The 57,671-nt window shown below is 50.1% G+C and carries 46 protein-coding genes (1 of these 46 only partly in view); 5 read left to right on the forward strand and 41 right to left on the reverse strand.

Going from position 1 to position 57,671, the window contains the following annotated elements; genetic code table 11:
* From J2Z65_RS27020 to J2Z65_RS27090, 15 genes are all read right to left on the reverse strand, one after another.
* Positions 1-374 carry the 5' end (the start) of a nitric oxide synthase oxygenase gene (locus tag J2Z65_RS27020; RefSeq protein WP_420850872.1) on the reverse strand. Its footprint begins 739 nt before the window's first position, so only the first 374 of its 1,113 coding nucleotides appear in the window; it begins with the start codon at positions 372-374; the stop codon falls past the left edge of the window.
* 39 nt (positions 375-413) lie between these two features.
* Positions 414-746 carry a hypothetical protein gene (locus J2Z65_RS27025; RefSeq protein ID WP_167065893.1) on the reverse strand — a complete coding sequence of 111 codons (333 nt, stop codon included), beginning with the start codon at positions 744-746 and terminating at the stop codon, positions 414-416.
* A gap of 16 nt (positions 747-762) precedes the next feature.
* Complete coding sequence (locus J2Z65_RS27030) at positions 763-1,461, reverse strand: pirin family protein (protein ID WP_167065896.1); 699 nt, start codon at positions 1,459-1,461, stop codon at positions 763-765.
* Between the two features lie 835 nt (positions 1,462-2,296).
* A complete protein-coding gene (locus tag J2Z65_RS27035) occupies positions 2,297-4,261 on the reverse strand; it encodes an ABC-F family ATP-binding cassette domain-containing protein (protein ID WP_167065899.1) in 1,965 nt (654 codons plus the stop codon).
* A gap of 109 nt (positions 4,262-4,370) precedes the next feature.
* On the reverse strand, positions 4,371-4,514 hold the full coding sequence (locus J2Z65_RS27040) for a hypothetical protein (protein ID WP_167065902.1): 144 nt from the start codon (positions 4,512-4,514) through the stop codon (positions 4,371-4,373).
* A gap of 87 nt (positions 4,515-4,601) precedes the next feature.
* Positions 4,602-5,504 (reverse strand): response regulator, encoded by a 903-nt coding sequence (locus tag J2Z65_RS27045; RefSeq protein ID WP_167065904.1) that lies wholly within the window; start codon positions 5,502-5,504, stop codon positions 4,602-4,604.
* A 5-nt stretch (positions 5,505-5,509) separates the two neighbouring features.
* Complete coding sequence (locus J2Z65_RS27050) at positions 5,510-6,763, reverse strand: sensor histidine kinase (RefSeq protein WP_240159976.1); 1,254 nt, start codon at positions 6,761-6,763, stop codon at positions 5,510-5,512.
* A gap of 41 nt (positions 6,764-6,804) precedes the next feature.
* Positions 6,805-7,566, reverse strand: coding sequence for a TSUP family transporter (locus J2Z65_RS27055; RefSeq protein ID WP_167065910.1), 762 nt, complete (start codon positions 7,564-7,566; stop codon positions 6,805-6,807).
* A 35-nt stretch (positions 7,567-7,601) separates the two neighbouring features.
* On the reverse strand, positions 7,602-8,252 hold the full coding sequence (locus J2Z65_RS27060; RefSeq protein ID WP_167065913.1) for an amino acid ABC transporter permease: 651 nt from the start codon (positions 8,250-8,252) through the stop codon (positions 7,602-7,604).
* A gap of 10 nt (positions 8,253-8,262) precedes the next feature.
* The gene (locus tag J2Z65_RS27065) at positions 8,263-8,913 is read right to left on the reverse strand and encodes an amino acid ABC transporter permease (protein ID WP_167065917.1); all 651 of its coding nucleotides are present in this window, start codon (positions 8,911-8,913) and stop codon (positions 8,263-8,265) included.
* Between the two features lie 63 nt (positions 8,914-8,976).
* The gene (locus tag J2Z65_RS27070; RefSeq protein WP_240159977.1) at positions 8,977-9,852 is read right to left on the reverse strand and encodes a transporter substrate-binding domain-containing protein; all 876 of its coding nucleotides are present in this window, start codon (positions 9,850-9,852) and stop codon (positions 8,977-8,979) included.
* 20 nt (positions 9,853-9,872) lie between these two features.
* Positions 9,873-10,601 carry an amino acid ABC transporter ATP-binding protein gene (locus J2Z65_RS27075; protein WP_167065920.1) on the reverse strand — a complete coding sequence of 243 codons (729 nt, stop codon included), beginning with the start codon at positions 10,599-10,601 and terminating at the stop codon, positions 9,873-9,875.
* Between the two features lie 490 nt (positions 10,602-11,091).
* Positions 11,092-12,069, reverse strand: a complete 978-nt coding sequence (locus J2Z65_RS27080) for a CapA family protein (protein ID WP_167065923.1) — start codon at positions 12,067-12,069, stop codon at positions 11,092-11,094.
* Between the two features lie 107 nt (positions 12,070-12,176).
* Positions 12,177-13,010: an alkaline phosphatase family protein gene (locus J2Z65_RS27085; protein ID WP_167065926.1), complete on the reverse strand. Its 834-nt coding sequence runs from the start codon at positions 13,008-13,010 to the stop codon at positions 12,177-12,179.
* Positions 13,011-13,031: 21 nt separating this feature from the next.
* Entirely contained in the window at positions 13,032-14,801 is a 1,770-nt protein-coding gene (locus tag J2Z65_RS27090) for a glycoside hydrolase family 35 protein (RefSeq protein WP_420850873.1), read from the reverse strand.
* Between the two features lie 250 nt (positions 14,802-15,051).
* Here J2Z65_RS27090 and J2Z65_RS27095 point away from each other — a divergent pair, with 250 nt between their 5' ends.
* Entirely contained in the window at positions 15,052-15,894 is an 843-nt protein-coding gene (locus J2Z65_RS27095; protein WP_240159978.1) for an AraC family transcriptional regulator, read from the forward strand.
* On the opposite strand, the gene J2Z65_RS27100 is transcribed toward J2Z65_RS27095, so the two are convergent.
* The 9 genes from J2Z65_RS27100 to J2Z65_RS27140 form a co-directional block, all read right to left on the reverse strand.
* On the reverse strand, positions 15,887-17,026 hold the full coding sequence (locus J2Z65_RS27100) for a Ger(x)C family spore germination protein (protein ID WP_167065932.1): 1,140 nt from the start codon (positions 17,024-17,026) through the stop codon (positions 15,887-15,889). The genes J2Z65_RS27095 and J2Z65_RS27100 overlap by 8 nt on opposite strands.
* On the reverse strand, positions 17,023-18,093 hold the full coding sequence (locus J2Z65_RS27105; protein ID WP_167065935.1) for a GerAB/ArcD/ProY family transporter: 1,071 nt from the start codon (positions 18,091-18,093) through the stop codon (positions 17,023-17,025). Before J2Z65_RS27105 ends, J2Z65_RS27100 begins: the two co-directional genes overlap by 4 nt.
* Complete coding sequence (locus J2Z65_RS27110; RefSeq protein WP_167065938.1) at positions 18,090-19,517, reverse strand: spore germination protein; 1,428 nt, start codon at positions 19,515-19,517, stop codon at positions 18,090-18,092. Before J2Z65_RS27110 ends, J2Z65_RS27105 begins: the two co-directional genes overlap by 4 nt.
* 97 nt (positions 19,518-19,614) lie before the next feature.
* Positions 19,615-21,903, reverse strand: a complete 2,289-nt coding sequence (locus tag J2Z65_RS27115; RefSeq protein WP_167065940.1) for a helix-turn-helix domain-containing protein — start codon at positions 21,901-21,903, stop codon at positions 19,615-19,617.
* Positions 21,904-22,084: 181 nt separating this feature from the next.
* Positions 22,085-22,963, reverse strand: coding sequence for a carbohydrate ABC transporter permease (locus J2Z65_RS27120; protein WP_167065943.1), 879 nt, complete (start codon positions 22,961-22,963; stop codon positions 22,085-22,087).
* A gap of 55 nt (positions 22,964-23,018) precedes the next feature.
* Positions 23,019-23,936, reverse strand: coding sequence for an ABC transporter permease (locus tag J2Z65_RS27125; protein ID WP_167065946.1), 918 nt, complete (start codon positions 23,934-23,936; stop codon positions 23,019-23,021).
* Positions 23,937-24,002: 66 nt separating this feature from the next.
* Positions 24,003-25,649: a type 2 periplasmic-binding domain-containing protein gene (locus tag J2Z65_RS27130; protein WP_167065949.1), complete on the reverse strand. Its 1,647-nt coding sequence runs from the start codon at positions 25,647-25,649 to the stop codon at positions 24,003-24,005.
* A 255-nt stretch (positions 25,650-25,904) separates the two neighbouring features.
* The gene (locus J2Z65_RS27135) at positions 25,905-26,675 is read right to left on the reverse strand and encodes a DeoR/GlpR family DNA-binding transcription regulator (RefSeq protein WP_167065952.1); all 771 of its coding nucleotides are present in this window, start codon (positions 26,673-26,675) and stop codon (positions 25,905-25,907) included.
* An 87-nt stretch (positions 26,676-26,762) separates the two neighbouring features.
* On the reverse strand, positions 26,763-28,412 hold the full coding sequence (locus J2Z65_RS27140) for a DUF4091 domain-containing protein (protein ID WP_338111788.1): 1,650 nt from the start codon (positions 28,410-28,412) through the stop codon (positions 26,763-26,765).
* 239 nt (positions 28,413-28,651) lie between these two features.
* Between J2Z65_RS27140 and J2Z65_RS27145 the strand changes: the two genes are divergently transcribed.
* The 4 genes from J2Z65_RS27145 to J2Z65_RS27160 all read left to right on the forward strand — a co-directional run bounded on the left by J2Z65_RS27145 (position 28,652) and on the right by J2Z65_RS27160 (position 32,662).
* Entirely contained in the window at positions 28,652-29,602 is a 951-nt protein-coding gene (locus tag J2Z65_RS27145; RefSeq protein WP_167065958.1) for a metallophosphoesterase family protein, read from the forward strand.
* A gap of 29 nt (positions 29,603-29,631) precedes the next feature.
* On the forward strand, positions 29,632-30,492 hold the full coding sequence (locus J2Z65_RS27150; RefSeq protein ID WP_167065961.1) for a DMT family transporter: 861 nt from the start codon (positions 29,632-29,634) through the stop codon (positions 30,490-30,492).
* A 67-nt stretch (positions 30,493-30,559) separates the two neighbouring features.
* Positions 30,560-31,153 carry a TetR/AcrR family transcriptional regulator gene (locus J2Z65_RS27155; RefSeq protein WP_167065963.1) on the forward strand — a complete coding sequence of 198 codons (594 nt, stop codon included), beginning with the start codon at positions 30,560-30,562 and terminating at the stop codon, positions 31,151-31,153.
* Between the two features lie 63 nt (positions 31,154-31,216).
* Positions 31,217-32,662, forward strand: a complete 1,446-nt coding sequence (locus J2Z65_RS27160) for an MFS transporter (protein WP_240159979.1) — start codon at positions 31,217-31,219, stop codon at positions 32,660-32,662.
* 439 nt (positions 32,663-33,101) lie between these two features.
* On the opposite strand, the gene J2Z65_RS27165 is transcribed toward J2Z65_RS27160, so the two are convergent.
* The 17 genes from J2Z65_RS27165 to J2Z65_RS27245 form a co-directional block, all read right to left on the reverse strand.
* A complete protein-coding gene (locus J2Z65_RS27165) occupies positions 33,102-34,796 on the reverse strand; it encodes a hypothetical protein (protein ID WP_167065965.1) in 1,695 nt (564 codons plus the stop codon).
* 39 nt (positions 34,797-34,835) lie between these two features.
* Positions 34,836-36,950: a phage tail protein gene (locus J2Z65_RS27170; RefSeq protein ID WP_167065967.1), complete on the reverse strand. Its 2,115-nt coding sequence runs from the start codon at positions 36,948-36,950 to the stop codon at positions 34,836-34,838.
* 383 nt (positions 36,951-37,333) lie between these two features.
* On the reverse strand, positions 37,334-39,583 hold the full coding sequence (locus J2Z65_RS27175; protein WP_167065969.1) for a putative baseplate assembly protein: 2,250 nt from the start codon (positions 39,581-39,583) through the stop codon (positions 37,334-37,336).
* 33 nt (positions 39,584-39,616) lie between these two features.
* On the reverse strand, positions 39,617-42,688 hold the full coding sequence (locus J2Z65_RS27180) for a baseplate J/gp47 family protein (RefSeq protein WP_167065971.1): 3,072 nt from the start codon (positions 42,686-42,688) through the stop codon (positions 39,617-39,619).
* Positions 42,689-42,743: 55 nt separating this feature from the next.
* The gene (locus tag J2Z65_RS27185; protein WP_167065973.1) at positions 42,744-43,145 is read right to left on the reverse strand and encodes a GPW/gp25 family protein; all 402 of its coding nucleotides are present in this window, start codon (positions 43,143-43,145) and stop codon (positions 42,744-42,746) included.
* A 17-nt stretch (positions 43,146-43,162) separates the two neighbouring features.
* Positions 43,163-43,888, reverse strand: coding sequence for a phage baseplate assembly protein V (locus tag J2Z65_RS27190; protein ID WP_167065975.1), 726 nt, complete (start codon positions 43,886-43,888; stop codon positions 43,163-43,165).
* A complete protein-coding gene (locus J2Z65_RS27195; RefSeq protein WP_167065977.1) occupies positions 43,888-44,979 on the reverse strand; it encodes a phage late control D family protein in 1,092 nt (363 codons plus the stop codon). Before J2Z65_RS27195 ends, J2Z65_RS27190 begins: the two co-directional genes overlap by 1 nt.
* A gap of 4 nt (positions 44,980-44,983) precedes the next feature.
* Positions 44,984-45,610: a CIS tube protein gene (locus J2Z65_RS27200; RefSeq protein WP_209856182.1), complete on the reverse strand. Its 627-nt coding sequence runs from the start codon at positions 45,608-45,610 to the stop codon at positions 44,984-44,986.
* A gap of 33 nt (positions 45,611-45,643) precedes the next feature.
* Positions 45,644-50,428, reverse strand: a complete 4,785-nt coding sequence (locus J2Z65_RS27205) for a hypothetical protein (protein ID WP_167065980.1) — start codon at positions 50,426-50,428, stop codon at positions 45,644-45,646.
* A 29-nt stretch (positions 50,429-50,457) separates the two neighbouring features.
* Positions 50,458-50,901 (reverse strand): phage tail protein, encoded by a 444-nt coding sequence (locus J2Z65_RS27210; protein ID WP_167065983.1) that lies wholly within the window; start codon positions 50,899-50,901, stop codon positions 50,458-50,460.
* Between the two features lie 7 nt (positions 50,902-50,908).
* A complete protein-coding gene (locus J2Z65_RS35970; RefSeq protein WP_338111790.1) occupies positions 50,909-51,154 on the reverse strand; it encodes a DUF6760 family protein in 246 nt (81 codons plus the stop codon).
* Complete coding sequence (locus J2Z65_RS27220) at positions 51,109-51,486, reverse strand: phage tail assembly protein (RefSeq protein ID WP_127458507.1); 378 nt, start codon at positions 51,484-51,486, stop codon at positions 51,109-51,111. Before J2Z65_RS27220 ends, J2Z65_RS35970 begins: the two co-directional genes overlap by 46 nt.
* A gap of 85 nt (positions 51,487-51,571) precedes the next feature.
* On the reverse strand, positions 51,572-52,006 hold the full coding sequence (locus tag J2Z65_RS27225; RefSeq protein ID WP_056612231.1) for a phage tail protein: 435 nt from the start codon (positions 52,004-52,006) through the stop codon (positions 51,572-51,574).
* A 42-nt stretch (positions 52,007-52,048) separates the two neighbouring features.
* Entirely contained in the window at positions 52,049-53,782 is a 1,734-nt protein-coding gene (locus J2Z65_RS27230) for a phage tail sheath family protein (RefSeq protein ID WP_167065986.1), read from the reverse strand.
* 118 nt (positions 53,783-53,900) lie between these two features.
* Entirely contained in the window at positions 53,901-54,704 is an 804-nt protein-coding gene (locus J2Z65_RS27235) for a DUF2012 domain-containing protein (RefSeq protein ID WP_167065989.1), read from the reverse strand.
* A gap of 11 nt (positions 54,705-54,715) precedes the next feature.
* On the reverse strand, positions 54,716-55,294 hold the full coding sequence (locus J2Z65_RS27240) for a Pvc16 family protein (RefSeq protein ID WP_338111789.1): 579 nt from the start codon (positions 55,292-55,294) through the stop codon (positions 54,716-54,718).
* A 118-nt stretch (positions 55,295-55,412) separates the two neighbouring features.
* Complete coding sequence (locus tag J2Z65_RS27245) at positions 55,413-57,611, reverse strand: ATP-binding protein (protein WP_167065992.1); 2,199 nt, start codon at positions 57,609-57,611, stop codon at positions 55,413-55,415.
* Positions 57,612-57,671 lie beyond the last annotated feature (60 nt).

The following is a 57,671-nucleotide window of genomic DNA, read 5'->3' on the forward strand; positions in this document are numbered from 1 at the left end:
GGAGGGAAAATCGTAATGACAGGGCGGATTTTGCCGTCATTCGTCGCCGTTTCAATGTGCCTAAACAGAGCCTCAGCCATGTCAGCTTCCGTTTTCACTTGACGGGCATCCTGCACAGTCAACGTTTCCCAGAACAATCGCCCGATACAGCGATTACTGTTGCGCCAAGCCATTTTTGCCCCGTGCTCCAGCTCTTGAAGCGTGTGCTCGTAGGAACCATTGTACCCGATGGAATGGGTAATTTCGGCAATACGGGCTTCGATTTCGCTCGCGCTTTTGCCTAATTCGCTATAACATTCTCTGATAAAAGGCACGGCCTTTTCTAACAGTTGATCCTGAACTTCTTTCATAACGGTAACTCCAATCCGATTCATGGGAGCTCCCCCGCTTATTCCTCCGCAGGGGCTCCTTATCTATTTCAACTGCGAGCTGAATTGCTCCGGAACGTAGGCAATCTGAGAGTCCGCGACAATCGTCAGCTCGCCCTGCTCTTCTGAATATTGAACGGCGTCATCGCCGACATAGAACCATATTTTCCTTGTTGGCTGATTCTCAAACTCTTGGAAAACAAATACGTTAAGTTCATCTTTCCATTTCAAAAGTTCAGAAATACGCTCCTTCTCAATCCTCACGGTAAAAACCCACCGGTCTTGGACCTGTTTCCACGCATAATCAACAGGCTGCTTGCCTGTATCGATAAATGCCCGGCCGCCTACCGCATGCTTCACCAAAAATATTTCCTTCATCTCCGCAGCCTCCTTGTTATGGCAGATCGATTAACATGAAATGCGCATCTTCTATCGCACGGAGCGCAAGCGTTGATTCCGCCTCCATGCGGGCGCTGTCCATCGTTTCCAATACAGCCTCATTAGCCTCTAACTTCCCGCTTATGACCATAAGAAAAATGCGCCGATTGTCTCCTTGGTTGAACGCCAATTGTTTCCCCGCCTCCAGTTTGCTGAGGTAAATGCTCATATCCTGGTAGATTTTCGCTTTGTGCTCCCCGCCTTCAGGCGTGACCACAGGCAAAAGTGCATTCGTCATTGCCTCTGGCACATACGTCACATTCTCAAAAGACGGCTCCGTGCCCCGCTTCGCCGGCATAAACCAGAGCTGGAACAGGCTGAGCGGCTCCGTTTCCGAGGCATTGTACTCGGCATGAATCACGCCGCTTCCTGCTGACATGCGCTGAACGCCGCCCGCTGCCGTTATTGCCACGTTCCCTAAACTATCCTCATGCTTAATTGCTCCGCTGAGAACGACGCTGACAATTTCCATATCACTGTGCGGATGCGGCCCAAAGCCCCGACCTGCGGCAATTTCATCATAGTTGCATACGCGCATAACCCCAAAGCCCGTATTATTTTCATCAAAATAATCACCAAATGAAAAGCTCTTATACCCTTTGAGCCAACCTAAATCCGAGCTATTTCTCGTATGCGCAGGAAATACCTGTATCACAGCAATCGCCTCCTTTATTGAATACTCTAAGCTTATCACATTCGGACAATCGACTTCCATGTCGGAACCGTGGCGGAATGGTTGCAAAATGAAGACGTTCCGAGGCAGAGCAGGATGTATCTCTAATAGACCCTATCTTCTGAGCCTTATGTTTTGAGCCCGTTGGTTTGGGACTAACCTTAGCGGAACTCCAGTACACTATTTAAGCAAAAAACGGAGATTCCGCAGATGAAGGGGAACTACAGGGCCTTATTTCATCAAACCGAGCTCCACTTCTACCAAAAATACAAAATAGAGGACCACAGTTCCCTCTCGCTAGCTCAAAAGGCTATTCTCGCTAAAATAGCACCCTGCCGTTCCCTTAGCCGTAAGGTGGCAGCCCAGTTCTAAGCTCGCTTACCTCAGAGCTGAAAAAAGGCCGCCCCTCCGGTCTTTTCAGACCTTTCGGAACAGCCCTTGCAGCTTACTTATTATCAGTCACTTAGCACGGAACCGACAAAGTCCGGCGTGCCGTCCGCGTGCCACTTCTGCGGAAGCTTCTTAAACTAGCTACTTTGCGCTGAGCAGCCTATGAATGGCTAGTTTCAGAGAGCGGCGAATTCGTGGAGGGAACTGTGGTCCGCTATTCTGGCCAAGTCAGCATAAATCGCAATCTTAGCGGAACTACAGTCCCTTATTTGCCGGGGAGACCTGCAATTCGGCCAAAATACACAAAATAGCGCCCCCTAGTTCCCCCTAAGAGGGGAAAGGGGCGCTAAACAGCAAAATAGCGGATCATAGTTCCCACTCTCCCGCAAGACACAAAAAAGAGGAGCCTGTGGCCCCCCTCTAATTATTATTCCTCCAGCTGTATCCACTCCGCATACAACTGATCCAGTTCCGCCTGCGTCGCTTCGCGCTCCGCCCAGAGACGGTTCAATTCATCAGCCGCAGGATTCTCCAGCGCCTGATCGAGCCCGCTGAGCAGCGTTTCCGCCTCCGCGATCTCTCGCTCCAGCTTCATCCGCGTGAACGCAGCCGAGCTGCGAGACTTCCCGCGCGAAGCTGCGTCCACCCGCGGCTTCGCCTCGGCCTCGGGCTTTGCCCTTGCTCCAGCTTTCGCTTCAGCCCTCGCTCCTGCTGCCCTTGCTCCAGCTCTCGCTTCAGCACCCGCTCCCGCTCTCGCATCCACCTCCCGCAGCTGCGCGCTCTTCGCTTTGTAATCATCGAAGCTGCCCAAATATACGGTGATGCGTCCTTGATGCAGCTCCCATATTTTCTGGGACAGCCGGTTCATAAAGTAGCGGTCGTGCGTCACGGCAAGCACCGTGCCCGGAAACTCCTCGAGCGCTTCCTCCAAAGCCTCCCGCGAGGCAATGTCCATATGATTCGTCGGCTCATCCAAAATGAGCAGATTCGGCTTGCGCAGCACGAGCAGGGCCAGCCGCAGTCGCGTCCACTCTCCGCCGGAGAGCGAGCTCACCGGCTTGAAAACGTCGGCGCCATAGAACAAATAAGCAGCGAGACGGCCTCTAGCCTCCCCTTCTTCCATCCGGGCTTCCTCGCAGAAGTAGGCCAGTACCGACTTCTTCTGATCCTCGGGATACTCCTGCTGGGCCAAGTAGCCGATATCCACGCGCGCGCCGAGCTCCAGCTCGCCCCCGTCAGGGCTCACCTCGCCCATGATCATTTTCAGCAGCGTCGTTTTCCCAGAACCGTTATGCCCCAGAAGCATCACCTTCTCGCCATACTCCAGCAAGCCGTTTGCCCTCTGAAGCAGCACTTTATCCCCATACTGCTTGCTAACGTTCTCAAAGGCAATCACTCGTTTACCGGAACGGTCATCCACCTTCAACCCGAACTCCGCCGCTTTCGGATCAAGAACCGGGCGCTTCAGTTTCTCCATCCGATCCAGCGCTTTCTGCATGGAGGCCGCCCGGCGGAAGAACTTCTCATTTCCTCCGATACGCCCCCACTCCGTCAGCTGCTTGATCGTCTCTTTCATCTTCTTGATGACCTTCTGCTGTTCTTGATAATCCGCGAATTGCTGTAGCAGCCGGACTTCTTTCTCCTTCATGTATCCCGAATAGGAAGTCAGATAGGTCGAAGACTCCCCATCTTCCAACTCCACAATCTTGGTGACGACGCGGTCCAAAAAGTAGCGGTCATGAGACACAATGAAGCACGCGCCCTCATAATGGGTCAGATACTCCTCCAACCATTCCACGCCAAATAAATCGAGATGATTCGTCGGCTCATCGAGCAGCAGCAAATCCGGCTTGCCGATCAATTGAGAAGCGAGCGCAATCTTGGTCTTCTCTCCTCCGGACAGCGAGGCGAAACTCCGTTCATATACTTCCCGGCCAATGCGGAGTCCGCTTGCCACCTGGTCAATTCTAGCATCCAGTTCGTAGCCGCCCTCCCGCTCGAAACGCTCCTGCAGCTGCGCATACCGCCCCAACAGCTGATCAAGCTGACCGACCGCAGCAGGGTCCGACATTCGCTGCTCCAGCTCCATCATCGCAGAACGGCACTCTAGAAGCTCCGCAAAACTAGCCGCCAGTACATCGTACACCGTGCCGCTCTCCCATTCCGTCGGGATTTGAGCCAAATAACCGATACGCGTATCTTTGCGCACTGTTAATTGCCCTTCGTCCGGCTTTTCCATTTTGGAAATGAGCCGCAGCAGGGTCGATTTGCCGCTTCCGTTTCGCCCCACCAATCCGATTCTTTCGCCTTGATGAATTTCAAAAGTAACATCGGCAAGCACCAATTGCGCGCCGTGGTATTTCTTTATATTTTGACCATTTATAATTAACATCGTTAAGGATCCTCCCTGGTTATGAAAGACCCTAACCTGAACATCCTGAACGCAGCAAAAAAGGCCGCAGGAAAATTCCTACGACCTTTGCGGATAGCTCCGATTGAGGCTAAGGTAGGTGTCTTTTCGTGAGTTGTGAAACCATATGATCATATTTGGACAGACTTCTCCCGTTGTGGGCTGCTGCATGAACGATGCCAGCCATCGCGATGGGTAACTGGCTCACACGGTTGTTCACAAACTCTCGATTCATCCTACCTTCACCTCCTTTTCTTCAGATATATCAAATATTACCATAACCATCGGTCAATTCGCAACCGAAAAGCGCCCGTTTCCGAGCTCAATGCTCGCTGCGCATTTTATCCGTGACTTCCAGATACAGCACTTGGAGAAATTTTTTTATGTTGATTTTGCTTTTCTCCGACTTCAAATTCTCATCAATTTCTTTCATTTTCAAACGGACATCCTGGAATTCAAAATAGAGCGGCGCATAATGCTCAAATTTCGGATTGCTGTAATCCGTCAAACCAATGCTCGCCATATGGGTTAAGGCAGCCATGACAGCACGGCGAATCCGCTGCTCGACAGCTTTTCCTTCTTTTTCCACGTCAGCTTCAGTCAGTTTGTGGCAGCGGGCTGCCGTTTCATAAAGATCCTTCAGCGGCGGAATGCCTTCACCTCTGTGATGCTTTGTGAGATGTTCGATAATGTCCGTCACATCCCGGCTTCCGCTCTCCCCAACGATCCCCATATCCATGAGAATGGGCTGCAGAATCTCGCGGACGCTGCGCTTTTTGCGGATGCTATCCGAAGCCACATTCATTAGGCTAAGCTTCGTTAAAGAATCCTGAATCTCCTTCAGGGAACGACTGATTTTCCACTGCTCGTTGACCTTGGAAAGCACGGCTTCCACTTCAATTTTGTTAATCGGCTTCTGAATATAGTATTCGACGCCAGCCTGATACGCCTTGCCGATCATCTCTTTATTTTCAATCTGCGAAATCATGACGTACTTCCCTTGAAAGCCTTGCTCCTTGAGCCGAATAATGGTCTCAATGCCATCCTGATCCGGCATCAGCAGATCGATGACAACGACATCAGGTGTCGTTTCGAGCAGCACTCTTTCCCCTTCGCTCCCGCTGCCTGCTGTTCCTACGACTTCGCCTAGCCCGCCTTTTTCAATAATCTTGTGCAGCATCAGCCTGCTCACCGCATCATCGTCTACAATTCCAAAAGACAACATGATCTCTACGCTCCTTTTTTCAACGTATCGGTCAATAAGGTAATCACAAAAGTTGTCTGAGGGCTAAGCTCGTCAGAACGCAAATGAATATCCCCGCTTAAGGAATGAACGATATCCCGCACGTGGGAGAGCCCGATTCCGGTTGCAGCAAAGCCCTCCTGATTGAATTTGGTCGTAAAGCCGGGCTCGAAAATCATCTCCTTCTCGAACTCGGCAATCCCCGTCCCCGTATCCGATACCGTCAGAATCGTTTCAGCGCCACGCTCGTACGCACTTACGTGAATCGTCCCCTGATCTTCGATGGCCTCCACGCTATTGGACAAAAGATTATTCATCACGGTTAGCAAAGGAAGGTAATGATCCGAATCATAGTCGATTCGCAGATCTGTGGTGAATTGAATGTGTTTGCCAAGCATCCCGCTGTATCCGTGATTGGACTTTATCGCGAACTCTACGATTTCCGCCAGCCTCATATCCGAGGCGAATTCCCGATCGAACAGCTTCAATAAACCGGCGAGGATGCGCTGCGAATCCTTTTTCACCTCATGGATTTGTTGCGTGATTTCTAAAATCGTTCGGGCATAGCTTTTCAGGCCCGTGCCGTTTACTCTTTCGTATAAATTGTGGCTTTTGGCCGTCAGCTGCTCGATCGTCTCCATCGACTTACGGAGGTAAAATACTTCGCCGTAAAGCCCGCTGTTTGTATTCAGCATCTGCTCCATCCGCTTCTGCTGCTCACTGTGGAGAACCCGCATCTGATGAATGGTGACGCTGCTGTAGATGCCGACCACAAAATAGCTTCGTACGAGTGCGGTCACGGTAATAAACACTAATTGCTGCGAAAACTTGTAGGGTGTATCGAAAATGAAGCTGCGCGCCAGCAGTTCAATCTCATTGGACAGGAGATCGATGAGCGACAGGAATAAACCCAGCACAAGGGGATGGAATTTCCCCAGTTTCTGTTTCATCAAACTCATGCCCACCGCAAAAGCCATATAATACAGCATCGCGGGCAAGTGGTTCTGCATGCTCCAGCCGAGCGATACTGCCCCCTGCGTCATGATCCCTTCCTCTATGGAGCGAAACAACAAAACGGTAATTCCTGTAACAATGCCTGTGTAGATAAAAGGCAAATGTTTGAGTAACAGCAGGCATAAGAGGAAGGCGCTGCTGCCTAGACCGATCCGAAACACTTCGCCACTGAAAGGCGTGATTTTGAACTCGCCGGCGATTGCTGTCACAATAGCGATGAGTATCATTTGTAAGCCTTCGTTTTTTAAGCGCCCCAGCCGATCACCCCCTACAATAAATCCCATATCTGTTTGCCGATAAGGAGTATACAAACGGTAAGAAATAAAGGCCGAACATACGCTGAACCTTTGCGAATCGCCATGCGCGAGCCCAGCAGGGAACCGCAAATCATCGCGATACCCATTGGAATCCCTATTCCGTAGTTGATGGAGCCGAGCACCATGAACGTAGCCAAACTCGCTATATTGCTTCCAAAATTCAGCACTTTGGCGTTCCCGGCCGCTTTCACAAAGTCAAAGCCTAACATGAGAAACACAAATATAAGAAAGGAGCCCGTACCAGGTCCAAAAAAGCCATCATAGAAGCCTAATCCGAAAGCGGCTCCCCCCATTAGCAGGGCTGTTTTGGTAGAATACTGACGGAACGTCGAGCGGTCTCCCCAGTTTTTCCGAAAAATCGTATAGACGGTAATAAGAATCAGCATGACGACGACCATCGGTCTTAAAAAATCCGAAGGAATTTGCCGCAGTACCATGGTTCCGCTAACTGCCCCTAATAAAGATAAAAGAAATAAGCCTTTTACTGCTTTGATATCGATATTACCCGAACGCATAAAGGAAATGGTACTCGTCAACGATGACATCGTGCCAGCCAGTTTATTCGTTCCCAACGCGACTGCAGGTGGCAATCCCGTTGCAAGAAGAACAGGTAAGGCGATCAGCCCCCCGCCTCCTACGACCGAATCTACATAGGCGGCAAGAAATCCTCCCGCGATGACGAACAAAAACATTTCCCAACTCAAGTGTATCATGATGTAAGTGACTCCCTCTTCCAGCTCAAATTCTCCTACACCATTCTCGCTTCCATTCTGCGCGCTGCTAACGACAATGCATAATTGACTGCAAAATAAAGCACAGCCACGATGAACAGAATTGGTATGGTGTAGCTATAGCTTTGTCCAATTACTATTTTCGCATGATGCATCAGTTCAGGCAAGGAAATAACAATGGCAAGAGAAGTGTCCTTGAGCAGCGAGATAAACTGGCTCACCAGTGGGGGCATCATGCGTCGCAAACCCTGAGGCATTACAATATGCCAGAGAGTTTGGACATAACCGAGCCCGGAAGAACGAGCCGCTTCAATCTGCCCTTTATCGATAGAAAGGAGCCCGCTGCGCACAATTTCCGCAATCATCGCTCCTTCAAAAAGCGTAAGCGCCACAATCGTCGCATTCATGGGCCCCAGCTTAATGCCGATATCCGGCAAAGCAAATCTGGCAAAGAAGATGATAAGCAATAAAGGCAGGTTGCGGATTAGCTCCACCGCTATGGCCAAAATAGGCGAAACGACAGGCATTTTCGTATAGCGGATCGTACCGACGACACAGCCGACAATAAAGCTAAGTATAATAGAAATCAGTGCAACTTTAAGCGTCATGTAAAAGCCTTCAAGAATAAACCTTATATTATCCATGGAAAAAGCGTGCAGAATATCCATCTGTCCCCGTTCACCCCCTGGCCAGCTTACGTTCTAGACGCAGAGCGCCGTAGCTTAGCGGTAGTGTTAGTATTAAGTAAAGCACCGCGACGAAAATATACGTATCAAACGTGGCGTACGTCTCACTTGCAACTTGATCACCGAAATACATGAGATCGAAGCCCGCGAATACGCCCAGCACCGACGAATTCTTAACCAGGTTAATAAACTGGTTGCTCAGCGGAGGTATGACGATTTTGATCGCTTGCGGAAGAACGACATGCTGCATCGTTTGCATATACGATAGACCCGAGGATCTTGCCGCCTCCGACTGGCCCACCGGGACCGACATAATGCCGGCGCGAATCGCTTCAGCGATAAAAGAAGCCGTGTATACCGTCAAGCCCAAGGTTCCGCAGACAAAACCGCTCAAGGTAACTCCCATCGACGGCAAGCCGTAAAAGAACACGAAGACGACGAGCAAGAGCGGAATATTTCGAATGAACTCCACGTAAGCCGTACCTATCCACTGTAAGGGCTTTACGGATGAGATGCGAAAAATGGCTATGATCGTTCCCAGAATAAAGCTGCCGATTAGTGCGATGAGGCTGGCCCAGATCGTGTTTACGAATCCCTTCATGTAGATATCGAAATAATCGGTAAAAATCGAGAAATCCGGCATCGGCTTGTGCTCCTCCCTCATAGACAGAAGATGGGCAGCTTGCGGCTACCCATCTTATCCTTGTTATTTGGATGGCGCCTCGCCGATCCATTTCTTGTATATCTTGTCGTACTCACCGCTGGACTGCAGCTTTTTCAAGCTGTCATTGACCGCTGCTTGAAGTGCCGTCTCACCTTTTTTCATGGCGATTCCGTAGGGCTCATCCGTGAACGGCTCGCCGACGACGACAAAGTTCGGATCCTGCGCCATCATGCCGTAGAGGATGGCATTGTCCGTAGTCAACGTGTCCCCTTGCCCCGCTTTCAGCGCGCTGAATGCATCCTGGTAGTTATCGAACTCCAGAACTGTTGCCTCCGGCGCTTTGGCTTTAATGTTGGCAACCGAAGTAGCGCCTTTAACCGCCAGTACTTTAGTGCCTTTTTTAACATCGGCTACAGATTTGATCGGACTGCCCTTCTTAACCAACAGGGACTGTCCCGCTTTAAAATAAACATCGGAGAACTCCACTTGCTTCTTACGCTCATCCGTGATCGTCATCGTCGCGACAATCATGTCGATCTCCTTGTTGTCGAGCATCGGGATGCGTGTTTTGGAGGTTACTTCCTTGAGCTCGATTTTCTTCTCATCGCCGAGAATTTCCTTGGCGAGCGCTTTGGCCATATCTACGTCGAAGCCTTCTACTTCGCCGCCGGTCGGATTTTTCAAGCCGAACAGCTTTGTATCGTATTTGACGCCTACCACCAGCTTGCCTCTGCTCTTGATTTCATCGAGAACCGATGCTCCGCCTGCCGGCTTGGCTGTGCTTGGTGCGCTGCTTGCCGCTGGGGAGCTAGCTGGCGAGCCTGAGGCACCTGTGGATGTTGTGGGTGTGGATGCACATCCTGTCAATGCAAAAACAGCTACCATCATAACCATGAAACTCCACTTTTTTGATATCATATTCGTTCATCTCCTCATTTTTAATGGTTAAGCACGCGGTTAAGAAATAACCGTGCACGTTCTTCTCTCGGATTGACGAAAAACTCCTCCGGAGGCGCTTCTTCGATGATTTGTCCTTTGTCCATAAAAACAACCCGATCCGCCACTTCCCGGGCAAAGCCCATTTCGTGCGTGACCACAACCATCGTCATCCCCTCATGCGCCAGCGCCTTCATAACATCCAGAACCTCGCCAACCATTTCGGGGTCCAAAGCGGAGGTCGGCTCGTCGAACAGCATGATCTTCGGCTTCATCGCCAGCCCTCTGGCTATAGCTACCCGCTGCTGCTGACCGCCGGATAACTGCGAGGGATAGCTTCTGGCTTTGTCCTGAATGCCTACCTTCTCCAGATAGTACATGGCCGTTTCTTCCGCTTCTTTCTTCGTGAGCCCGAGAACTTTCATCGGGGCGAGCGTGATGTTATCGATCACTTTTTTATGCGGATACAAATTAAAATGCTGGAAAACCATCCCGATGTCCCGTCGCAGCTTATTAATATCCGTCTTCTTGTCGCTGACCTGGGATTCGCCCACGACTAACCCGCCGCTAGTGATCGTTTCCAGCCGGTTTATGCATCTGAGCAGCGTGCTTTTGCCAGAGCCTGACGGACCGACGACAACAACGACTTCCCCTTGCTTAATGCTTAGGTTAATGCCCTTGAGAACATGAAACTCGCCATAGTGCTTCTCTACTTGTTGGAATGAGATCAATGGAACCCCCCCTTCGCCCACCTATTAACTATGTAAACTATTTGTCATGTTAACTTACACTTGATGTGTTTAAATCTTAATGTAAAACTATGGAATCTTATACAATCCGACATGTGGTTGTAAAAAAGAATTAAAATTTCGTTAAGGCACAGTTTTACAGGCCTACTTTTGTTTAACCTTCTCTGCGTAGGGTGAAACAGCGGAAATATAAGAAAAGACCGTTAGGCATTCATGCCTGACGGTCTTTCTAGGTTGCACAAAGTACAACATAATGGCTGTAATTCGGCTTCGGCGCTCCTCTATGTTGTACAAAGTACACTATTTTGGGCTGGAAGCCGTTATTTTCGGGCAGTTTGGTTAAAATCATTGTACTTTGTACAATGAACGGTGAGATTAATGGCGCGATCGCCTTTTAGGTTGCACAAAGTACAACATAAAGGTGGTGAAGAGGCGCCCAAGCATGGATTTGGAGACGCGAGCAGGCTTCGCCTCAACGTTTTCTCTCAGGGACGACTGTATACACGGTCTTCTCCGTTTTTCTCCGCTCCACAAGGGTGGGGATTCCCTCAACTCCGCTGATATCCGTCTGTCCATTCTCATTCTTAGAAAGGGTCAATGACAAAATCATGCCCCGTACCGTATTGGAACCTTTGTTTAGCTTCGTCGATACGAAATTCCCTAAGGAAGAGGCCGCGACACGCGTCCTCTCCTGACCATACTTGTCTTTCATCACGGTCTGAGTGACCGGGTGGAGCACATGCGGATGCGCACCTAGCACCACGTTCACGCCTTGTCTAAAAAGGAACCGCATCCACTTTTTCTGACTCTGGTCCGGAGAGCTTCGATACTCTTTCCCGAAATGGAGACAGGCTATGATGAAGTCTGCTCTATCCCTCATTTCTCGAATATCGGCTGCCATCTGCCCTGCATTAAAGCGATTAACAAACCACGGCTTCGGTACGGGAATGGCATTCGTTCTCTCCGTGTAAGCCACAATCCCAATCCGCACACCTTTAATCTCCACAATCAGCGGCCGTTTGGCTTCCGCAGCGGAACGCGCCGTTCCCGTATGGTGAAGATTGTGGGCATCCAGAACTTGCAAGGTTCGTTTGACCCCTCTTGTCCCACCGTCCATGCAATGGTTATTAGCCGTCGTAAGGACGTGGAAGCCCGCCTTTTTCAGCGTTCCAGCCAATTCATCCGGACAATTGAATACGGGAAGCCCCGTTCTTGGATTCCTTCGTTCTCTTGGGCAGTTGCATTTGGGGCGAATGCCGGGTGCGCCCAATTGTCTTTCGCCGGAGAAAGTCGTCTCCAGATTGCCCAGTGTCAAATCATGAGCCTTCAAAATAGGCGCAACCTCTTCGAAAATAGGATCAAACGCATGCCCGTTTGTTTGTTTCGATGCAGCAATGATTTCACTTTTCATCAATAAATCTCCGACAGCGGCAATCGTAACTTGGACCAACGCCCTCACTCCTCTCCTGAGCAAAATATTCAGGTAAAGGTTTCGATGTTTGTAAAATAGGCATAAAAAAAAGACAGCCCGATGATCGTCATCGAACTGTCCTTTTTTTATGTCAGCAAGCCGGCCGGCACCTTGGCGTCCCAATCACTCGGGATCTGCAGTCCAATCGCATAGAGCGCAACCGCCGCCGTGTCCATGATGGACAGGCCCGACAAGTCAGCCTCTGGGCTAACGCCGGGTCCCCGGCAGCCCCAGAAAATGGTCATATCCTGTGGAGCATCACTCCCATGACTGAATGTATCTACACCGCCGCCGCCGTGATCTGTCGTGATGATGAGCAGGCTGTCATCCAGCATTCCTGCTTCCAGAAGCTCTTTGCCAATCTCCCCGATCTGTCTGTCAGCACGTGTGATTGCTTTCAAATATTCCGTGGATTCATCCCCATACCCATGCCGATGACCTGCGGCATCCACATCATCCAGTTGGACGAACAGCAGCTCCAGCCCGGGATTCGTACGAAGATAAGCTCCGATGGCAGGAACCAGTTGTTCATCCGGCGCAGCGCATTTTTCCATACCTGGAATCTCTTCAATAATGCCCGTTATAATTGGCTTCCATGAGACGAATGCGGCCATTGTGCTGTCTGGTCTCGCTTCTCTCAAAATTTGAAATAGGGAAGGCGCGGGCGAATTCGCCGGAAAACTTCGATTGTTTTGAATATGCACATGGGACTCATGCCGCTCCGGCATCACGCCATGCAAAAGCGATCCCCAGCATTCCCCGCTGTTGGAAGGAAAAGCGGTAAGAGCCTGGCTCGTTTGCGCGCCTCCCGCAAGCAGTTCATCGATATAAGGGGTTTCCGCCTCACGGATGAATGTCCCTGCACCATCAATACCTAAGATGATGACCCTTTTGATAGCTTTTTTTGATGTCAATGTCATGTCATTCCCTCCGCTTCCGGTTTAGCCCAAATCCGGTGCATCCGTCAATTCAATAACCGGATTCTCGGTACGATGCAGCTCGAAGATAACAATTTCATTGCAGCCTTTCCGCAGTAACGGCGCCGGTACATACAACGTACGCTGCGGCCCTTTTTCCCAGTAACGTCCCAGATTAAAGCCATTGATCCAAACAATGCCTTTGGACCAACCCTCCAAACGGACGAATGTGTCTCCTGCCTCTTCAACGTTGAATTCCCCGCGATAGAACGTGGGACGCTCTTGATCCTGCTCCTGCTGTACGCTCTCCGCAGAACTCACGAACGGAATCGCATCCGTATTGTCCAGTGGCAGCGGATAAATCGTCCAATCGAATAAGAACTGATTATTGAAGCGAACGCCTTCCGTAATGCCTTTGAAGTCCCTCAGTTTCGGCCCGTAGTTGACGCGGCCCATGTTCTCGACAACGATGTCCAACTTCGCACCTTGGGCTGGAATGTCCAGTGGGAGAGGACGCGGATCCCAACGCTCGACTGTGCCTTGATAGACGCCGTCCAAGAAAATTTGAGCGCGGTCGTGCACCTCCTGCAGGTGCAGCTTTTCGCCGGTTCGCGGACCGGATACCTGTGTCGAATAGACGATGAAGCCGTAGCTTTGCCCAACCAATTCCATTGGTTCCGGACAGGTGCGTTTAACCGGCACGGAAAGTTGATCAAGTTGCCCGAGCAAATCTGCTTTTTCCGTTAATGAGATACGGCCGTAGCTTTTCTTCGGAATAGGCGCAGGAAATACCGGAAACTCCTTCTCGTCTTTCTCAAGATAGCGTGCAATGACGCTGCGGACAGCTCGGTATTTCTCCGTTTCATCTCCGCACTCTGAAAGGGGTGAATCATAGTCATAGCTGGTAATCGTCGCCTCGTACTTCTCGCCAAAGTTCGCTCCGTTGTAGAACCCAAAGTTGGTTCCGCCGTGGAACATATAGAAATTCACGGAAGCGCCGGCGCGCAGCATGCGGTCGAATACATCGGCGACATCGCCTGCATCTCGCGTGTGGTGCGGCTTCAGCCAATGATCAAACCAACCGTTCCAATACTCCATGCACATGAGCGGTTCATCCGCACGGTATTCACGGAACTTCTCGAACGCCTCCTCCGGTCTAGAGCCGAAGTTGACGGTCGCCAGGGTGCCGGGAACCGTACCTCCCTGCAGCATGCCATCCTCCGGACCGTCCGATGTAAACAGCAATACATCCACTCCGCGCTTGATCAACCCATCACGTAAATACGTTAAGTACGCGGTGTCGTTGCCATAGCTGCCATACTCATTCTCGATTTGCATGGCGATAACCGGACCGCCGTTTGTGCTGAGATACGGAACTAACTTAGGGATCAGCTCATCATAGTAACGGTCTACTTTCTGCAAATAGGCCGTATCCATGCAGCGAAGCTTCATGTTCGAATACTGCAGCAGCCAAGCTGGCAGTCCGCCGAATTCCCACTCCGCACAGATGTAAGGGCTTGGCCGAACAATCACATGAAGCTCGAGCTTGCCAGCCAATGCAATGAAGCGCTCGATGTCCGCAAGACCTTCAAAGTTAAATATATTCTCCTGCGGCTCATGCATATTCCATGGCACATAGGTTTCCACCGTATTAAAGCCGCACGCTTTGAGCTTCAGCAGCCGATCTTCCCAATACTCAGGAACAACACGAAAATAATGGATAGCTCCCGATATGATTTGAAATGGCTTCCCATCTAATAGAAATTGCTTGTCTTTGGCTTGTAAAATGGCCACAATCATCCCTCCGGATTATGAATGCTATTGGTTCATAAGTTGAACTGTCTACATTCATCATCGCCGAAAGGATAGGCATTCTCCATCGCCAAATGGATCATTTTCTATACCAAATGTGCCAATTCCCATGTTATGATGAAACAAACGCGAAGTCGAATGGGAGGAACAACACGTGGAGCAACAGTTGGAGGATTTGTATCGTTTTCCAAATATCATCAATACCCTTCAGGTGACAGGTTGCCATTTCGGCTTGAAGCCTCCTGGGTGGCATTTCCCTAGGCATCATCACCATTTGTTCGAGCTGCTGTACTGCGTGGAAGGTGAAGTCGCTCATGAAATAAACCGCGATCAAGTTACGATGCACAAAGGAGACTGGCTGCTAATCAAGTCTGGTGTCAGGCATCAATCCTCCAACACCTGCCAGGCGGACTATAGTTTCTTTAACGTGCATTTCGATCTCGATGACCCAGAGATTCGCAGCCTGCTCTCCCTTGCGCCATATCGACTTATCCGACACAAAGAAGCAGAACGAAGCAAACTGCGTTTCTACGTCGGCGAATTAGAGGCTGTTATGCAGCGCAATAACGCCGAACCCCCCGAAGCGGCGGAACCGCTCCCCCCCTCCCTCCTGCGTTTCGAGGATAAGCTGCTGCTGCAGTCTTATACACTGCTCATCATCCACGATGTGCTTCAGCTGCTGCGTGAGCATGGGACAGCTAGCGGTCATCGCACAGCTCCCGATAAAGATCCTTCGCTCTTCACCGCCGATGTCGCGCACATGATTGAAGAGAAGCTCTCGCTCGGTCTAAGCGAGGAAGCGACAGTGGCGGGGGTTGCGAAGGAGATGAACCTGAGCCGCAGCCAATGCAGCAAGCTGTTCTCCAAGGTATACGGGCTGTCCCCCCGCCAGTACCTCAGTAGGCAGAAGCTCAAGCTGGCTAAGGAGCTGCTCGTCACGACCCATCTGCCGATGACGGACATCGCGGAGAAGCTGGGCTTCCAATCGGCCAGCCACTTCTCCCGGCAATTTCGGCGCTGGACCGGCCAGTCGCCGAGCGAATTCAAGCCGAGGCATCATTCCACAACTAGTTAATAATCCCATGAGAAATAATATCCATGCTTACCGAAACCTTGAAATCCACTTCGGGGTATGCCTTCTCCCAATCGAGCTCTTTCCACTCCTTCGGATGGAAAGCTATCATATCCCTTCCGATGCCCAGTGCATCGGAATGTGCCTTTTGAAGCAGTTTGCAGATGCCTTGCGCTTCCTGTGTGAGCAGATCAGAGAACCGTTTGTTCAGCTGCTCAATGAGCTGCTCGTCAATGCGATTGTTTTTGGCGTGTTCGATGATGATCCCTTTCAGCCTAAGCTGCAATTGAACCTGAACTTGTCCGGATGAACTGACCGAAACCTTCTTGCTGCGGCTCGACTTGACGATGTTCAGCGATACGTGCTGCGACACGTCGTTTTTGCCCTTCGCTTCTTCTACTTTTCTCGTGAGGACACAGACTTCGGCCTTCTTGCCGTTCATTAAAAGGAACAAGGTAGATTGTTCAGGAGTGAGCAGGTATCCCGTATACTTTCTTTTACTAAGGAGCCCCACACCCTCGATGACAGCTTTATCTTTGTCCGTCTCACCATTTGTCCCATTTTCCCTCCTCAGAATCGGAATGACGCCATCTTTTCCCCGATCATGAAGAAGAGGGTAAATGGAATGCACGGTTACGTATGGAATGACCGTTTCGTGCTCGGCGCTTTTAATGATTTTGCGCAAGTACTCTCCGGATGTCGCGGACCCGATGCGATTCAGTCGAATCAAATCCGCCGCTTCGCCATGGACGATAGCCACTTTGGCCAGCATAGGGTCATTTGAGTTGCGGAATGTGGCGTCCAGGAGATTCAGAATATCCGATTTCGCCAGCTTATCGCAGATTAGCATAACTTGATTTTTGGAAGTGCCAATGGGTCCTGCGATTTGCAGGCCGATTTTTTTATACAAGGACTCCTGCAGCGTTGGTCCTGTTGCCGTCAACACCTCATGAATGGGAACGGTTCTTTCCTTGCCTCCGGGAGATTGAATAGTGACGGTGGTGACGATTTCATTTTTCTCGTTCGTATCCAGAGAGGTTGCATAAATGAGCTGCAAATTTTTCAAATCGGAATGATAACTGCACCCTGAAAATAACAAAACAACGATCAGCCAGAGAAGAGCCAAGCGATTCACTGCTGCTTTCCCCCTTCTTTGCCCTTTAGCCAAACAAACAAGAAAAGTAGAACCGGAAGTCCGATCAAGATGAAACTCTCGTATTCCGTAACCTTCTGTAAGAAGGCAATCCGTTTTTCCGAACGCCATGCGAAACCGACCAAGCAGACTATGGGAACTAAATAGTACATGGCTTTTCTGTGTTCATTGTTATGAAACCAGTATCCGAACCCTTTGCCTGCGGCATACATGTAGCTAATGAGTGATGCTGTCACTTTGACCAGCCAGACGGAAAGGAAAATCAAATCCATCCGTTCCAGAAATGGCAGGGAAATCCCGTTCAAATAGTAAGGGACAGGCTGCGGGATGAATGGAATTGACTCGGGACTGAAATTCAGAAAGCACAGCAGGACAACAACCAAAAAGAAAATGGTCGCCATGGTGTTCGCCCACAGTACGGGAGTAAGCATGCTCTTGCCATTGGATTGCACCTCGGAGGAGACGATCAGGAACAGCTCGAAACCGAGGAAAGTGATCACGGAACTTTTCATTCCCGCAATAATGGCTGTCCAGCCCTTCTGTCCGATAGGCAGCAGATAGCGATAATCCATTGTATAAAAGCTGGTAAGCATCATCGCTACCATTAAGATAAGCAGAAAGGTGACCATCGTATTGTAACGCGCAATGACCGGCAATCGCTCTTTAGCAAAATAGATCAATATAACAAAGTTGGCTGCAATGACGAGCCATGGATTCGTAAACGGCAATATCCAGAGCTCGACAAACAACATTTCCATCAGCAAAACCAGACAGGAAAGAAATAGAAAATGGAACGTGTAAAAAGCGTTGACCGCATTCCCTATCCATTTGCCAAGAATAAGCGGCATAAACTCATAGAAATTTTTCCCTGGAAATCGTTTACAGAGAGCGACATAGATGATCAGAAGCACATTCACGCATGCCCCCGCCAGAATGACGGATATCCAGCCGTCTTCACCAGCAGCTTGATGCAATACATAGGGGAAAGACAACACACCGATGCCTACCTGAGTTTGCAGGATGAAAGCAAATAATTGCATTCTGGTCATGACATCCTCCTATCCGAAGCTTTCCTACGAAAGATTCGCTTAGGAAGCTGAATGAGCGTAGTCAAGATCCTTCGCGGTTGGAATGGCGTAAACGGATAAAAGTAAGGGACGCCGTACGTTTCAAGCTTGCTTAAATGCATGAACAACAGCGAAAAGCTAAAAGCTATCCCAGCAAAACCAAGCAGCAAAGAAGCGATCATGATCGGGAAGCTGACCAACCGAACCGCGAGACGCATTTCGTGAGAAGGCAAACTGAAAGAAGCGACGGCCGTCAATGAAATAACGACAATCATGGTCGTGGATACTAATCCAGCATTAACCACTTCACTGCCGATAACCAAACCTCCGACAATAGACAGGGTAGAAGAAATGGACTTCGGAAGCCGGATTGCCGCTTCTCGCAGCAGCTCGAGCACGGTGATCATAAACAAAGCTTCAATGAGGGGATTGAAAGGAATATTCTCTAAAGAAGCTTTCAAGGAAAAAAGCAAATCAATCGGCAGTACCTCGAAATGGTTCGAGACAATGGAAATATAAACCGAAGGAAGCGCCATCCCGATCATGACACTAATAAACCGAAGAAAGCGAAAAAAAGTCCCGCTCCACCACCGGACGTTGAAATCGTCTGCAATTTGAAAAAACATAAAAAATGTCACTGGGAGAATGACCGCGAACGAACTGCCATCCACAAGCAGGACAACTCTGCCCTCCAGTAGATGAGAAACCGTGGTGTCAGGTCTTTCGGTATACAACATTTGCGGAAAAAGAGACCACCGGCTGTTCTCTAACCGATTCAAGATTTGTCCGGGCGACTTAATAAACACGTCTTCATTCGTCAAGAGTCTGGCAATGACTTCGTTAACAACATTGAGATCAGCAAGCTCGCTCATGTACAGCAACTTGACGCCTGTCGGGCTTTGCGCGCCCAAAGTGAAGTCCCGTTCGACCAAATTCGGATTCTTGAGTCGTCTGTGAATCAGCTGTACATTAATTTCTGCGTCATCGACAAAGCCTTCATGGGAACCGCGTATGACTTGTTCATTCTGGGATTCTGCGATACTGCGTTCGATGCTAGCGCCGACATCGGCCAGAATAATATCCATTCTTTGATCGAGCAGAATCGCGCATTTCCCTTGAAGCATCCCGGCAGCCACAGTCTCCAAATCGGAAACGAGCTCAATATCGAGAATAGGAAGAATATCCTCCAGAAGTCCCTCTTTGGATTCGAGCAGAGGCCTCAAAACATCAGACTGCAGCTTATCCCGATTGGTGGCAGCGTTAAGATAAAGAATCGCGCCCTGAACGCCCTGCAGGCGGAATTCCCTGGTCCGAATATCGTCGGAAGAATGAAAGCAATCGAAAAGCTTACGCATATTCGTCTTGATCTCTGTTGAGATTTGGAATGAATCTTGTGGCAATTCCATTCTTCTTCCTCCCGCCTTGTCACATTGCGGTTAGTATTTGCCAAATTCTTCATTTTATCCAATCGTCCTTAGATGGCCTCCAACAGAAATAAGACGATCATAGCTGATCGCCTTTTCTGAATTGACCTGGTGTAATCCCCTCGTAGCGCTTAAACACACGAATGAAGGTATTGCTGTTCGAGAATCCAACCTTCTGTGTAATATCCGTAATCGTTTCATCGGTTTCCATCATCAGCTTCTTGGCCAACCCAACACGCTGCTTATTGACATAATCGATAAACGTCTCCCCGGACTGTTCTTTGATAAAGCGCGATAAATACGGCGCATTTACTTCAAACTTCAGAGACAGTGACGTCAGACTCAGATCCATATCCGCCAGATGCTCGTCAATATAGCTCAGCACATGATCCTTCAGATTCGTATTGTGACTTTTCTTCTTAGAGTCGACGTACTCACAGACAGTTTTCAAAAACTTATAAATTTCATCTTCAATTTCCGCGAACGATTCGCATTGCGTCAGTTCCTTAATTAACGCGTGCTTTTCAACAGCCAGCTCGTTCGGCCCTTGATCAAGATGCTCGATCGCTTTCAAAATCGTGCCGATCAGCTCGAACATTAGCAGCTTGCCCAACTGCAGCGAGAGCGTGCCGTCCGACACATTCGTAGCGATCAGCTCGCTGACTGCCTCCATGGCCTCCTCGTACTGCCCCGTCCGGATATGATTGATGAGCTGACGTTCCATATCCAGCGGATAGTACAGCTCATTCTTCGGCCGTTTAATCCGCTCAAACGGGATGATTTGGCTCGGACCGATGACGAATTTATACTCCAGCGCCTCCAGCGCCTCATCAAATCCATGCGGGATACCGGCCAGCGTTGGATGTATATCGCTGATGCCAATGGTCAGCTGAATATAGAATTTCCCTTGAATAATGGCCTGCGCTTCTTGCGCGACCTCAATTAAATCCTGCTTGCCCTGAGCTTCATCATCGTGCTGAATATTGACGAGAAAAGCGATCATCCCGTCCACTTCTGTCGTAAAGACCACATGCTTGCGGCCGATGAGCTCTTCCGTAATGTTCGTCACAATATAGTAAACATACTGCAATTTGGACTCGGCATCACGCGAGGAGCTGTCATTGAACAAAGGCGCATAATCGCCGATATGAAAAAGCAAGACCGCAAACCGGTTCGTCTCGAATCGCAGATCGAACGAATCCATCGCTTGCGCCAGCGCGGAACCGCTTTCGACTCTCCCCTTGAGCAGCCGCGCCAGAAAATGGCTCCGCAGTACGTTTTGCTGCTTCTGAATTGTCGTATTCGCCGTATCTTGGAAGGCGGCATTCTCCGACATGAAGGACTGCAGCAGCAGGAACTCGTCTTTAATGCCCTGCATGTTCGATTTAACCTTGGGAGACACCAGATCTACCATGCGGCGAATCGGCATATAATGCTTGCGCGTCAACCAGACGGACATCGGGCCACCGACGAAAATGCATAGAAATAAGCCTGCATAGATCCAGCTCCGCAATTGGCTGACTTTGGCCGAGTAAATTTTCGTAGGAACAATGGATACATATTTCCACTCATTTTCAACCGAAGATACGTAGGAAACCGTCACCTCTTCCTGGTCCCATTTCTGGCTAAACGAGCCCTCCGCTGCGGACGAAATCTGCGCCAAATCAAGATCGGAAACGTGCCCTGGCTCACCCGCGATCATGATCGGCTTATTGCTGGAATCCAGAATCAGCACAATGCCGGCTTGGGCAAGCTGAATATTCGAGATAGCAGCTTTCAAACGCTCCGCATTCAGCATAACCACAAGTGTGGCAGGCGCTTCGTCGGCATTTTGAATAGGCAGTGACTGCATGTACACCATGTCATCTTCGGCTAATTGAAGAAAATTACCGAAGTAGATCTTTTCCATACTGTCGCTCCACTTTTTGAAAGTCATCCCTTTATTGTTTTCGTGAAGCAATTGGAAAAGAAGCTCATCTTGATTCATCGTCGAGGTGGTCACACCGAAATGCTGCTTTTTCATATAGACATATAAATCGTTGATATCCCCGTTTGAAGCGGCATACGAACGAAGTGACGTGATGAGGTCGAGCGTGTCTATTTTGACTTGGGAACTCGTATAGTCCGATTGATTTACATATTTAATAACTTTAGGGTCCAAAGAAAGCTGAAGGCCCATCCGTTTAATATCCTTAAATTGATTATCCAGGGATTGCTTCACCTGATTCAACATCGCTTTATTGGATCTGATAACCTCCGAATTCAGTAAATGCTGCGATTGAAAGAGCACCAACATCGTGATGACAATAGGGATACAAAGAATAGTTAGATTCGAATAAAGCCAAAAAAGATATACGCTCCGCTTCATCAAGAAGCCCTCCCCTATACTCATGCTGTATGCGAATTATCCCATCTTATCCCGTTTATGTACATCTACGATTTTTGCAGTATCATCTTTTTTTAGCGTTTTCATGCCAAAAAGCACAAAAACCCAAATATCCCGCCCTCTTTTCGAACTTTCAAAAAGAGAACAGGTTCTGGGAAATTAGTTATTCTTTGAGCGCGCCAACCATAACGCCTTTCACAAAATATTTCTGTAAAAAAGGATAAGCGATGAGAATCGGTAAGGTCGCAACCATAATCGTTGCATATTTAATGCTTTCTCCAATCGCTTGCGTGTCGTTCGCATTGCCCGTTCCTGTGGTCATTGAATCCGTGCTGTTCTGTACGAGAATCTCGCGAAGAATGAGCTGCAGCGGAAATTTCTCCCGATCATGAAGGAAGAGCATCGCATTAAACCAGGAATTCCAATGCGCTACCCCATAATAAAGCACCATGACGGCAATGACCGGCATCGACAGCGGCACCACGATTTGGAACAAAATGCGCCATTCGCCTGCACCGTCAATCTTGGCGGACTCCATCAATCCTTCCGGGATCGCTTCGAACGAAGTGCGCATAATAATTAAGTTCCAGGTGGAGATGGCCACCGGGACAATCAGCGCAAGGTAGCTGTTACCCATGTGCAGGTAATTGTTAATTAACAGATACGTCGGGATCAAGCCGCCGCTGAAATACATCGTGAAAACAATGCTGATCATTAGAAATTTGCGTAGAACAAACTTTCTGGACAGTGCGTAGGCGCCAAGCGTTGTAAAAAACAGATTTACCGCCGTACCCAGAATTAAGATCAGCAAGGTATTGCCATACCCGGTCAAAATGTTCGGATTCGCTATTACCTTCTCAAAGGCGGTTAAGTTAAACCCTAGCGGCTTAAGAAGCAGCCCTGTATGTTGTATTAACAAATTCGAATCACTGATAGAGGCCATGAATACATAGTAGAACGGATAAAGCGTACAAATGATAAGCAATATCATTAGAATCGCATTACCTATATCGAATAGACGCTCAGTTGCGCTTAATTTCATCGTCAGTTTCCTCCTGAGAGCTTTTCGTTAAGAAAAGCTTGCTGCGTAAGCGAGACTACCACAACCGGCTGCCCGAGAATCGGCGGGATATGCTGTTAGCGCTAATAAGTAAAATAAAGTTGATCATCGATTGGAATAGCCCTACTGCGGTTGTATAGCTGTAATCATTCCCTTGGGCAAGCCCTTCCCGATAAACAAAGGATGAAATGACATCTGCCGTTTCATACGTATTCGGATTGTAGAGCAGGACGATTTTCTCAAAGCCAACCTCCATCAAGCCGCCGATCCGAAGAATGAGCAGGATCATGATCGTTGGAATAAGTCCCGGAAGCGTCACGCTCCAGATTTGGCGGAATCTTCCCGCCCCGTCAACACGAACAGCTTCATACAGTTCGGGATTGATCCCGCTAAGCGCAGCCAAGTAAATAATGGACGACCAACCGAGTTCTTGCCAAACCGATGTAGAGACGAAAATGGTGCGGAAATTTTCCGCATTATTCATCAGCGCAGAATCCTGCCCGCCAAAGAACATTATGATGGAATTCACGATACCGCCACGGTTCGTAAAATCAATAATTAACCCTGAAATGACGACAATCGAGATGAAATGCGGTAAATAGGAAACCGTCTGCACGATCGATTTGAACACCTTCTGGCGAAGCTCATTCAACAGGATCGCTAGAATAATCGGTGCCGGGAAGCCGAAAATCAAATTATAAAAGCTAATCAAGAACGTATTGCGAAGCACGCGAACAAAATAATAGCTTTGAAAGAAATCTTTGAAATGTGCAAAGCCTACCCAATCACTGCCCCAAATCCCTTTCGCCGGGCTAAAATCCTTGAAGGCAATTACAGCGCCGTACATCGGGAAATATTTAAAGATGAAAAAGTATAGCGCAACCGGCAGTACCATCAGGTAGATTGCGCGATTTTTTCTGAAGTCATCGAGTAGAACCCGAATGGAATTCGCCATGTTCTCACTTCCTTACTTGTGTTGTGAAAAAGGGGAAGCGATGCTCCCCCTCGCTCCTGCAATGAATTAACGTTTGTTATAACGGTCCGTCGCTGTTTGATAAATCTCAACCGCACGGTCAATGTTCATCTTTTTCACTTGCTCCATCGTTTTGTCAAAATCTTCTACTTTCGCAGCGCCCATAACGACTTTCGTGATTTGCTCTGTCAGCAGCGTGCTCACATCGTTTAGAATCTTCGCAGACTCTTTGGCTTCATCTGTAGAGAGAACAACTGGCGGCAGCATGACTTTGTATGCGTTGTTCGCATATTTCGCGTACAATTTAACCGCGTCTTTTTGAGCTTGCAATTGATAGTACTGGTCATTGTAGCGGTCATCATCCAAACCGGAGAAGCCGTAGTTGGCGATAAAATATTTGGCCATCGCTTGGGAAATCGGCAGGTTGTCCGGGTTTTTCAAAATCAAGTCGGTGTACTTCGGCTGTCCGTCAACTTTCGTGTACGTTTGGCCTTCTACGCCGAAGTTTTTGAGCATAGCGCCTTCGTCACTGTACAGATAATCGATGGCTTTTACCGTTTCTGCCGCATGTTTGTTGGCACTTGTAATGACCGTTCCGATATTGTCATATTCCCATGACGCTTGCACGAATTTAGGCTCTTCGCCCTTTTTCAGAACCGGATACTGAACCGCTGCCAGCTTCGCTTTCGGGTCTGTTTTCTGCAGCGCCGGTGTGTACGTCCCGATGCTTCCGCCAATGAAACCGTAGAACGCTCCCGCTTTGCCGGAAGTAATTTTCGCATCCATCGTTTTCGTGTCATTGGAAGCGAAATCCGGATCGATCAAGCCTTCTTTATACCATTTTTGCATAGTCGCCAAATATTGCTTAAACTCCGGCTGCGTAGGGCCGAACTTCACTTTGCCGCCATCGACATAGAAGGAGCTCGCATTGGCAATCGTTGACATGCCTGCAACACCGTAAGCACCTGCGAAGTCAGCGAATGAAAGCGGATAGCTTTTGTTAAGTGTGAAAGGAATTACGCCTTTCTTCTCTTTGAAAGCTCGCAGCACGGTTTCCCATTCATCGATCGTTTCCGGTGCTTGCAAACCAAGCTCTTCCAGCCAATCTTGACGGATGACCATGCCGCTGAATGTTTTGTACTGGCCGTATTGCCCGACCTTTAAGTGAGGCAGCGCGTAAATATCGCCGTTATCTGCTTTGATTTGTTTCGCGATTTGCGGGTTAGCATCCAGGATTTTTTTCAAATTCGGCGCGTTTTTCTCAATTAAGTCATTCAGTTTAATAATTGTGCCGTCTTTGAACATTTTGGATGTTCCGCCCTGCACGCTGTTCCAGTTCCACAGCATCGAATCCGGCAAGTTATTAGAAGCAACCATTACTCCGTACTGCTGAACATCATCCTGCGGCGTGTTGCCGGAAGAATGTTGGAAGTCGAACGTTACATTCGTCTTTTTCGCCCATTCTTGAACCATAGGAAGTTCATTTAGGCTTTTGACGACGGCTTTCGCATTCGGATTCATAGGAGTCCATAATGTCACCTTCACAGGATCTTTAGAAACTGATGATGTTCCGGCTGGCGCTGTGCTGCCGCTTGCCTCTTTGGTTGTTCCTGAATTACCACAAGCGGTTACTAAAGATAGTACAAGCACTGAGGCTAGTACAGGAAGCACTTTGAATGCTTTATTTTTTTTCATAGAAACACTCCTCTTGATGATGGATGATTTGGCTGCTAACCTCGTAGCGGATTAGCCTGTGAATGAAGCATACATGGCGCAGAGGGATGTCGTATATCGCTTATTTTTCAGTCGTATTGTTTTCTTAAGAATGAGCATCGCTTCTATTTGCAGCATCCTCATTTTATGAGAATTCCCTTAAAAACAAAGGAAAAACCGCCACCTCTCCGCTTTATGCAGCGGTTAGCAGCGATTTCAATGGGTGTTACTCTTCGTTTATTCGCCGATTAGCACGTCAATGCCAAGGGCTTCGATCTTCTCAATCCATTCCTTCGGGCAGCCTGAGTCGGTAATCAGCATCGAGATTTCGTCCAGCTTGGCCACTCGGGCAAAAGTCGACATGCCGAATTTAGAATGGTCCGCAACCAGGATGGCCTCCTCTGCCCGCTGCATCATTTTCCGCGAAATGACCGCTTCAGCCAAATGAAAGTCCGTAATGCCATCTGCAAGCGAAATGCCGCCAACGGAGATGAACGCTTTATTCACCTTAAATTGGTCCAGCATCTGATCCGTAAGGACGCCTGTTGCCGCTTTGTATTCCACATTCACTTCCCCGCCTAAGAAAATAATCCTGCCGCCAAACAGCTCCATAGCGAGATTAAGTACAGGGACAGAGTGGGTAATCAAAGTTACATTCGTATAATCCTTCAGGTAAGGCAAGATCTCGATCGTCGTCGTGCTGTTATCCAGCATAATCGTTTCGCCGTCCTGTACCAAGGAGGCAGCCGCCTTGCCGATCGCCGCTTTCTCCTTCTTCATCATTTGCGTTCTTCTGAGGAAGGGCGGCTCGACCAGCTCCATACGCATTTTGACAGCTCCCCCGTACACTTTGCGAAGCTTGCCTTCCTTCTCCAAGCGATCCAAGTCACGCCGGACCGTTTCCGTCGAAACGCTGAGAAGCTCGGACAAATGAAGAACTTGTACTTTCCCTTCCATTTCCAAATGGTTCAGGATCTTCATTCTGCGATCCTCGAATGTTAATGACATAAATAACCCCCTGCCTTTGACCGATGATGGCAACATTGTGATGTTTCATGTTGTTTTCATCTAGTGTATAAGCAGGAGGTTGCGCTGTCAACGCGAAGCAATGAGAAGGTTAATCTTCTCGCGCTTCTTGATGATCCACTCCGGATCATGCGGGTATTCACTGAAAGTTAACGGCGTGGCGAGATCCTCTTCGATTAACGTAATTGTGCTCTCGCGGCCAATCAGGCTCTCAAGACTTTCAAGGGCCCTTAGATCTTGCAGGGCTTCATAAAATACAACCATCCGAATGGATTCGATTGGCCCCTCTTCCCCAGGATAGACAAGAAAAGCATCTCCGGAAGGAAAAGCCCGGTCCGCATCCGTCTGGACGAAGGGATTCAGCATTTTGCGCGCATATTGGGAATACCAGAAGTTGTACCCCCAGTGAAGAAAGCCTTTGATATTAAACTTGTACAACTGGTAGCCTATGATCCGGTTTCGCTCGGATGGAAAGACGAAGAAGCGGTTCGATACTTGTTGATACTGTGCGCAGCAATAGTAGGTCCAAAGATTATCTACACCGCGGCTAATGAATTCATCAATATGATTGTTGGCGACAACAGGCGTGTTTATGAGGCCATGCGCATAAAATTCATAGTCGGATAGCGCATCGAACGTCGGATAATTGCCAAGAAACTGGCGAAGCCGGATGCTTGCTGTCCGGTACGATTCCAAATTGTTCAAGGATGGCTCATCCGAGACATGGAAAAACACGCGGTCTCCAAGCCCCTGTTCCTGAATAAACCGATCCAGCTCAGGTAATAGCGCTTCCAGGAACTTCCCGTATGTATCACCCGATGCATCGGTTTCCCAACCGAAAATCCGTTTCAACTGGCCTTGCTCTGTCGCCATAATTTTCGGAGCGAACTGTGCTCCCCACTGCGTAAATAAATGAGAGAACTCATAGTATTGAACCCCGCAGCGTTCACCAAGCGCAATCCATCTTTCTAATAACGTAAAATCAAATTGGTACCCGCTCTCGTCCCGCTCCACTTCCACCAATTGTACGGTCGTCCGCTCACCGCCAACCTCTGTATCCAGCGGAGGTGTAAAAAGCGGCGTTAACAGCATATTCACGCCTTGTTTGACCGCCGTTTGGACATATTGCTCAATCCGTCTCCAGTGTTCCTCGCTAAAAACGTCCAGCTGATAATGATTAGCCAAGCAATCCGTATGAAACCATTCGGTTCGGATCAACTTCTGCTTAGGTAAGGAAGCGCTTAAAATCTGCAATTGAATGCGCTGCGAGCCGACTTGAACGCCGTCTGAAGCCAACAACGTAACCTCTATTGGATATAGCCCCTCTGGCTGCGCATGTTCCCGCAGATCAAGCGTTACCCAGAAAGCGCCCCAGCATTTGGGGAGCGCTATCTCGCCTCCGCCTTTCAGAGGCAGCAACGGATCCGGATACAGGCCCGGCTGATCGCTAAGTACATATCCGTCATGATCTCCGTACAGGGTCAATTCACTTGGGGCAAGTCCCACTTTCCGGATTGCCAGGTTGCCCGTCAACGGTGAAGCGATCTCCAACCGCAAACCTTTGACAAGCTGCTCGGACCGGTAGGCGACCTGAAACGAGAACACTTCGCCCTTAAGCACGGTTGCCCTTTCAAGGGTATAACGGGAATCGGGCTCCTGATGAGCAATCACTTTCGCTAATGAGTTCAAGCAGCGTAATTCAAACTTCTCATCTGACACGGGGTGGTCTCCCTTCAAATACAACAAAATTAGGTGATACCTTAAAGATATGTGGATTCTGCTATATAGTAAATATCCTTTTTTCATCCTGATGTTCAATTCTTGTGATTGGAGTGAGCGAAAATTGCTCATTGACAGCTTTGGAGAAGTAGTTATACAATTGTCAACAAACAACAAGATTTTAATATAAAACCACATAAAAACAACAACCCAAATAAAGAATATGGAGGGCTCTACCTATGAAGCATCAACTTTTCTTTCGTGAGGATCAGACCTTTACGATTGCCCAATTTACAGACATACATTGGAAAGATAACGGCACTCTTGATCTACAGACGAGAAAGCTGATGGAAGAAGTGCTGGATGCCGAGCAGCCTGATCTTGTCGTATTTACGGGCGACGTCATTTACACCGGGTACGTGACACCGGGCGAACCCGTCTGCGAACAACCGCTGGAGGCGTTTCGGGAAGCCGTCCACGCCGCGGAATCCCGCGGAATTCCATGGGCGGTTGTGTTCGGCAACCACGATACGGAATCCGTGATTACCCGTGAGGAGCTTATGCAGTCCGTGCTTCAGTATCCGAACACGGTTACACAGCACGGCCCTCACGACATTAATGGAGTGGGCAACTTTACGTTGTCCATTCAAGATGCCGGCGGGCAAGACGCAGTTGCCCTGTTTTTTTTGGACTCGGGCAATCTTTCACCCGTGCCTCATATCAAAGGATACGATTGGATTCGGAGCGATCAAATCGCATGGTACAAGGAAGCTTCAAGAAAGCTTCAATCCGGTAATGGGGACCAGCCATTGCCTGCACTCGCTTTCTTCCATATCCCGCTGCCGGAATATCAACAAGTCTGGAATTCCGCGACATGTTATGGGAATAAGTTCGAAAATGTGTGCTGTGCGCCCGTTAACTCAGGTCTATTCGCAGCCATGGTGGAAATGGGGGATGTCATGGGTACTTTCTGCGGCCACGATCACATCAACGACTTCTGGGGCGAGCTGCACGGCATCCGGCTTTGCTACGGCCGAGCTACCGGCTACAACACGTACGGTCAAGAAGGCTTCCCTCGCGGCGCACGGATGATTCGGCTTCGCCAAGGCGAGCGCAGTTTCGAGACATGGCTGCGATTAGCCGACGGTACAGTTGTAAGTGAGCAACCCGAGCACACGCCGGGCGAATAATTTTACCCATTTTGTTTGGAGATGATGGCTTGGTTATCGTATCAATCTTACTTGTCATAGCTTCCGGCCTAACTCATGCCATTTGGAGCTTATTTACCAAAAGCAGCCGAAACAAAAGTGTTTTCCTATGGTCGATCATTATGGTCACCACCGTGGTCTTGCTTCCTTTTCTGATCAGAGAATTATGGGTTCATCCCTTATCCTTAGCTTCATACGGACTTTTGTTATTGTCAGCAGCTCTGCAGAGCGCCTACGCTCTTTTATTAGCACGTACCTACAACATGGGGGATTTGTCTCAAATCTATCCGATTATGCGGGGCACCAGCACTTTATTCATACCTATTGTCGGTGTTTTGTTCCTAAGAGAATCCTTATCCTTATACGGTTGGCTCGGACTTCTCTGTATGGTCATTGGCTTCGTTTCTTTAAGTGGCATTTTCACCGCTAAAAAAACAGGCAAGGTCTCAGCCGCCTCTATCAAACCATTTCTGATGGCGCTTTGCGTAGGCTTGGTTACGACCTGCTATGTCTTCGTCGATAAGCTGAATCTCCAGCATATTTCGGCCATCTCCTTACTCGAGGTGACGAATATCGGGTTCGTCGCTGCGCTGACGCCAATCGTCATCGCATCCAAACAGCTGCGCATGGAGTGGAAACTGAACAGCCGAATTATTTTGCTCGGAGCTATACTCAACCCTGGATCTTATCTGTTGTTTTTATTCGCCATGAAATATGCGCCAGTTGCCCATATCTCCCCGATACGGGAAATCGGAACCGTATTTGCTACGATTCTAGGCATTGTCATCCTCAAGGAAAAGCAAGGCAAGCAGCGGATTATGTGCTCTATTTTAATAACAATTGGTATCTTCCTGATTGGATTCTTCGGTTGACTTTCATGCCAATGGCGCTTATCATAATGTCAGTGAGCACTGACATTGATTCAGAAGAGGGATTCCCATGGATAGCATCACCAGCAAGCTCAGCAGCAGCGATAAACTGCTATTATCCGCACTCAATTTGATCGCAGAGAAGGGCTACAACGGAGTAACCACGCTCGAAATCGCCACCGCGGCAGGTCTCAGCGAGAAGACCTTATTCCGTCATTTCGGCAGTAAGCAGAAGCTGCTTGAGGCTGCTTTTGACCGCTATCATTACGCCGAAGAAATGAAGAAGTTGTTTGCCGAAAAGCTGGTGTGGGATCTTCAGCAAGATTTGCTCCTGGTTAGTCGCACGTATCACGAGATTATGAACCGCAATCGGAAAATGATTCAGATCTCGCTCAAAGAAGATGGGCAGCTGCCGGGATTCCGTGCGCGCACCCAAAAGCATCCTCAGCAATTACTGGAATTCCTAACCGATTATTTCACTTTGATGGCGGAGAAAGGCAAAATGATTTCCGACAACCCGGAGCTTCACGCCTTCTCCTTCATGATGATGCAATTCGGCGCGTTCATTAACGATCTCGACAGCCGTACGAATTACTCCAATATCGGTTTAGAGCCTTTTGTGCAAGAGAGTGTCAAAATTTTTGCTAGGGCCCTTCAGCTCTAGTTTTTTTACCCCATACGTGTCAGTCAGTACTGACAGTCATACTAAAAAGGAAGTGATTAACGGATGATAAGCTCAATGCCGAACGCAGCGGCGGATCTAGTGCCTCAGCAAGCAAGCCATCATAAATTAATGCGTGTTTTAATGTTTACACTGACCATTTCCATGATGACCGGTGTCATGTTCAACATCGCTCTGCCTAAGATCAGCGAGCAGTTCTCCCTTAGCCTTTCTCAAGTGAGCTGGCTCTCCTCCGCATACATTCTGATCTACGCGATAGGCTCAGTCACTTACGGAAAGCTGGCAGACCGCTATACGCTTAAGAGCATCGTCACCTTCGGACTTCTTGTATTCGCTGCCGGTTCACTCATCGGGCTGACTTCGCAAACCTTTGCCATGGCCCTCGCGGGTAGATGCCTGCAAGCTGCAGGAGCTGCGGTCATTCCCGCGATTTCCATGATCATCCCTTTGCGCTATTTTGCTCCCGAGCGCAGAGGGGCCGCTCTGGGCATGACCGCAGTAGGCTTGGCATTCGGCAATGCCCTTGGCCCAGTTGTCGCGGCATTAATTGTAAGCACCGTTCATTGGCGCTGGCTGTTTGCTGTGCCTTTGCTTGTTTTGGCGGTTCTTCCTCTATACCGCGCATATTTGAAAGAAGAGAAGCTGGGGGCCTCGGGCACCTTTGACTGGCTTGGCGGCATACTGCTCGCCGTTACGATTGCTTTACTTTTGTTGAGTGTAACGAAGGGATTGTGGTTATTCCTCGGTGCCCTTCTTGCTTTAGGCTTATTCATTGCGCGAATTTCCAAGGCGAGGGAGCCCTTTATTGCGCCGAAGCTTTTTCGCAATACCAAATACACGCTTGGATTGACGATCTCCTTCCTCGTTAACGGCACCTGCTGCTCTCTTTATGTGCTCAGCCCGCTGCTGTTAGCCAACGTTCAAAAGCTGCCCTCCATTTGGATCGGCTTCATGATGGTCCCTGCCGCAGCCGCAGCGGCTATTTTCGGACGCAAAGGCGGCAAACTTGCGGATGCCAAAGGCAACTCCTTTGTCGCTTATTTGGCAGCCGGCTTACTCGTGAGCTGCTTTGTGCTGCTCTCCACGTTTACCGGCGGATCTCCGCTGCTCATCGCCGCTTTTCTGATACTGGGCAACGTCGGGCAGTCCTTCCTGGTCATCGCCGTCTCCAACTCCGTGTCCAGAACCCTGCAGGTGGAACAGGCAGGCGTCGGTATGGGCATGCTGGCTATGGTCAACTTCATTGCGCAGGGCATCGCGATCGGCGTCTATAGCAAAGCCGTTGACCTTGGCTCTTTGGGGATTCCCAGCTGGAACCCGCTGTATCGTTATGCAGCTGGATCTATTTTCAGTAATATTAGCCTTGTGCTTGCTGCTTTGCAGTTGGTGATTTGGATTGTGTTTTACTTCACGTTTGGCCGGGGGCGCGGTGTGAACAAAGTCACACAAACTGCTAATGCGCAAAACCCCCCGCGCACCTTTTCTGCCTGATTAGCTTCCATGTAGCTAGTTCACACACCGGATCTACCCGCACAAATTCCACCAATCGAGTCTACTCGCCGAAAACCACATTTTATCCCGAGTTAGCGGTCTTATGGACTCTTACTCCCTAGCAGTCCTCTTGCTGCTTCCTCCATAAAAGAGATAAGCCCGCTCCGCTGTCCCTGCAACTGGCCTGTTGTTGGCCACCCCTTAGGGGAACTACATTCCCTTATTTAGTCAAAATCGGCATTTCGGGAGTTGGAGAGGAACTACAGGGTCCTATTTCAACGAATTTGGACTCATTTCCACCAAAATTGCGAAATAGCAGCCCCTAGTTCCCTCTCACTCGCTCAATCGGCTGTTTTTGACGAAATAGCGCCCTGTAGTTCCCTACCTTCAATCAAAGAAGGACCTCTTCAAAAGAGGTCCTTCGCTCAATCCCTGCTATTTACTCCGCGTCGCTCCCAGCCGAAGCCGCTTCCCGTATCGCAGACAGTGCCTCGTCTAGTGAGCCGCTGCCACTGCCACTGCCCCCGCTGCTCGCCGGACTCGCCATCTCAGCGCTGTACGCCCACCAGCGCACGCGCACGTTCGACGGCTCGGACGTTTGCTGCACTTTCACGCCGATCCGGAAAGTGCCCTTCTGCGGATAGGCGATCGTGCCGATCTTCACTTCTGGCGCATCAGGCTCAAACTCGCTGCCCTTGAACACATCGGATGCTCCGCCATACACTCGCTCTCCGCTGGACAGTATATCGGAGAAGGCATCACCGCTGCTCTCTTCCAGACTCGTGATGATCAGCACATTGCCCTCACCAAGTCCGTGCGCGATCTCGCCGGAGAAAAAGCTTTTGGTCGCTTTCCCGAACGGCGACACGGAAATCTTCGTGAACGGCTCTATAGGTATACTTACTACGCCGCTCACAATGCCGGCTATGCCGCTTCCGCCACCGGCCGGAATTCCCAAATCGAAAGAAAGCTCACTAATCGCTTTATTGAAGTTGACCTTAAACTCCGGCGGCTGCCCCGGCGCCAATGTTTTCACTTTGGATTTCGTCACAAACTGCCCGGACGTTTCATCGCGGTATTCGCTCGCTTGAGCAAGTCTGTACATCATGGAGGAATTGTACACATACTCCCCAAACGGCACTTGCTCAACACTCTCAATTACATAAGTCGGTCCCACCTGGATGAGACATATTTTAGCCAAATAAATACAAGGCTCAGACGGGGCCTCCAAGGAAGCTTCCAACGATTGTTTCACGAAATCCGTCATCAAGCGTTCCCGAACGGCATCGCCAATGATTTGAACTTCACCGACAGCCTGCGCCTGCAGCTCCAGCTGCTTGTCATCCAGCTTCAACACAGCCGTACTCGTCTGCACGCCGATCGTCGCTTTCACGCCCACGCTGCTGTCCGCCCGCAGAAGCACCTTCATTTCATACTCGCTCTCTTGCTCGTCCTGCGGCTCTTCGAACACGATCGAATTTCCATCAATCGCTTCCACTCGATCAGCTGCCAGCTCATAATGGAAGGAAATCCGACCGGCCTTCAACGTCTTCTCAAAACGCAGCTTCATCTCAAACAACTGACCCGGATTGACATAACGAGGCGTTGTCTGAAGCACCCGCACATGGGAGTCTTGATAGAGCACGACCGTTTGGTCGGTCAAATTCGCCAAAGGCAGGTTTGCAGGGTCAGGCGCATCCTCGCGGATAAAAAGCCGGTAGCTTTCCAGCACACGATTATAATCATTAATTTCATCCGAGCGCACAGAGGAATTGGCTACGGCGTGAACGGGTTCTTTTTCCTTTTCGTCATAAGCAATACAGAGATATACATTCTTCGCGTACTCGTTGTTGCTGAACCCATCCATCATCGAAAGCTTCAAAGTCATCGGTGAAGGCACGACAATTTCCCGGCCCAGCGCATCGATCGCAGCTCCCATTTCAACGGAAACCGACTTCTCGTCGACAGCGACAACTTGCAAGCCTGTTAGTACACCAGACCCGTGCAGGAGACGGTTCATCATTCTGCGCTTGTCATTGAAGTATTTTTGCTCGGATTCAAAATCCCTGACCGTCAACAGCTTTCCATAGAAATACCGATTGCGCTCAAACGGGTAATAGCGTGTTTTTTTCATAAGTATCCCCTCACCTTCCAAGGCTTATTTCGATTTCGTTTATTCGATTTCGGAATCCAGTTCCAAACGGGTATGTATATCCATGCGTTTATCTCGATCTACATCGATCAGCACCGTGTTGTAAGGCATTGAGGAACGCTGGTCGAGCGTTAATAACGTAGGCTCAGATAAGTAAGTATTAATGCCCAAGTACGTATGCATATCCGCGTACATCCACGGCTGCAGTACGATAAGTTTGCCTTCGGTATAGGCGGGCTTCTGGTCTTCAATAATCTGTTCAATGGTAAGACGCTGCGCATCGGTTCGCACCACTTCGGGCTTCAGCATAATGCAGAAGCAGTAAGGATTATCCCCGTATAACTGGGCAAAAAGCTGCCGCAACTCCGACGTCTCCTGCATCTGCTTAAATTGAAAATATTCAAGCAAAAAAGGTTCAGAGCCCGTATAAATCTTCAGCATGTTAATCAAGCCCTCGCGAGTACCGCGCAATTTATACAGTTCAGGCGCCTGCTTGATCAGCTCCCTTAGCTTCTTCGCTCCCCATGCCTCATGATCCGTGATTGCCAGCCAACAGCCTAACCATTCCAGATAAGTGCCGGATACCGCATCCGGATCAAAATGAGCGGAAATATGGTCGATTTTATCCTCCATATCATCAAAAAACGTGCTGAACATCGCCAGAAAGCGCTCCAGAAAAGGGCTATGCTCCTCATCCTGCTGATAAATCGGCGGCAAATACGCAATTAAGGACGTCCTTGGGAAGTAGACCCGCAGCTTGCGAATGTAAGGCGACTTTTGTTCGCTGCCGATCAGCTCCATTTTGAACCAAAGATAACGGCCCTTCGCTTTCAGCAGCGCATCTTTGGGATTGAGAATCGGCTCTGACCATAAGTCGCGCGTAGCCGCCAGCTTTTCACGCACCCCAATGTCCGGATCCGTCAAATAGCTCGTATAATTGACATAGTCGCCATCTACCAAACCTTCACTTTCATCCGAGGCAAAATAGGAAAAGCGAACCTGAGTCTCCTCCGGAATGTCGGCTTCTAGGCGAATTTTGTGCCACTGCGTTTCGGTTTCTGTCGTATCCAAGTCTCCCGAGAAATAAACCGCCTCCGGCAGCTGCGTACCCTCCAGCAGCATCGTCCGGGCACGAAGATCAAGCAAGCTGATCTGACCACTGATCCGGTCGAACACATACAGCCGATTCCGGCTGTCGTGCACCAACGTGTCCGTTCGTCCACGGAAATTCGTAACTTTATCGAATAGCTCGCCATTTCCGCGGTATTTGAGAATAAAACGTTCGGTTACCCCTTCTTGCTGCGCGTATCCGCTGTCCCCTATATAGAGATTATGATTCGTATCAATGGAAATGCCAGCAAAGCGCCCTTCCTGCTCGAGCTTAAAATGCAGCGGCTCCCGGCCATCCTCCTGGAACACCGTAACCGTTCTGAGGTGCGTATCCAGCAAGGCCAAAGTACCGTCTGCCGCAGCAGTGAAATAACGCCCCTTCAGTTCAGAAACATCGACCGCTTCTTCCATGCGATGCCTGTCATGCTCATAGACGCGCACGACCTCGCCTGCCGAATTCCATTGAAGGATGCCAATCCTGCCGCCTTTGGGGACTTCCGGACTTCCATTCATACCAACCGCAATATCCAACGGAACTGTCGTATAAAACGTATGCTTCGCAGCTAACTTCGAATTGACCGAGAGCGGAAACAGCTCCAGTCCCTGCCACGTATCAACCGCCCACATGGTCTGACCATTGGAGAGAGAGTACACAGCAAGCCTTCTTTCAGTCGCCAGCTCGCTATCTGCAATGACCAGTAGATCTGACATGGATGCCAGCTTCGCTTGATGGCTGAACAGCCCATGCCCGTGCCGAAATAACGACTCGAGATGGCGGCTTTGATCATCATAGACCCACACATTCGAAGCCTCGTCCAGCAAAACAAGCTTCCGGCCAGCGCCGACCGTCATCTCGTGAATCCGGTGAACCCCTTCCAGCTCGTCCGTGCGAACGATGCGATGAACGCTGTACTTCTCGGTCTGCCGAATCGAAAAGCCCTGTTCCTGCATGTCGATGTTGGCTTCATATCCCTGCTCCCAGTCGAGCGGTTTGTTCAGTGAAAAAAACGTTTGTCCATCCTGCATCGTTCGTCACCTCTTTTCTGTCATTACACCGTAAAGCTGGCCAACTCCTTAAAACTGCCGGACGTGTGGCGAAAACACCAACACTCGAGACTTCCCCCATCGCTCACGCTGCAAAGGGGCCAACTCCCCAAAACTGCCACACGTGTGGAGGTAAGGGAACTACAGTCCACTATTCCCTCCATTTCGGCCCTAATCGGCCATTAGAGGGAACTACAGTCCGCTATTTTACAGATTCCGTGCAATTCGGGCCGATTTGAGCGAAATAAGGCCCTGTAGTTCCGCTCAACCGCCAATTAGCAGCTAATTGGTCACATAGCGGACCATTGTTCCCCTTCATCTCTTCCTGCTCCTTAATCTACGCTCCCCGTGCTCCCACCAAGCGGCTATAAATCCGTCTGACTAATCGTCTCCACCTCGTGATTGCCGGAATAGACCAACGCATAAGGCGGTATATGAATATCCCCGGCGCCATCCTTGTGAAAGCCTGTGCCTTCGGCGTCCAGCCAAAGATCTTGCACATAGACCACGCCTTTAACTCTGGAAATAACGCCGTAAATATCGCCCTTGTACACCGTTCGGCCAAAACGCCAGCCCTCCGAGCCCTGAACATGATCCATAGGTTGAAGCAGCAGTCTTAGCTCTTGGGTGATGCGGCGCTGTTCGTTTTTGTACTTCGGCTCCATGACCACCACAGCGTGAACAGTGATTTTAATGTACTCCGCCGGGATCACATGGAGCTCTGTCGTCAATAACCGATGCCGGTCCAAATGCCCCTTGATCGTTTGCAAAAACCCCTTGCCCGCCTTCGGCTTATCGCTCTCGCTGTAAGGCACAACCGCGACGGTCATCTGCGCCGGCGCTTTGACCTTGGGATAATCCCGCATGCCCGGCTTATACAGCGGAATAGCCTTCACCCGCGCGACGCGCAGACCTGGCGTCGCCTTCGCGATGCGCTCGTAGTCCTCGCCGGTCACCGCCCGTGTCGGCGTATCCAACTCGCGCCGCACGCGCAGTTTGGCCTGCGTAAGCGTCTCCGCCTCCAGGCCGCCCCGTGCCGGGAACGGATTCGTCACGCTCACGCCGGGCTCCTCCGTGAAGCCGGTCACGAGACCGTCCTTCACGTTGCCTCGCTCGCCCCCGCCCGCTTGCAGCGCCAGGAACCGAATGTTCGGTTCCACCGACTTGGGCGGGACAAGCCCCGCTTCGTTATTGCCGAAGCGGATCGTTCCAGCTTCAGCGTCGTAGACGTAATGCCTGTCCGTGGACTTCGAATTATCGAAGTCATCCACGGACTGCCAGTCGTCCCACACGACGCAGTGGGACCCGCGCGGCCGATAGCCGACCTGCAGCAGCATGCTGCTGGGCTTATACGTCCGGCCGCGAGCGACCTCAAAGGTCTGCCCGGGCAGACCTTTGCTGCCTCCGACATAACGGCTGTAGTCGAACTCGGCCGTGTAGGCAATGAGCCGCACCCGCTGCGCGCCCTGCGGCGGGATGCTGCCGTTCACCCCGTCGCCGAAGCGCAGACGGGTCGTACGGCGTACCGAGTCCTGCAGCAGCTGGCAGACGAGATCATCCGGTCCGTGGTCCTCCAGCTCGGCGACGATGTGCCAGTCGCGCCAGCGGCCCTGTTCGTCCTGCACCTGCACCGTATGCAGTCCCCCAAAAGCCAGATAAGTGCTAACTTCAAAACTCTGGTCAGGTTCTCCATTGCTTCTGAACGCTATCACTTCACTGAAAGTTTCCTGCTCTGCCGCTTGCACGCTGTTAAGGCTCACCTTCTCAATTTTGGGAGACAGCTCATAACCGTCCTCCTCCAGTGTACAGCAGATCCAATAGCGGCTGCGGTCATCGGCAGGATAAAGCGCCATTGGCTTCATCTCCGAGGTAATGCGGAAACGCACTTCACCGCTCTGTGACAAATGAACCGTCGTGTCGCTGACCCCTTCAACCGGCAGCCAGCTTTCGCTTTGCCCTTGCTGCTGACCCTGATCTTGTCCTGCACCTGCAAACGACCACCCCACCTTGGCGGACGAAATAATCGGCGTGGCTGCATCTTTCGGATGGCTTACATGAACCGGATAACGATCGTACAGCTGAAAAGACAAGGAAATCTCCGTGTCCACCGGCAGAGCCCGGTCAAATCCAAGGTAGAGATGCGCCCCTTTAATCGCCTCTGAGCCAAACGCGTAATAAGCAATCTTCGCCTGATTATTGGATGTAAAATCGCCGGCAGCCGTTTCCGTACGCACCAGCACCTTCTCCAGCGTTGATGGGACAAGCTGTACCGTGCGGAGCGTCTCGAAATGCTGATCCATCGCTTGCAGCGGTGTCCCCTTAGGGAGCACAAGCTGCTGCTGCACGCCTGAAAAGGCCACATCGCAAACAGCCGACACCGCTTCACGCGGACGAATACCCAGCAGCTTCAAAAACTTCCGCTCATTCTTTTCCGTAACCCGGTTCAAATAATACTGCTGCATCTCAGTCATCCACGACATTAACTCCAGCAGCGTGATCCCGGGGTCATGCTCATTTTCATCCGTCCACTCGGGAAAAAGCTTCGGAATCGACTTCCGCGCTTCCATTACCATCTGTTCAAACATACGGTCATCCAAATTAGGGACTGGCAGCACTTGTGCTCACCTCCTTCGATAATGATTGCTACATTACAAAGCGTTCACGACCACCTTATGTTTGCCGCTCACGATAATGCCGTGCGGGAGCGCCGGTAGGCGATTCACATCCAGCTCGACGCGCTCACTGTCTTCCAGCTTGTAGACCGTCATGTAGAGCTTCTCTACATGGCTGATCGTTCGAATCGTTTTGAGCAGCGCATAGAAGACCGAAGGATGAATTTGCTGTCCGATCGCCCAGCCTTTGCCATCGAAATTCCCAGTCAGCGGATCTAGGAAGCGAGTGAGTTTCTCCATCGCCTGTATTTCCGTCGCGACGACAGCATCCATACCTTCAACCGCTACGATGGCCGAAACGGAAATTTCCATATACACCGGCTCGATCACTTGCAGCCTTTCCGGGAAAGCAACTAGACTGGAAGCGCGCTCGATGATATAGCGCTCGACTTGCTTTTTCAGCACAGGAAACGCAAGCCTTCCCTCTTGACCCTCCTTCGGCAAAATGACGAGTGTCATAGCGCCGATCTCTTTCTGCATATATGCATTCCGGTTTGCGATGCAGCTGACTTTGGCAATGTTCGGATACGCTTCGCGCGCGAGCCATTCGTAATCTTTGGCCGATACTGCACGGTTCCGGTGCTTGAGCATTTCGGGCCCGCGCTCCAGGGCCGACTCCAGCTTCTCGGCTTGGCAGCCGCCTGAAGCCGGTTCCGGATTATACACCTCACCCACAAATGCGATAGAGTCCTGCATCTGGTTTATTTCCCGTGCGCCTACATTGCCGATTTGTCCCGAAGTGACCTGATAGGTGACTTTCAGCTGCTCCAATCCGCCTTTGGGCGGGTGCATGCCATGAACGCCGTCTCCTACCCGAATACGGCCAAACGTACGATCGATCATATAATGGCGATCCCGGTTGCCCGAATCCGCCATTTGGCGAACGGGGGTCCATCGCACCCACACCTGAAGCAGATTGCCTTCGGAATCCCGGCTAATTTCCATCAGTGGTGTTCCGATTCTTTCGTATTCTGCAATCTCCTCTTCCGTCACAAACTCTGTTTCATCCACCCATACTTCCTCGGACACAATACCGCTTCGGCTCAGTTGGTATTCCGTTTCTTCCAGCCCTTTGGCTTCAGGAACTTCCCCGATAATCGTCTCCTGCTGAAGGACTTGAACCGTGTTCATGTAAAGTCCGTGAATGGTAGGAACCTGAATCCGCCCCGTTATGTCATCATATTTATCATCGCGGTTCACAGCGCGAATCCAGAAACCCTTTTGACCAAACAACGAGTCGCCGGCAAAATCAGAAGGGCCAACGAACTGCACAGTTCCGCTCTGCGTCAAACCATTCGTATCGTCGATCACCTTCAGGGCGACCCATTCGGAGGGATGTCCCGGCATTAACCCGGCACGCAAGTATTCCCATTCCAGCAGAGGCAAATCCTGCTCAGCGAAACGCTGCTGCTTCACCGAAACGTAGAGCGAAATCGGGCCTTTTACAGGCGGCGAATCAAAACATAAATGTAAAGCTGGATGACTGCCCTCTAACGGCTGAAACGGTTCAAAACCGCCTTCCAGCTGTCTGCTATGCCTCGTCCGGTCCTCAAACACCGTATTATTCAGCGCCAAACACCGCTCTGCAGGATAAAGACGATCCTCATATTCATAGGTCATCGTGACCTCATCGATCCAAGGGGATAAGTAGATCGCCTGCGCCACATACGCATTTTCGATATGTAAAATCCTTGCTCTGATCCAGTGATTCTCATTGCCATTCACATAAGTAGCTTCGAGATCTTGCGGACATCGGAAGCGGATATCCTTGAGCACTTTCTGCTCTTGCGGGTAATAAAACAGCTTTTCCGCGTCTTTCCCCGCCTCAAGGCGTACCCAGGTCGTCCCATTCCAATACTCCCAAGCGACTTGCAGCACGGTAACATGGATGACGGGCGGCTTATCGAATTTGGACTTTTTCATGACCATTTTCCAATCGATATTTTCCGTCAATTCCGCCCCAAAACGGTTCTGAATCGCCGACAGCCCAAAGCTCAGCTTAATATCGCCGTCTTTTTTCGTAAACACTTCCTGGCTCCCGATGTAAAAAGAACCATAAAGCGCAAACTGATCGCCAAACGGATAAAAACCGCTAGGATCCGCAGCAATATCATTGTAAAACATAAGGTCCGGCTGAATGCCGCCCGTTTCAAGCGTATCCGTATAATCGGTTTTGAAGGAAATATGGTCCATGGACAATCGGCTGTCCGCCAGTGTTTTCCCGCCAGTCAGGAGAGGCTTCAGACGGCACTGAATCCAGCGTCCCGCTTTTCCGTTCACTTCCCTCTCGGCAAGTTCCCCTACATGCGCCTTCGACAGAATTACCCGATTCCCTCTAGCCTCAACTTGGTCAAAAGGCACCCATCCATCCGATGTAGCATACAACCACTCGGTTAGCTGCGGGTCAGCCAGTTGGCTGGTCATGGACAGCTCGTCGAAGCGCCTTTTGGAGTTGCGGAATTCAATTTCGATACGCGCCGTGTTGTACAAGGTGAAGAGAGCGCTGTGCTCCAAGAAGATCGCATGCTCCTGCAAATTATCGCCTTGAAGACGGAAAAGCGCCGTCGGGGCCGCCAAGCCTTGACGGGATGCCGTCAGAAACTCCTCCGAAATGCGAATAATCTTATCCTGTTTTCGGCTCGACACGTAAGCATCCGTTAACAAGGCAGGCGTCAACAGCGCGCTGCGCGCCGTTTCATACAAGATATTGCCATCTTCGGCTGCAGCCGCAACCTGTGTGCCGGCCGATATGAACACTGACTCCTTCGTGCCCTCGTTCAGTGCAAAAGTCAAATAACTGCTGGCTGGCCTTGCCGGAAGCAGCGTGACGTCGAACATGTTGAGGAACGAAATGAGATTTTTCGTCGGCACCCGGTTCAGTCGCTTGATGTTGTCATGGAACATATCCGCGAACATCAGGAATAATGCCGAACCGGGGTCGGGATTCTCAGGCGTAAACCGCCATTCCGGTGTATAGTATGGGGCCATTTCCTTCATCTGCGCTATGAGATCAGGTATATCTCTAGGATCAATTTTGGGAGGTTGCATCGCTCAGCTCCACCTCCTCTCTTGCACGTATCGTCATCGTTTCCGCTGCCTCTTTCTATTTGGAACCTTCGTATAAGTAAAAAGGATACACTTGGTTAAACAAGTTATTGGTCGTACGCACCAAATACGAAATACGAATCATCACTTTCCCCGGATCGTCTGCCTCCGGCACGGCTTTCACATCCACCTCGTGAACCCTTGGCTCCCAGTTGCGGATCGCCTCTTTAATATTGCTTTCAAGCAAATGCAAAGACGTATCATCCGTTAAGCCAAAAATAAACTCCTGCACACCGCAGCCGAAGCTCGGACGCATAACCCGTTCTCCTTGCGTAGTGCCCAAAATAACGCGGATCGCTTCAGCGATGTCTTCCTCATACTCGGACATCCGAATTCGCCCTGTTGCAGGGTCGACCTGAATCGGGAATTTCCAGCCTCGCCCCAAAAATGCTTCCGACACCCCGCCACGCTCCCTCGTTAGTTGATTTTGACCATACTGCCTTTAATATTAATGATGCCGTCGGATTTCAAATCCAGTGTGGCCCCTGCCTTGAGCGCCATCGTCGCAGATGCTTCTATGTTAATTTGCGTTGATTTAATTTTAATTTCTTTCGAGCTTTCAATCGCGACATCCCCTTTGGCATTAAGGGTAATCTTGGAGGTTTGGCTGACGACCGAAATTTCATTGGCAGATCCGCCTTTGATCAAAATCTTATTATTCCCGCTTTGATCGGCAATCGAAATGCTTTCGTCTTTATCCTTTAGCTCGATAATTTGGCCTTTTTTGGTCTTAATCGTGATGCTTTCGTCACCACTTTTATCATTGAACGATAACTCGTGTCCGGAACGGGATTTGATCATGCGCAAATCGTTTTTGTCAGCCGGCGCGGGCGGCTTGTTCTTGGGATTCCACAGCATGCCGATCACGAAGGGTTGGCGAAGCTCGCCCAGATGGAAAGCGACTAATACCTCATCATTCACTTCCGGGATAAAAAGACTGCCCATCTCCTTACCGCCCATCATCGTGGCAATGCGAACCCAATCCGTTTCGGTTTCCGTTTCCTGCAGCGGCAGTTTCAGCTTCACCCGCCCGAGCTTATCCGGATCGTTATTGTTAGTCACAACCGCGACCATTACACCGCCGATTTTCTGAGACGCGAAGTTGGACACACCGCCTAAGGTGATATCGGGAAGTTTGAACATTATACCGCATTTCCTCCTATCTGAAAGCGCGTTGTGTAGCCATCATCATCAATTAGATGAGTAGCACCGGTCACATAATAAGGTTGATTAAACTTTTTGCCCACGCTGTCAAGCTTGATGTACCGCCCGGCCCTAATTTCAGGAATGCCGATACACTCCCCTGAACCGCTGATCAGCTTCATCGCATGTCGATTTAAAATAGCCGATGCGTAGGTTTTGGCTTCTTCAAGGGAGGTAACGTTCGTATAAACATGTTCCACGAAATCCCCTTTGGCAGCGAGTATATCTTTGCCTGTCTTCGAATTCCCGCCGAGTTTCGAAATACTCGCCGATTCGCCTTCGATGACTTTCAGCTCTTTATTGTCCCAAGCTCTTACCTTAACGCCGGTAATCTGCTCAGCCAAGTTCATGTCGATCGTCAAATTGCGCAGCGTTTTGCCCATTTCCAGCGTCAGTACCGGTGTCATTTCCGTTAATGGTTTGCGGAAATACAAGTGCTTGCCCACCACGAAGAAATCGTAATTCACCAAATTCGCCAGATTTTGAATAAAATGATAGTCATTAATCTGACTTTGCGAAATAGCCGGGTATTCCGTCGTCGTCGCATCCACATGCACTTGAGCGCCATAGATTTTGGCGATTTCCTGGACAATGTCGCTGTATTTCTTTTTGTTCCACGAACGGGACTTCGTACCTTTCATCATCAAATAGGAAAGATCCATCCCCCGCACAATGAGCCCGGGAGCTCCATCCTCGGGAAAATCAACGACAACGGACGTAATAAAACCTGAAAATACCGGAGTAAACTTATCGACATAGCCAAGGCTGATGTCAATTGGCTTCCCCAAGGCTAAGTCCCCAAGCCATTGAAAATCATTCTTCGTCACATCATAAGCGTTCGTGATCCGAAACGAGAAGGAGTCTGCCGTCCCGTCAATGGACGTTTCCACGCGAATCATCGAAATCGCCATATTATCTGTGAGCTTCGCTCCGTCTACGCTAATTAAATACGCAGGAGAGAAAAACTCTTTATATTTTTTGGCCAAATCATCATAGGTAAAAGAGCTGGATTCTAAACTTAAAGTTGCCATCGCGTTAGTCCAATCTAGGGACAGAAATGCGGCGTCCCGTTACGACCTTAAGCGGGTTGTCAATCTGATTGGCTTTGGCAATTTCCCGCCATAAGCTTGGGTCTTCATATTCATGAGCGGCAATCATCCAGAGCTGTTCCCCTTGCTTCAGCATCTTCTGTTTCGTCCGATCCGCCGAATGGCGGGGAATCGTCTGAAGCTGCTCTTTCTTGCTGTGCCACGAACGAAACGTAACCTTCAGCTTGGCACGAACCGGCACGCCGGTATCTAGAAACATGGTAAACTGCTGATTCACTTTTTCGACGACGCCCTTAAAGTCGAGAGAGCCCCACACGAAGCGGCAAATCGGCGGTGCATGCAATTCCTTTTCTACATCCAGAAGTCCCGAAATTTTCTTCGTATGCTCACGGACATCCGTCCCTTTTTCGTATGTATCAAAATATAAATCCATGGAGAGCGACGTCGTTCCGCCACTCACGAATTGACCGATTGGCATGGACAGACCCGGCACGGTATTCCAAGAATAGCTGTTGGTCGTATCGAGGGTATATTCACCCGGATTGAACAAAACTTGCACATTCTCTTTGCTGTTTCCCTTGTCTACGATAATCATGGCTTTCTTGAGTGCCACAGGTGTCAGTCCTTTCCTCTAAATATATAAAAGTCACAGTCCACGGCGCTGCCGTTCGAACTTCATTCTTTTCTCGATTTCGCGGAACACCTTGTCCGCGATCTTGGCGACATCCAGCTGCGGCAGCTGTTTCATCAGTTCTTGCAGCTGCTCGCTGCTCAGCTCCGGCGCCGCTTGCGGGATTGGCGCTGCCGGGGTTTGATCCTGGTCTGCGCTCTCTTTGGTGCGCAGCCAGTCCATCTCCAGCGGCTTCTCCGCCAAGGCGCTTTGCGGTGCTGGTCCCGCTGGAGCCTGCTTATGCTCCAGCGCCGCTGGCTGCGAGGCCAGGTGCTCCTGCCTCGCGGTTGCCGATCTGCTGCCTATGCCGGGCAGCAGCAGCGTGATTGGCGCGCCCGCTTGCAGCGCGCTCTGACCCTCTGCGCCGGCGAAGGATACGCCGGCTGCTGCTAGCTGCCGCTGCACCTGCGTGGGCAGCGGGGTATGGCCTGCAGCAGCCAAGCTGGCGCTGCTGCTCTGGTTCAGGCTGGCGTTGTGCTGCGCGCCAGCCGTTATGGCGGCGGCTCTGCCTATGGCAGCCGCCTGCGTGATGCTGCCCGTCCCGTGGGCGGGCAGGAGGTGTACCGCTGCGGCAGGCGAAGCCGCAGCCCCTCCCGCAGGAGCGGCGAAGCGCGCTCCTGCGCTGCTCGCCAGCAGCGGCATGACACGCGGTGTCATGCTGGCGGGCTGGCGAGCCACCGGCGCGCGTGTCGTACGCGCGTCCGCTCTTACCGCTGCCTGCGAAGCGGCAGCGGGCTGCTCCGCCTGAGCGCGCGCTTCCTCCAGCGCGCTCAGGCTAGCCCTGATGGTTCGTTCCGTTGAATCAGACAGGAAGCTTCCAGCTTCCTCCTGATTCCCCGAACCAGTCCTCGCACGCTGCGCGCGTTCACTTTCAGCGGCAATGGTTTGCCTCTGAACATGCTCCACTTGCGCGCTGCGCCTAGCTTCTACGACTGGCTGTTTCCGCGATTGCATTGCGCTCCCTGCCTGAATGTGAAGCTTCGCCCGTGCCTCAGCTTCCATTGATCTGTGAATCTCGTTAGGATTAGTTCTGCCTATCCAATTGAGATTTCCTAAAGCTGCCTGTCCGACGCTATTCCCAACATACTCATTTCGTGGAAAATTAGCTGAACTAGCTGATCTTCTAAACATTGGAACAGTAGATGAAGCCTGGCTAATTATTCCTCTAGCAACTTCAAAAGACGCACGCTGAGAAGTCCCGGGAGTATCACTTGCATTCACCGCAGATCCTGCATCAACCTTAACGGACGCGGCACGGCCTTCGTTTCCTGACACCGATACTTTGTCCGTCGATGCCTCCCTTTGTCTTGCTCGCCAAATGGCTCGAACGGCAGACCCTTGGTACGGTTCTCGTGATATCGAGTCAGCCTGCTGACTCCTAAGCAGTGCTATCTCCGCCGCTGCCGGGGCAAGACTCGGCCTCAAGCTTTTCAAGCTGTTCTTCGTTATTTTCGCTGCGATCTCTGCGGCAAAATCACCTGAAGACAAGCTGCTGCGAGTCTGATTCCTCGCTTCTTTTTTAACATCTTCTGCCAGCTGATCGCTCTTAGAATGATCATCCGATGTGATTAGTTTGCCTGATACAGTCTGTGCTGTTTGTACTGCTTGTGATGTTTCTGCTCTTTGCTCTGTTTGTGATGCTTGCCCTGTTTCTGCCCCTTGCTCTGCTTGCGATGCTTGCCCTGTTTCTGCTCTTTGCTCTGTTTGCGATGCTTGTGCTGTTTCTGCTCTTTGCTCTATCTCTGCTGTTTGCACAGTTTGAGCAATTTTTCCGGTTCGATCCGTTGGTTCGTTTTTCCCCCATCCCTGAGGTCCTGCCAGACTGCGAAAAACCCTTTCAACTCTCTGACCTGAAGCACTTGAATTGCTTAACGAACTAGCTCGTATGCCTTTAGCTGGATGTCCCGGGAGTCCATTCTCTAATCCGTTCTCCATGCGCCTGTTCAAGCTGCCTTCGGTATTCATACCTGCCGTCTGGATAAACGCAGTGCCTATTTTCGTGATACTGGATTCCACGATTTTTGCAGATATCTCAGAAGCTAGGTCATGAGAAGGGAGCGCGCCTCGCACTGCTGCGGCATCCTGATCTTCCCTTTGGCCCCTACTCTGCCGCTCGCTAACAGCGTCTCCTCTTCCGTTGTCCAACGGAGTTCGGAATATCCGCTCAGCCTCGTGAAGCCGTGTGCTTGCTTTAACACTAGCACGGTAACCTTCAATCGGACTTGCTGCTAATTTAATGATATTGTTTCCAGCCATTTTTGCAGATATCTCAGAAGTTATGTTCTTGGGATATCGTACACCTGGAACCGAGGATGCTATCTTCCCCGCTTCCGGTTGATTTCCCCACATTTGCTTCAGAACACCTTCCAATTGCCTGCCATTTGTGCTCGTTTGACTTGAAGTTTTCATCCTCTGAATCGAGTTATTCATTGGATGAAAATTAATGCTTGGTGTGCTATTTACGTCGTTAATTGTGTCCGTTTGCTTTCGCTGACTGCTCTCCACCCGTATCATGCGCGGTGTATGAGTCGTCAGATTGGTATATGTACTTCCAACAAATAAATCATTAGAAGATTGCTGTCTTTGTTTTTGAAGCAGCTGCTTTAACGTATGCTCATTACTTTGAATTTTCACAGCAGCTTCTATACCACTCTCAATGGCACTGAGCTTTCTATGAGTAAGCTTGGAAGGACTGAACGCGGTCTCTTTCCCTGAAAAAGTTGTGATCCCTTGTCCACTCACTGGCTTAACAGCATGCTGCGCAAGGCGCTCCATTACGAAGCTCTGGTCACCGTTTCCCTTTGCCCGTATGCGCTGTTGAGCATCTGCTGCACCATCAATGAGCGTCTTCTCATCGGAGACTGCTCCTAAACTTCCAGACTGTCCATTACTCCGCAGTACTTGATTTGGAGCATGAATTCCCCACGAAACTTCACGTTGATTACGAACCTGCACAGCTGTTGAGTGCAACTCTTGATCTCGAACACTAGCCTTCTCTTGTGATATCTGCTTCTCTTGCGCTCTCTCTTGCACTCTTTCTACTTCTCGCGCTCTTTGTTGTTCCTGCACGATGCCTTGCTCGCGATCACTCGCTGTTTCTTGTCTGTGATTTTCTGCTTGATCCTGCGCTTGGACGTGAAGCTGTGCATTCGCTTGATCTAGCCTATGTGCTTCTTCCGCCTGGTTCTCCACTCGCTCTTGCAAGCTCAGTATTTGCTTGTGTAACTGTGTGGCATGTTGATCTTGCACATACTCCTGCACACGTACTCGTTCTTGTTCGTCTGCTCGTGCTTGATCTTGCCCTTGTGGCTTCCTCCAAATACGAGGCGAGTTCGAGTTGGGAGCGCCTCCCCATGCTTCATTGCGTGCATTCAGACTAGTCGCAGCATGCATAGCAAAAGGCAATGTTGACGTTATTCGAGATGCATTGATGGCTAATGGGAGCTGACTAGCTGCTAGGAACCCTTTGGATGCAGAAGTCTTAGGTTGCCGTTCTCCCCCCCTCACATCGTTAGCATGATGTGGCGGCATCGGATCGATGGAAGCCCCTGCTTCCTGAGATGCATTCCTTACTAAAAGACTTTTGATAAAATGCACAGAAGCCGGCGCATTCCCTGCCGTAAAAGGTCCTGTGCCAAGCTTTGGCAGCGATTTGGGCGATGAAGCCGGCGAGCTCATGGTCGCCACATCTTCCTCAAACAAAGGTTGATGCTGCGCCTTACTAACCAAATGCGGCCGAGCCACGTCATTCAAATAAAGTTTGGCAATCTGTAAGACCGATGGCTGCGCTGAATCTGTAGCTCCCACAGAAGTGGAATCCGTGCCGCGTTCCAACATGCTTACAGCAGGCTTGCCTTCTTGGAACCTTTCAAGCAGCTGCGAAGTCCTTTGAACAGCCTCCACGTGGTTAGCTACATTTGCATGGCTAATCTTAGATGATCTCTCCCAGCCTGCTTGGGCTGTAGAGGGACGTCCCTTTTCACGAATGACGCTTTTATGAATAAGTTGAATGCTTTTAAGCTGAATATTCACATTTTGAGTTGTATGTTGATGTCTGCTCACCGCTTGCGACTGCTGCTCTGACCTATTGCGCCGGCTGCTGCCAACCATCCCAATGGACGCTGCAATTTGCCCGATCGAGCGGTTGATTAACGGTAAGCTTCCTTTATTAACGTAATTAACTAATGCTGGCTTGACCCTTTTCTCACTGGGAGATTGAGGGATCATGTCTGGATGATTTATATGGTTAACAGATGCCTCAGCTTCAAGCTGCTTCTTGCTTTTGCGCCCTCTTTTCTTGACCGGCTTCTCAGCTGGTCCTTGCGCTTGCAGAAGAGTTGGAGCTGCATCCGATGGACTTGGCGATATATGCGACAACGCCGGAATTTTGTACCCGGCATTCGTCATTAGCTGCTCGATCTGACGAATGGTTTGTTTCTTCGTGATGAGCGGTGCGGACTCGGGATGCTGCAAGCTTTTCAAAAGCAGTTCCAGCTGAATTATCCATGCTCGATCATTCGTGTCTGTTAATGCCGCTAATTGTTTACGGCTGCTCATACCGTTTTGCTTAAAAATAAGGGCTAACAACCCTAAATAGTTGTTTCGCCAAAAACCGTATTTGCCCGCAATACCTGTTGCAAATAGATTCGCTTCCCTTGCTGCACGTCCTGCTGAACTGCCAGTCGTCACAGGAGTCTGCAGTACAGCCTTCTTGACTTTCTTTCTTCTCCCCCGGGGTTTATGCGATTGTCGAGATTTCATAAACAATCCATCTCCCTAAGTGTTTTCGTCTACTTTTTGAAAATCGTCTTTAAGCCTTCATGCACCAGTTCGACAGACTCAATCGCTACATTTCCGCTGGTTGCATTCAAATCCGGCCCGCTCCATTTCACAGGAAACGCACTAAAAAAATTCCAACGGCACATCTCCGTCCCTGCCTGGTTATGCAGGATGATCGAACCGTTTTTCCGTTTGATTTTACCTTGGGTGACACCATCGTACCATTCCCACAGCTCACTGGAAGTGGTGATGCCTCTTTTGAGCACAATGTTCGGATACTTCGTATGCTCGATCATGTAGTGGGGGTGCGAGTTCACGCCGCCTTCCCATAACGGCTTCACTTCCGTCTCCGACTTCATGCCGGTCACCTCGGAAAAACCGCCGACGATGAGTCCGTCAAGCTCTACCACGAATCGAAATGCGCCGCCAACATTATGCGGTTTGGTTATTGTCATTCGTTACTCACCTCTTACCGAACACATCAAACGGATTGTCTGGCTGCTTTTTACCATCGTCGTTCAGATTGCGGTTGATGCGGGATATTTCCTCGCACCACGTTCGGCGTTCCTTGTGTTCCATTGACATGATTTCATCATGCGTCCAATGAAAGTAGTAAGCAATAAAGCCCGCTTCCTCATAGATCTTGTCAATGGGATACCCGGTTATGCCCCCGCCATCTCGTCCAAAAAAGACACGTCCACATCGAATTCATGCTCACATTTCGGACAGCTTGTGTGCACTCTCGGCACTTCCATTTCATTAATTTGGCGATAGAAGTTTTGCAGAAAAGCGAGGTCGGCTGTAAAAAATTTCTCAACCACCCTGGTATCAATGGCACGCAAATCACCAAGGTTTGTAATGACACGCGTTAATAAAATAATGGTCAGGTAGCCCGGGTTTTGCTGAACGCGTTGATCACGCATAGGCAGGATTTCATCCGCAGCCGTCGCTAACCGCATAACGCCTCTTTTGTGCAGGTTACCGTTCTCATCGACATATCCTCTAGGCAGCTCGAATTCGTATTCTGTTTTAAAAGCCATGATGGTTTCCTCCTTAAGCTTTAAGCTGAAAAAAAGAAGAGATAGGAACCGGAGACTGGTGCTCCGGCGCCTACTCTAACGATCGTTACTTCGTACGTGTCATACCCTCGTGAGCAAGCTCTAGGCTTTCAATGGCAACTTCATTGCCTGTACCTTTAAAGCTTGGAGCCGAGTACTTAGACGGCCATGCTTCAATAACCTGCCAAGTTGCTACGTCGCCGCCTTCTTCGTTGATCGCGATGATCGTAACTGTTTTGCGGGAAATTTTGCCTTGAATGGACTCGGACATCCAGTTGTACATATCCATGGAGTCCGTAACCCCCCACTTCAGTGAGATGTTGCCGTATTTCGCAAGTCCCGGAAGCTTCCGGGGTGTAATGGTTTCATTGCCTTCACGGTATTCAATTACCGAAAGGGAAGCGTCAAATCCGGAGATTTCACTGAATCCAGCTTGCTGAATACCTTCTACTTCAATTCTAAATCTAAAATTGCGGTATGGATCCCTACGTTCGCCAGCCATGTTATACCCCTTTCCTAATCTAAGAAATATCTAACGATTCAACTATTCTTCTCTTGTTTTCTGAGTAATGCGGAAGATGACGAACTCGGCAGGTTTCACCGGCGCTACCCCGATCACACAAATGAGTCGGCCATTATCAATGTCGTCCTGCGTCATTGTGCTGCGGCCAATGTTAATGTAGAACGCCTCTGACGGACTTCCGCCCATTAAGGCGCCGTCTCTCCAAACGCGCGTTAAGAACGCATCAATGGTACGTTGTACACGGGCCCAAAGCTGCTCGTCATTCGGTTCGAAAACGACCCAGTTCGTGCCATTCTTGATGGACTCTTCAATAAAGATGAACAAACGTCTTACGTTGACATATTTCCATAAACCGTTAGAGGACGTTGTGCGGGCACCCCAAACGCGAATGCCTTGTCCGGCAAAAGCGCGAATCAAGTTAACGCCTTGCGGGTTCAGAATATCTTGCTCGCCTTTGTTGTACTGGCAGTCAAGACCAACAGCACCGCGAACGACTTCGTTTGCAGGCGCTTTTTGAACGCCACGCGTTTGGTCGGAACGGGAGTAAATACCAATGACAGAGCCTGATGGCGGTATGTAAATATTTCTTTTGTCAAATGGATCGAACACTTGAAGCCACGGATTGTACATCGCTGCGTATGAGCTGTCAAAAATGTTGCGGTGCGTCATTACATCAGCGACTTTTGTTTTTTCACGCGGAATATCCAGAACAGCGAAACGGCTGCCTAAGTTTTCACAGTGAGCAACCAGAGAAAGTTGAACGGTAGGCTCCGTTACGCCTGGAATCGCCATGATGCTGACAACATCGTTGTCGATGAAAGACTGAATACCTGTACGTTTACCAGGTCCACGGTCTACACCCATGAAGATATCAGGCGTCACTTGCGCGATGGAACCGTTGCTTCCGCCCGACAAGGCGATCTGGAACTTCCCAACTGTTTCGACATCGCCGGAAAGCACTTCGAAAGGAGCTACAGGACCGAGATCTTTGCCTTCTGTCAAATCCTTCACCGTAATAATGTTTGAACGGGAAACGATTTTCTCAATGTGATTAGCTGCCGAAATGTTCAAGGATACTTTCTCATATGTCTCAGCTTCGTCACCGTAGAATACATGCAACGTGAACTCGCAAGTTGTCAGTACTTTGGCTGGAAGCAAACCAGCGTCTACGACATCGCCATCCAGTTCTGCGGAAAGTTCAATGATGTTATCTTGGGATGCGATGACTTTGTTGTATTGCTTTTTGCCTGCTGCCTCAAAAGCTACGACGTCACCTACGTTAAAGCCTGCGTTATTTTTGACACGGTATTGCGTTTCGTTGAGAACTTCGTAGATTTGTGTTTTGGCTTTGCTTGATGGAACGACTACGATGCGAACTTGGTTGCCCCATGTTCCAGGGTTTTTGGAAGCAATTTGGAGAACGGCGGATTCTTTGTTGCTCTCCGCTTTGTTCGTTGCTACTTTCGCGTCAGTTGGCGCTACACGCATAACGTAACAGCGGGATCCTCCGTTTAAGTAGAAATGCTCAACAGCATAAGAAAGGAAGCGATACTCGCCGAATTCGTTCTCGGACAAGTAGCTGCCGAACAAACGATGAAAATCAGCTACGCTCGTAACCAGTTGAGGGACACCTTCAATTTCCCCTCTTTGCGCAAGCCCTATAAACCCGGCCGTACTTGTGCTTGCACCTTCAAGCGGTTGTGCCCCGCTGTCAAACTCTTCCACATAGACTCCAGGTGATAAATAGTCAGCCATTGTTCCCCAGTTCCGTCAGGTGGCACCTCTTGCACGGCCACAGACGTGAAACCAGTTCTCTCCTTTCTGCTTGTCATTTTTGTATAGAAGATGGACGTGTCCATTCTACTAATTAGGGTCAGGTCAGTCGAATAATGCCAAGGTTGGTGGTCGTTCCTTCCGATACTGCAACTTCCTTCACCACATACTGCTTATCCGTGCCGTACGTAATAACCAGTTCTGTCTGAAAAGCGGAAATCCGATTGCCACGAAAAGCAATGACAGCCTCTCCGCGCTCCGTAGATCGAGTTTCTTGAACAGGCAGCAAAATCGAGCCTCTAGAAAACGCTTTAGTCAATTTCTTCCCCAAACGATAACGCTTTTGATGTTCAAGAACCTCCGCAATTTGGATATGCTCCTCTGCGGCTTTAGCGCCTCGTCCTCGAAGTATGTAGGTATCGCCTGCTGTAATAACACCTGTAAACGAACCTAGTGTTATCACATCCGCTCCCTTGTCCAGTTGATCCGCCATGACGCGAGCTCTGGCGCACTCTTCTGTTAGAATCGTGGCCTTTAAACCGGCATTTCGCACTGGAACGCCAGCCGCATCCTGCAGCATCACTCGAATAAGCCCTGCTCCTTGAGAAAACGGATAAGATGGCAGCGGTTTTAACTGAACAACCTCTATAAAATTATCGGTTCCTACTGTGATGAGAGTTTGTTCGTCGAAATAGTGCTCGCCCTTTACCGAAAGACGGTATTCACCGGGCGGTAAATCATTAAATATATAGGAACCATTCGATTTATAAATTGCTTTCGAACGGGTGCCTTCTAAATATACGGTGGTCGTGTTGCCAAGAGGAGTTTGGGAGGTCGTTGCGTCAATTACGTACACAACTAGGGATACGCGGGTTTTCAATTGTGATATACGAATATGTTCCACAACCCAGCCTCCTACCCTTGTATACGAAAATCGGTTTCCGAAACTCTTTTGGTGGTCTTGATGCGGGTTGAATCAATATTGACAGGCCCGACAGTGTAGCTGACAGAAAGTCTGTACGGGGTATCAGCGAAGTTCCACATGTTCAGGATGCTTTCGCCATTGAGAGGTTCCATCACAATACGAACTTCTTCGTCTTTCTCAGCGAGCGTCCCTACTGTCATGGAGCCTCGAAGTATGGAATGATCGTAGAGTACTTGCATAGCTCGCCCCAAGATCCGGTGTTCATCCAGCGCTCTGGATTGAAGCTCGGCCGGTGAATGCACCGTCAGCAAGTAGCTGAGATCCACCACCATGGGGGGATATTGAATCTGTGTGGTCCCTCGGGCAATCATATGGGTTTGACGGTTATCTCCGCTCTCTCGAACGTTGTACAAATAAAGAGATAAGTAGAAATCCCCTTTATCGACAGGCGAAGCAAGCCCTATCATTTCCGGCTGCGGAATGGGGTCCGGCGTCATATTTTCTCTAAGAAGCTTCACTAAAGATGCGCTTACATCAGCAATTACAGAATAATCACCGATAGGAATCACTTCCTGACTCAAAATACCTATGTAGTGTGTAGAAATGGTAGGGAATCTGTCACATCGTGTACCTTTTTCTATTATAAATGCAAATCTCTAGACTGACTATAAAAAGTTATATGAAATTCTAGTAATCTTCCCACTCCTGCCGGGCCAAAATTTTGCCGGACTTCTGAAGCTCGTGGCGAATGGATTTGATAATATGCTGCATGCGGATTGGTTCCCCCGCTTCTGCAGCCAAAAAGGCCGATGAGAGGACGACATTTTTAATATTTCCTCCGGCAATTTCATAGCGCTGCGCCAAATATCGAAAATCGACATCATCGCTGAGAGGGGCTGCAGGGGGAAACATGGACTGCCAGATTTTCTCCCGGTATTCACTATCGGGAAAAGGAAATTTAATGACGTAGTTGATCCGTCTTAGAAACGCTTCGTCAATATTATTTAATAGATTCGTAGCCAGCACCGTGATCCCTTGATACTCTTCCATTTTCTGCAGAAGATAAGCCGTTTCAATGTTCGCATACTTATCATGCGAATCTTTAACTTCCGACCGTTTGCCGAAGAGGGCGTCTGTTTCGTCGAAGAACAGCACCGCATTGCTGAGCTGCGCCTCTTCGAAAATCTCGTGCAAGTTTTTCTCCGTCTCGCCAATATATTTGCTGATTACCTGCGAGAGATCAACCTTGTAAAGCTCGAGCTGCAGGTCGCCGGCGACCACCTGCGCAGACATCGTCTTCCCCGTGCCCGGCGGGCCTGCGAATAGCATGCTGAGGCCTTTGCCATAGGCCAGCTTTTTCTCGAACCCCCAGTCGCTGTAAACGACGCCACGGTATTTCACTTGATTGCACGCATTGCGGAGCTGATCCTTCTGCTCAGGCGGGAGGATGATATCCCCCCACTGATAGCGAGGCTCAATGCGCGTCGCCTTGCGCTCCAGCTTGTGCTGCACCTGCTGGTAGCACGCCTTATAGAGCGCAGCGGTATTAAGGCTTTCAAGCGCAGCCGCCTGCGGCTCACGCTGCCAGGCGGAGTACCCGCGCGCAAGCGTCAGCGCGCGGTGAATTTGACCCGGGGTGAAGCGGAATTTCCCGCTCATCACCCGGAAATCCACGCCCGCGCTCACGCCGAGCTCGCGGGCGAATGCCGCCCAAAGGCGCTCGCGCCCGCCTTCGTCCGGCACTTGCAGTTCATGCTCAAGGATCAGCCGCTCCTTGGGCTTCCAGTTCAGCCGGGCAAACTTCCCGGCTAACAAAAATACCATGCCGCCGTAGCCGCCCAGCAGCTCATGAAAGCGCCCGAGCCGCTGCTGCGCCGCAAGGTCCGGCTCTTCGGGATAGAGCGCCTCCAGCCGTGTGAAACACAGCACGGCTTGGTGCAAAATCGCCTCGCGCACGATCGCGCTCACCTGCTCCTCAAAGCTTGCGGCGTGCAGCAGCACATCCGCAAGATTAGCTATCAGCAGCGGCTTATTGAAATAGCTGCTGAAGTGCTTCACCTGCAGCTTCTTGCCTGCGCCCGGGTTCCCCCACAGGTGGAACGCGAGCCGCTTGCGCTCAGCTTCCGGCGCCTGCTGCGCCTCGCGGATGAAACCTCGCAGCCGCTGCTGAAAATCCTCCTGAACGAGCAAGGGGGCGAGCTCCTCGTCCGGATACACCATCTCGACCGCCGGCTTCAGCTTCGGGTCCATTTCTCCGGAATCGAGCAGGAAGGTGACGATTCGCTTATCCAGAACCAGCGGCTTAGACAGCAGTGACTGGCCCCTGATTTCCTGTTCCTCGCGCTGCAGCAAATACCGCGCGAGCCGGCCCTCGGGGACCATAAAAGTGGTTCGCGCTGCGCGCATGTCCTCGGGATGGCTGCACGCAACCTGCAGCGCCAGGCTGATCACTGGCGTCTTGCTGGTCAGATCATCTTGCAGGAAGCCAAAGATCCTTTCATATTTTCGATCCAATTCAACCGCTAGCCCCAACATGACGAACCGCTCCTCGATCGCGGAAAGCCCGAATACGGAGGTTACATACGACAAGGGCAGGAATACATTTTTTTTACGGCTTTCCTCCACACGCTTAGCTATATAGGTTTCCATCTCTTGAATGTCCTCCAAGAGCGCCGGTTCCTCCCCTTGAGGGTCTGCATCCCAGCCCTGCTCGCCAATGAGGCGGATGAATTCGTCTTCGGACACGAACATCCCGCGAAACGAATCGGTTTGCGGATCTGGCGTAAGCTTCTGCCTGCGCTTGTAGAGAAGCTCCAGCTTTTTATCCAACAAGATTAATTCGTCTTTATAGTGCTCCCATGCATGTATATAACTTTGAGCTGCCATAGCCCTCCTGGTGATTCTATCTAAAATTTTCATTGCTTGCCTAAACGGGTGGTTATTATT

Origin of the sequence: Paenibacillus aceris (assembly GCF_017874035.1) — a bacterium.
Classification (GTDB): Bacteria; Bacillota; Bacilli; order Paenibacillales; family NBRC-103111; genus Paenibacillus_E; species Paenibacillus_E aceris.

Excerpts from the sequence above, each read along its gene's own strand:
- J2Z65_RS27025 (WP_167065893.1), bottom strand. The coding sequence starts at position 746 with ATGAAGGAAATATTTTTGGTGAAGCATGCGGTAGGCGGCCGGGCATTT.
- J2Z65_RS27035 (WP_167065899.1), bottom strand. The coding sequence starts at position 4,261 with ATGTTAATTATAAATGGTCAAAATATAAAGAAATACCACGGCGCGCAA.
- J2Z65_RS27040 (WP_167065902.1), bottom strand. The coding sequence starts at position 4,514 with ATGAATCGAGAGTTTGTGAACAACCGTGTGAGCCAGTTACCCATCGCG.
- J2Z65_RS27045 (WP_167065904.1), bottom strand. The coding sequence starts at position 5,504 with ATGTTGTCTTTTGGAATTGTAGACGATGATGCGGTGAGCAGGCTGATG.
- J2Z65_RS27050 (WP_240159976.1), bottom strand. The coding sequence starts at position 6,763 with ATGATACTCATCGCTATTGTGACAGCAATCGCCGGCGAGTTCAAAATC.
- J2Z65_RS27055 (WP_167065910.1), bottom strand. The coding sequence starts at position 7,566 with ATGATACACTTGAGTTGGGAAATGTTTTTGTTCGTCATCGCGGGAGGA.
- J2Z65_RS27060 (WP_167065913.1), bottom strand. The coding sequence starts at position 8,252 with ATGGATATTCTGCACGCTTTTTCCATGGATAATATAAGGTTTATTCTT.
- J2Z65_RS27065 (WP_167065917.1), bottom strand. The coding sequence starts at position 8,913 with ATGCCGGATTTCTCGATTTTTACCGATTATTTCGATATCTACATGAAG.
- J2Z65_RS27070 (WP_240159977.1), bottom strand. The coding sequence starts at position 9,852 with ATGATATCAAAAAAGTGGAGTTTCATGGTTATGATGGTAGCTGTTTTT.
- J2Z65_RS27085 (WP_167065926.1), bottom strand. The coding sequence starts at position 13,010 with ATGACATTGACATCAAAAAAAGCTATCAAAAGGGTCATCATCTTAGGT.
- J2Z65_RS27105 (WP_167065935.1), bottom strand. The coding sequence starts at position 18,093 with ATGACCAGAATGCAATTATTTGCTTTCATCCTGCAAACTCAGGTAGGC.
- J2Z65_RS27110 (WP_167065938.1), bottom strand. The coding sequence starts at position 19,517 with ATGGAATTGCCACAAGATTCATTCCAAATCTCAACAGAGATCAAGACG.
- J2Z65_RS27115 (WP_167065940.1), bottom strand. The coding sequence starts at position 21,903 with ATGAAGCGGAGCGTATATCTTTTTTGGCTTTATTCGAATCTAACTATT.
- J2Z65_RS27120 (WP_167065943.1), bottom strand. The coding sequence starts at position 22,963 with ATGAAATTAAGCGCAACTGAGCGTCTATTCGATATAGGTAATGCGATT.
- J2Z65_RS27125 (WP_167065946.1), bottom strand. The coding sequence starts at position 23,936 with ATGGCGAATTCCATTCGGGTTCTACTCGATGACTTCAGAAAAAATCGC.
- J2Z65_RS27130 (WP_167065949.1), bottom strand. The coding sequence starts at position 25,649 with ATGAAAAAAAATAAAGCATTCAAAGTGCTTCCTGTACTAGCCTCAGTG.
- J2Z65_RS27135 (WP_167065952.1), bottom strand. The coding sequence starts at position 26,675 with ATGTCATTAACATTCGAGGATCGCAGAATGAAGATCCTGAACCATTTG.
- J2Z65_RS27145 (WP_167065958.1), top strand. The coding sequence starts at position 28,652 with ATGAAGCATCAACTTTTCTTTCGTGAGGATCAGACCTTTACGATTGCC.
- J2Z65_RS27155 (WP_167065963.1), top strand. The coding sequence starts at position 30,560 with ATGGATAGCATCACCAGCAAGCTCAGCAGCAGCGATAAACTGCTATTA.
- J2Z65_RS27160 (WP_240159979.1), top strand. The coding sequence starts at position 31,217 with ATGATAAGCTCAATGCCGAACGCAGCGGCGGATCTAGTGCCTCAGCAA.
- J2Z65_RS27165 (WP_167065965.1), bottom strand. The coding sequence starts at position 34,796 with ATGAAAAAAACACGCTATTACCCGTTTGAGCGCAATCGGTATTTCTAT.
- J2Z65_RS27170 (WP_167065967.1), bottom strand. The coding sequence starts at position 36,950 with ATGCAGGATGGACAAACGTTTTTTTCACTGAACAAACCGCTCGACTGG.
- J2Z65_RS27180 (WP_167065971.1), bottom strand. The coding sequence starts at position 42,688 with ATGCAACCTCCCAAAATTGATCCTAGAGATATACCTGATCTCATAGCG.
- J2Z65_RS27190 (WP_167065975.1), bottom strand. The coding sequence starts at position 43,888 with ATGTTCAAACTTCCCGATATCACCTTAGGCGGTGTGTCCAACTTCGCG.
- J2Z65_RS27195 (WP_167065977.1), bottom strand. The coding sequence starts at position 44,979 with ATGGCAACTTTAAGTTTAGAATCCAGCTCTTTTACCTATGATGATTTG.
- J2Z65_RS27205 (WP_167065980.1), bottom strand. The coding sequence starts at position 50,428 with ATGAAATCTCGACAATCGCATAAACCCCGGGGGAGAAGAAAGAAAGTC.
- J2Z65_RS27210 (WP_167065983.1), bottom strand. The coding sequence starts at position 50,901 with ATGACAATAACCAAACCGCATAATGTTGGCGGCGCATTTCGATTCGTG.
- J2Z65_RS27220 (WP_127458507.1), bottom strand. The coding sequence starts at position 51,486 with ATGGCTTTTAAAACAGAATACGAATTCGAGCTGCCTAGAGGATATGTC.
- J2Z65_RS27225 (WP_056612231.1), bottom strand. The coding sequence starts at position 52,006 with ATGGCTGGCGAACGTAGGGATCCATACCGCAATTTTAGATTTAGAATT.
- J2Z65_RS27230 (WP_167065986.1), bottom strand. The coding sequence starts at position 53,782 with ATGGCTGACTATTTATCACCTGGAGTCTATGTGGAAGAGTTTGACAGC.
- J2Z65_RS27245 (WP_167065992.1), bottom strand. The coding sequence starts at position 57,611 with ATGGCAGCTCAAAGTTATATACATGCATGGGAGCACTATAAAGACGAA.